Origin of the sequence: Pseudoalteromonas sp. G4, from assembly GCF_028875915.1 — a bacterium.
Lineage (GTDB): Bacteria > Pseudomonadota > Gammaproteobacteria > Enterobacterales > Alteromonadaceae > Pseudoalteromonas.
In genome coordinates, this window is the sequence record NZ_JAPEHW010000023.1 from 1 (window position 1) to 46,519 (window position 46,519).

Annotated in this window: 40 protein-coding genes and 1 pseudogene; 21 read left to right on the plus strand and 20 right to left on the minus strand. The window is 40.7% G+C overall.

All coding sequences use genetic code 11. The annotated features are described in order from the left end of the window. Positions 1-110: 110 nt before the first annotated feature. The 3 genes from ON073_RS08975 to putA form a co-directional block, all read right to left on the minus strand. The gene (locus ON073_RS08975; RefSeq protein WP_274761549.1) at positions 111-1,280 is read right to left on the minus strand and encodes an HD-GYP domain-containing protein; all 1,170 of its coding nucleotides are present in this window, start codon (positions 1,278-1,280) and stop codon (positions 111-113) included. 6 nt (positions 1,281-1,286) lie between these two features. Beyond that, on the minus strand, positions 1,287-2,486 hold the full coding sequence (locus ON073_RS08980; RefSeq protein WP_274761550.1) for an HD-GYP domain-containing protein: 1,200 nt from the start codon (positions 2,484-2,486) through the stop codon (positions 1,287-1,289). Between the two features lie 147 nt (positions 2,487-2,633). Next, positions 2,634-6,434, minus strand: coding sequence for a bifunctional proline dehydrogenase/L-glutamate gamma-semialdehyde dehydrogenase PutA (gene putA, locus ON073_RS08985; RefSeq protein WP_274761551.1), 3,801 nt, complete (start codon positions 6,432-6,434; stop codon positions 2,634-2,636). Between the two features lie 143 nt (positions 6,435-6,577). On the opposite strand from putA, the gene ON073_RS08990 reads away from it, so the two are divergent. Beyond that, on the plus strand, positions 6,578-7,066 hold the full coding sequence (locus ON073_RS08990; protein ID WP_274761552.1) for a winged helix-turn-helix transcriptional regulator: 489 nt from the start codon (positions 6,578-6,580) through the stop codon (positions 7,064-7,066). A 38-nt stretch (positions 7,067-7,104) separates the two neighbouring features. Here ON073_RS08990 and ON073_RS08995 read toward each other — a convergent pair whose 3' ends face one another. Further along, on the minus strand, positions 7,105-7,749 hold the full coding sequence (locus tag ON073_RS08995; RefSeq protein WP_274761553.1) for a TIGR04211 family SH3 domain-containing protein: 645 nt from the start codon (positions 7,747-7,749) through the stop codon (positions 7,105-7,107). A gap of 217 nt (positions 7,750-7,966) precedes the next feature. On the opposite strand from ON073_RS08995, the gene ON073_RS09000 reads away from it, so the two are divergent. Then, entirely contained in the window at positions 7,967-9,487 is a 1,521-nt protein-coding gene (locus ON073_RS09000) for a CYTH and CHAD domain-containing protein (RefSeq protein WP_274761554.1), read from the plus strand. Position 9,488: 1 nt separating this feature from the next. After that, on the plus strand, positions 9,489-10,094 hold the full coding sequence (locus tag ON073_RS09005; RefSeq protein WP_274761555.1) for an START domain-containing protein: 606 nt from the start codon (positions 9,489-9,491) through the stop codon (positions 10,092-10,094). 12 nt (positions 10,095-10,106) lie between these two features. Here ON073_RS09005 and ON073_RS09010 read toward each other — a convergent pair whose 3' ends face one another. The 3 genes from ON073_RS09010 to metK form a co-directional block, all read right to left on the minus strand. Beyond that, positions 10,107-10,811, minus strand: coding sequence for a hypothetical protein (locus ON073_RS09010; RefSeq protein WP_274761556.1), 705 nt, complete (start codon positions 10,809-10,811; stop codon positions 10,107-10,109). A gap of 57 nt (positions 10,812-10,868) precedes the next feature. Continuing rightward, positions 10,869-11,813 (minus strand): hypothetical protein, encoded by a 945-nt coding sequence (locus ON073_RS09015; protein ID WP_274761557.1) that lies wholly within the window; start codon positions 11,811-11,813, stop codon positions 10,869-10,871. A gap of 111 nt (positions 11,814-11,924) precedes the next feature. Continuing rightward, complete coding sequence (metK, locus tag ON073_RS09020) at positions 11,925-13,112, minus strand: methionine adenosyltransferase (protein ID WP_274761558.1); 1,188 nt, start codon at positions 13,110-13,112, stop codon at positions 11,925-11,927. 337 nt (positions 13,113-13,449) lie between these two features. On the opposite strand from metK, the gene tkt reads away from it, so the two are divergent. The 12 genes and pseudogenes from tkt to ON073_RS09080 all read left to right on the plus strand — a co-directional run bounded on the left by tkt (position 13,450) and on the right by ON073_RS09080 (position 27,768). After that, positions 13,450-15,441, plus strand: coding sequence for a transketolase (tkt, locus tag ON073_RS09025; RefSeq protein WP_274761559.1), 1,992 nt, complete (start codon positions 13,450-13,452; stop codon positions 15,439-15,441). 183 nt (positions 15,442-15,624) lie between these two features. Then, positions 15,625-16,257 carry a hypothetical protein gene (locus tag ON073_RS09030; protein ID WP_274761560.1) on the plus strand — a complete coding sequence of 211 codons (633 nt, stop codon included), beginning with the start codon at positions 15,625-15,627 and terminating at the stop codon, positions 16,255-16,257. Positions 16,258-16,367: 110 nt separating this feature from the next. Further along, positions 16,368-16,571, plus strand: coding sequence for a ParD-like family protein (locus ON073_RS09035; RefSeq protein WP_274761561.1), 204 nt, complete (start codon positions 16,368-16,370; stop codon positions 16,569-16,571). Then, a complete protein-coding gene (gene map, locus ON073_RS09040; protein ID WP_274761562.1) occupies positions 16,564-17,349 on the plus strand; it encodes a type I methionyl aminopeptidase in 786 nt (261 codons plus the stop codon). Before ON073_RS09035 ends, map begins: the two co-directional genes overlap by 8 nt. A 339-nt stretch (positions 17,350-17,688) precedes the next feature. Further along, complete coding sequence (gene epd / locus ON073_RS09045; protein WP_274761563.1) at positions 17,689-18,702, plus strand: erythrose-4-phosphate dehydrogenase; 1,014 nt, start codon at positions 17,689-17,691, stop codon at positions 18,700-18,702. A gap of 62 nt (positions 18,703-18,764) precedes the next feature. Beyond that, a complete protein-coding gene (locus tag ON073_RS09050) occupies positions 18,765-19,940 on the plus strand; it encodes a phosphoglycerate kinase (protein ID WP_274761564.1) in 1,176 nt (391 codons plus the stop codon). 163 nt (positions 19,941-20,103) lie between these two features. Continuing rightward, complete coding sequence (gene fba, locus ON073_RS09055) at positions 20,104-21,168, plus strand: class II fructose-bisphosphate aldolase (protein WP_274761565.1); 1,065 nt, start codon at positions 20,104-20,106, stop codon at positions 21,166-21,168. 162 nt (positions 21,169-21,330) lie between these two features. Beyond that, positions 21,331-23,123, plus strand: a pseudogene (locus ON073_RS09060) (choice-of-anchor I family protein). Between the two features lie 369 nt (positions 23,124-23,492). Then, positions 23,493-24,452 (plus strand): porin, encoded by a 960-nt coding sequence (locus ON073_RS09065; protein ID WP_274761566.1) that lies wholly within the window; start codon positions 23,493-23,495, stop codon positions 24,450-24,452. Between the two features lie 249 nt (positions 24,453-24,701). Further along, positions 24,702-25,358, plus strand: a complete 657-nt coding sequence (gene phoB / locus ON073_RS09070) for a phosphate regulon transcriptional regulator PhoB (protein WP_274761567.1) — start codon at positions 24,702-24,704, stop codon at positions 25,356-25,358. 14 nt (positions 25,359-25,372) lie between these two features. Then, the gene (phoR, locus tag ON073_RS09075) at positions 25,373-26,692 is read left to right on the plus strand and encodes a phosphate regulon sensor histidine kinase PhoR (RefSeq protein ID WP_274761568.1); all 1,320 of its coding nucleotides are present in this window, start codon (positions 25,373-25,375) and stop codon (positions 26,690-26,692) included. Between the two features lie 107 nt (positions 26,693-26,799). Further along, positions 26,800-27,768, plus strand: a complete 969-nt coding sequence (locus ON073_RS09080) for a PstS family phosphate ABC transporter substrate-binding protein (RefSeq protein WP_274761569.1) — start codon at positions 26,800-26,802, stop codon at positions 27,766-27,768. Positions 27,769-27,933: 165 nt separating this feature from the next. Here the strand turns inward: ON073_RS09080 and ON073_RS09085 are convergent, their stop codons facing one another. From ON073_RS09085 to sfsA, 8 genes are all read right to left on the minus strand, one after another. Continuing rightward, a complete protein-coding gene (locus ON073_RS09085) occupies positions 27,934-28,173 on the minus strand; it encodes a hypothetical protein (protein ID WP_274761570.1) in 240 nt (79 codons plus the stop codon). A 40-nt stretch (positions 28,174-28,213) separates the two neighbouring features. After that, positions 28,214-29,065, minus strand: coding sequence for a pantoate--beta-alanine ligase (gene panC / locus ON073_RS09090; protein WP_274761571.1), 852 nt, complete (start codon positions 29,063-29,065; stop codon positions 28,214-28,216). 24 nt (positions 29,066-29,089) lie between these two features. Continuing rightward, positions 29,090-29,884 carry a 3-methyl-2-oxobutanoate hydroxymethyltransferase gene (gene panB / locus ON073_RS09095; protein ID WP_274761572.1) on the minus strand — a complete coding sequence of 265 codons (795 nt, stop codon included), beginning with the start codon at positions 29,882-29,884 and terminating at the stop codon, positions 29,090-29,092. A 24-nt stretch (positions 29,885-29,908) separates the two neighbouring features. Then, the gene (gene folK / locus ON073_RS09100; protein WP_274761573.1) at positions 29,909-30,412 is read right to left on the minus strand and encodes a 2-amino-4-hydroxy-6-hydroxymethyldihydropteridine diphosphokinase; all 504 of its coding nucleotides are present in this window, start codon (positions 30,410-30,412) and stop codon (positions 29,909-29,911) included. Then, on the minus strand, positions 30,405-31,772 hold the full coding sequence (gene pcnB, locus ON073_RS09105; protein ID WP_274761586.1) for a polynucleotide adenylyltransferase PcnB: 1,368 nt from the start codon (positions 31,770-31,772) through the stop codon (positions 30,405-30,407). The genes folK and pcnB overlap by 8 nt, the downstream gene beginning before the upstream one ends. A 163-nt stretch (positions 31,773-31,935) precedes the next feature. After that, positions 31,936-32,862: a tRNA glutamyl-Q(34) synthetase GluQRS gene (gene gluQRS / locus ON073_RS09110; RefSeq protein WP_274761574.1), complete on the minus strand. Its 927-nt coding sequence runs from the start codon at positions 32,860-32,862 to the stop codon at positions 31,936-31,938. Between the two features lie 10 nt (positions 32,863-32,872). After that, positions 32,873-33,313, minus strand: a complete 441-nt coding sequence (gene dksA, locus ON073_RS09115) for an RNA polymerase-binding protein DksA (protein ID WP_054981111.1) — start codon at positions 33,311-33,313, stop codon at positions 32,873-32,875. Positions 33,314-33,475: 162 nt separating this feature from the next. Beyond that, on the minus strand, positions 33,476-34,186 hold the full coding sequence (sfsA, locus tag ON073_RS09120; RefSeq protein ID WP_274761575.1) for a DNA/RNA nuclease SfsA: 711 nt from the start codon (positions 34,184-34,186) through the stop codon (positions 33,476-33,478). An 86-nt stretch (positions 34,187-34,272) separates the two neighbouring features. Here sfsA and pepB point away from each other — a divergent pair, with 86 nt between their 5' ends. Next, complete coding sequence (gene pepB, locus ON073_RS09125) at positions 34,273-35,568, plus strand: aminopeptidase PepB (protein WP_274761576.1); 1,296 nt, start codon at positions 34,273-34,275, stop codon at positions 35,566-35,568. A gap of 405 nt (positions 35,569-35,973) precedes the next feature. After that, entirely contained in the window at positions 35,974-36,543 is a 570-nt protein-coding gene (locus ON073_RS09130; protein ID WP_054981114.1) for a phosphoribosyltransferase, read from the plus strand. Between the two features lie 61 nt (positions 36,544-36,604). Here ON073_RS09130 and ON073_RS09135 read toward each other — a convergent pair whose 3' ends face one another. Then, on the minus strand, positions 36,605-37,261 hold the full coding sequence (locus tag ON073_RS09135) for a Crp/Fnr family transcriptional regulator (protein WP_274761577.1): 657 nt from the start codon (positions 37,259-37,261) through the stop codon (positions 36,605-36,607). Positions 37,262-37,380: 119 nt separating this feature from the next. Here ON073_RS09135 and ON073_RS09140 point away from each other — a divergent pair, with 119 nt between their 5' ends. After that, positions 37,381-37,626 (plus strand): uroporphyrinogen decarboxylase, encoded by a 246-nt coding sequence (locus ON073_RS09140; RefSeq protein WP_274761578.1) that lies wholly within the window; start codon positions 37,381-37,383, stop codon positions 37,624-37,626. Positions 37,627-37,687: 61 nt separating this feature from the next. Here the strand turns inward: ON073_RS09140 and ON073_RS09145 are convergent, their stop codons facing one another. From ON073_RS09145 to pdsR, 4 genes are all read right to left on the minus strand, one after another. Next, positions 37,688-39,358 (minus strand): amidohydrolase, encoded by a 1,671-nt coding sequence (locus ON073_RS09145; RefSeq protein ID WP_274761579.1) that lies wholly within the window; start codon positions 39,356-39,358, stop codon positions 37,688-37,690. A 144-nt stretch (positions 39,359-39,502) separates the two neighbouring features. Further along, positions 39,503-39,799, minus strand: coding sequence for a hypothetical protein (locus tag ON073_RS09150; RefSeq protein ID WP_274761580.1), 297 nt, complete (start codon positions 39,797-39,799; stop codon positions 39,503-39,505). 133 nt (positions 39,800-39,932) lie between these two features. Then, a complete protein-coding gene (pdsS, locus tag ON073_RS09155; protein WP_274761581.1) occupies positions 39,933-42,044 on the minus strand; it encodes a proteobacterial dedicated sortase system histidine kinase in 2,112 nt (703 codons plus the stop codon). 3 nt (positions 42,045-42,047) lie between these two features. Beyond that, entirely contained in the window at positions 42,048-42,737 is a 690-nt protein-coding gene (gene pdsR / locus ON073_RS09160) for a proteobacterial dedicated sortase system response regulator (protein ID WP_274761582.1), read from the minus strand. Between the two features lie 229 nt (positions 42,738-42,966). Here pdsR and pdsO point away from each other — a divergent pair, with 229 nt between their 5' ends. From pdsO to ON073_RS09175, 3 genes are read left to right on the plus strand one after another with little or no spacing between them, the layout of a single operon-like run. Continuing rightward, on the plus strand, positions 42,967-43,692 hold the full coding sequence (gene pdsO / locus ON073_RS09165) for a sortase-associated OmpA-like protein PdsO (RefSeq protein ID WP_274761583.1): 726 nt from the start codon (positions 42,967-42,969) through the stop codon (positions 43,690-43,692). 13 nt (positions 43,693-43,705) lie between these two features. Beyond that, positions 43,706-45,763 (plus strand): VIT domain-containing protein, encoded by a 2,058-nt coding sequence (locus ON073_RS09170; RefSeq protein ID WP_274761584.1) that lies wholly within the window; start codon positions 43,706-43,708, stop codon positions 45,761-45,763. Further along, positions 45,763-46,326, plus strand: coding sequence for a sortase domain-containing protein (locus ON073_RS09175; protein WP_274761585.1), 564 nt, complete (start codon positions 45,763-45,765; stop codon positions 46,324-46,326). The genes ON073_RS09170 and ON073_RS09175 overlap by 1 nt, the downstream gene beginning before the upstream one ends. The last annotated feature ends 193 nt before the right edge of the window (positions 46,327-46,519 follow it).

Below are 46,519 nucleotides of genomic sequence, written 5' to 3' on the forward strand. Positions count from 1 at the left end.
CGTTTTAAAATTCTAAAGTAGAACAACTACATGTCGAATTATAAGCCTTGTTTATGAGCCATTTTTCTGTCGCAATAAATGACCCGCTAATTAATGCTATTGGTAAAATTTTAGATACCGTCTTCGGTAACTAAGTCCGAAATATTTAAGTCGTACCGCTGTGCTTTGGCGGTACCTTCAATACTATCGTCTGATTCAGCTAAGTTAATAATGCGCACCGCCACATGGTGATTAAACTCGCCATTGTAGAACACCTTTACTCTTGGTTTGGTGAGTTGTGTTTGGTTTTCAATAACTAAAGCGATTCTACCAGAGGCTAATTTTACTAAGGTGCCCGCAGGATATAGACCCACTGTTTGAATAAACTGTTGTAGTAAATCGGGGTCGAAATGGGCAGGCGAACGATCCATAAGCTCTCTAAAGGCCGCTGTACTGCCGAGCGATTTAGTATGATCAAAACCAAATACCAAACTATCAAACGTAATCGCAATACTTAAAATCCGTTGTGCGGAATTTAGCTTATCTATGTCTAATTGATGAGGATAGCCTGTACCATCAAGTAATTCATTTTGCTCTGCAAGCAGGCGCAATACCTGTGGACTAGGTTGCCCACTAAGTGAGAGAAGTTTGAGCAGCTGGGCAATATGCTGTTGTTTTTGACGCTGTTCAATAACCGCTAATTTTTCATTTGGTAAACGAAGCTTGTTTGGCAGCAACTGGTAACCAAGGCGCGACAGTAATCCTGCAAGTACTAAGCTTTGATTAACTTGGGGTTGATAGTTATGGCTTTGACAAAACTGTGCCAAGCTCACAGCAATACGAATCAAATGGCTCGCCAGCAAGTTATTGGACATCTTGCAGCGCACTGCTAAACCTAAAACATCTTTATGTTGTTTAGTAAGCGCTAATGCATCAATTGCGAGCTTTTCTAAACTAAATAAATCGATCGGCAAGTGCGCTTTGGCACGAGCAAGAGTGTCTTCCATTAGGCTGAGTGCTTTGTCTTGCCAGTGGAGTGCAGCTTCAATTTGGCTTTCAATTTTTATTTTTTTTATTGCAGTCGTTGTTTCTACTTCTTCACTTTTATTTGACCGTGCAGTATCGACTAAAACCTCAATAACGCCTTTTTTCTTAAGCGCTTGTAATGCAAAGTAATTACGTACAATACCTGTTTGTACAATCTTTACATCACCAAGCTGTTTTGTTACTTCTTCCACAAAATCACCTACTTCCAACTTGGTAATAGGAATGCGGATTTTACCGTTTTTATCAGGAGTCATTTCTTCTTAATCAAAAAAGGCATTGCGGAAAAACTTAATTAAATCAATGCCAAAATCTTCAGGTTTGATTGACGACTCCAGCTCATCGTCGGTGCGGTTGCTGGCTAAGTCTAAGTCCTGTACTTCGGTGTAGTGTTGGTGTTTTGCACTGTAAAAGACTTTTACCATTGGTTTAAGTGGTTGCTCAAAATTACTTTGTGACACAATGCCTAGCTTTTGACTTTTGAGTTTGACTAACGTACCAACAGGGTGAATACCAATACACTGGATAAATCGTGCAACTAAGTCGCTATCAAAACAGTTAGGGCAACCGGCACGTAAAATTTTGAAGGCTTGAATAGGGTTCATATCATCTTTGTACACACGCTTAGCTGTAAGCGCGTCATATACATCGACAATTGATATCATGCGCACATATTGATTGATTTCATCGTCTTTCAAGCCAAATGGATAGCCTTTTCCATCTAAACGTTCATGGTGAAATCCTGCCACTTGAATAGCAATGTCGCTCAAGCCTGAATTTTCTAAAATTTCTTTACTGTAAAGCGCATGTCGTTTGATTTCATCAAATTCCTCATCAGTTAACTTTCCGGGCTTATTGAGGATTTCATCTGGGACTTTAATTTTACCAATATCATGCAATAACGCACCGGTGGCAAGCTCATGAATAATGTCTCGGTCAAATCCCATATGCTTTGCAAAAATACTCATAAGTACCGAAACATTGATTGAATGTTCAAGTAAATAAGCGTCTTTTTCTCGAATGCGCGTCATGCAGGCAAGGGCATCTTGATTGCGGAACACCGAATCAATAAAGCCGTTTGCAACTTGTTTAAAAGGCTCTACATCAATCTTGCGGCCAGCGCGAATATCATCAAATGCTTTTGATTGAAGCTGTTTTGCTTCGCTGTAAAGTTTTTTAGCTTTGTTAGCTTCGCTTGAAAAACTAGCAGTAGTTTTTGTCGGATCAAACTTTGCAGTTGGCACTGGTTTTGTTTCTGTAGTCGCTTTTTTTTCTGCGGCTAAATCGATAAATTTATCAGGATCGACTGAAACCTCTAAAATGCCAGATTGCACAAGTTTGTCGATTGCAGCTTGTGTCCTTACCCAGCCTTCGGTCTTTACTTTGACACTACCTTGTTGCTTTACAACACCTTGTACAAACATGCCTGGTACAAGCTCAGATACTAAAATGGTTTTTAACATTGGCAGCACATTAATTATTTTTCATTACCCTTAAAACTAGCAAATAAAGTGATGAAAATTAAGTTGAATATAAAAGAAAAGGGCAGAAGTAAAACTTCGCCCTTTTATTTTTGCTTAACAACCCGAATATCGGGTCAGAACTTCAAATTAGTCTGCGTCGGTTAATGTCATAAGTGACGTGTTACCACCAGATGCTGTGGTATCAATGCTCACTGTCTTTTCAGTAACGAGACGGTTGATTAGCGTGTCGTAATACTGAGCACTGATTACTGGTAAAATTGCACCAGAACGTGCCGCTAGTTTTTCGTTCACTAACGCTTTACGCTCACAACCACTGCCAATTACCGCACCTGCAACATGCGGGTGAGCAAGTGTTGCGTTTAGCTCAGATAGCTTAGCAACTTGTAGTACACCTTCTGCAACACCACATGCAATCAGCTTTTCGCGGAATGCTAACGCTTCTTCGTGGAATAAATCAGAAACAACAGTAATTACCGTATTACCTGCTGCAATTGCCGTTACGATAGAAAGTACCCAGAAGTTAAACGAGGTATCTTTATCAGCGTAACAAACAACACAACCACGTGGCTCTAGGTAAATTGTATTTGATTCACCTGTAGGACCTGGCAGTACAGTGCCTTTTGCTAAACGTTTTTCAATACGGTCTAACTGACTTCTCGCGTCCGCAATTGTTTGTGTTAAGTCGTCAGCAAGTTTATCCATAATTTCAACTTGCGCGATTTTAGCAAGCATTTGACGACATACTGAAATACGGTCGTTTAAGCTAGTTGTTCGCCATGTTTTTTCATCACGAATTGAGTTAACCATAAGCTGATTAACGCGTTCAACTGCGTGGTTGTCATCTGCAATTACTTCACCATCAAGATTGATATTGGTTGCTTGAACGTTTTCAGGTGCAGCATTTTCTTTTACTAGGCGTGTTAAGTAAGTTGGACCACCTGCTTTAGGACCAGTACCTGATAGGCCGCGACCACCAAATGGTTGCACACCTACTACTGCACCGATCATATTACGGTTTACGTAAATGTTACCTGCACGAGATTGTTTCGCTAGGTACTCTGCGCGCTCTTCGATACGGGTATGAATACCCATAGTTAAACCGAAACCTGTGCTGTTTACTTGGTTGATAACATTATCAATTTCAGTACCTTTGAAGCGGATTACGTGTACGCACGGACCAAATACTTCTTTCGTTAGTACTGATAAGTCACTGATTTCATATAAGCGTGGCGCAAAGAAGAAGTGACCATCTTCATTATCTGCCGGAATTGGACATTCAAAATGAAGTGTCGCTTTATCTTTTAAGTACTCAACGTGCTCGTTAAGCGCATCAAGTGCTTTTTGATCAATTACAGGGCCAACATCTGTTGATAAGTAGGCAGGGTCACCAACATGCAATTCTTTCATTGCACCTTTGATCATCTTAATTACTTTATCTGCGATTTCTTCTTGTACGAATAGTACACGTAGCGCAGAACAACGCTGACCTGCCGATTGGAAACCTGAAGAAACAACATCGTCAACCACTTGCTCTGGAAGTGCAGTTGAGTCAACGATCATACAGTTTTGACCGCCTGTTTCTGCAATTAGAGGTACTTGGTCGCCGCCACGTTCTGCAAGCGTTTGTGCAATGCGCGTGCCTGTTTCAGTTGAACCTGTAAACATTACCGCTTGTACACGCTGGTCAGGAATAATTACCTGACCAACTTTGCTACCGCGTGCAATAACAGGTTGAACTACGTTTTCTGGTAAACCAACTTCGCGCATTAAATCAATGGTACGAAGTGCAACAAGTGATGTTTGCTCTGCTGGTTTTGCAATTACTGAGTTACCTGTAGCGATAGCTGCAGCTACTTGGCCTAGGAAAATCGCAAGCGGGAAGTTCCACGGGCTGATACATAAAATCACACCACGAGGTGAGAAACGGCTATCAGCTGCAAGTTCTTCGGCGCGTGCTGCGTAGTAACGACAGAAATCTACTGCTTCACGTACTTCATCAACGCCGTCTTGTGCAACTTTACCTGCTTCTTTAATACAAAGCGCGATTAGTTCATCACGGTGACGCTCTAAAATGTCTGCAGTGCGACGTAAAATGTCAGCGCGCTCAGCAACCGGTGTTTGTGACCAAGATTGGAAAGCGGCTTCGGCTGTATCTACTAACGCTTTCATTTCTGTTTCGTCTTGGTGACGAATAGAACCAAGCACTTCTGCGTGATTAGCAGGGTTAATAACCGCTTCATGGCCTTCAGGCACATCCGCATGGGTCATTAGGTTTTCAGCAACCCACTTATCTAAGTTTGCCTTAAATGGTGTGATATGGTTGATGTTGGTTAAATCTAACCCTTTTGAGTTTTGACGCTCGCTACCGTATAAATCTTTTGGTAATACTATTTGCGGGTTGCGCTTGTTGCGTACGCGCTGAATTTTTTCAACTGGATCTTCAAGTAGAGACTCTACTGGTTGCGACTCATCTACAATCGCGTTTACGAACGACGAGTTAGCACCGTTTTCAAGTAAACGACGCACTAAGTAAGCAAGTAAGTCTTCATGGTGACCAACTGGTGCATAAACACGGCATTGAACGCGATCTTCAGTTACAACTTGGTCATAAAGCGACTCACCCATACCGTGTAGACGCTGGAATTCGAAGTTAGAGTAGTTACCATCAGCCAGTTCTAAAATAGTGGCAGCAGAGTATGCGTTGTGTGTTGCGAATTGCGGGAAAATCACATCACGTGCTTTCATTAGTTTAATTGCACATGCTTTGTAAGAAACGTCAGTTGTCGCTTTACGAGTAAATACTGGGTAGTCTTCTAAGCCATCTGCTTGTGAAAGTTTTACTTCGGTATCCCAGTAAGCACCTTTTACAAGGCGAACCATCATCTTACGGTTTACACGACGACAAAGCGCTTCTAGCCAATCAATTACAAAGATAGCGCGCTTTTGGTATGCCTGAACCGCCAGACCGAAACCAGCCCAGTTACCTAAAGCATCATCTGAGAATACAGCTTCAATAATATCGAGTGAGATATCTAAACGGTCAGCTTCTTCCGCATCAACTGTAAAGTTAATGTCGTATTGCTTTGCTGTTAGCGCTAGCTCTTTTAGTTTTGGTACTAGCTCTTCCATTACACGCTCGCGGTGTGTGAACTCGTAACGTGGGTGAATAGCTGAAAGTTTTACTGAAATGCCCGGGCTCTTAATTGGACCACGGCCATTAGCTGCTTTACCAATAACATGAATTGCCATTTTGTAGCTATTGAAATAACGTTCAGCATCTTCCATGGTGCGCGCGCCTTCACCTAACATATCGTAAGAATATGCATAGCCTTTGGCTTCTTTATCTTTTGCACGCTCAACAGCTTCTTCAATGGTAGTACCCATTACAAACTGCTTACCCATGATCTTCATGGCATATTGTACTGATTTACGAATCGCTGGTTCACCAATACGACCCATAGTGCGCTTTAATAAACCAAATTGGTCTTCTTTATTTTTGTCAGCATAGTTAACCATCTTACCGGTTAAAAGAAGACCCCAGCTTGATGCATTTACAAATAGAGAGTCGCTATTACCTAAGTGAGAGCTCCAGTCACCGTTCGCTAGTTTATCGCGAATAAGGCTATCTTGAGTTTCTTTATCTGGAACACGTAACAATGCTTCAGCAAGACACATTAACACCACGCCTTCTTCAGAAGACAATGAGTATTCGTTAAGTAATGCGTCAACACCACCTTGACCTTCTTGATCGTTACGAATATTTAATACCATTTGGCGTGCACGTTCCCATGCACGACTACGTGCGCTTACACCCACTTCTGCAAGCGGCAGAATATGGTCAATAACTTGGTCTTCATCAATACGGTAAAAGTCACGGATCTGCTGACGGATCGGACATTTGGTAGTTAAGTCACCATTGTAAAGCATAAAGAAACCCTCAAAATAAAATAGGTTAAATTTATAAAATAGGGGCGTAGTGTAAATTCTTTTCAGCAGAATGTGCTGGCGTATTTTGGCTATATCCGGTAATTTACAGGGAATTGTTCAAAAGATGCCAAATAATATTCTGTATGACCACCTCTATCAAAACACGTGTGCTCGATCGAATCGATTTAGCAATTTTAGATGCTTTACAAAGAAATGGCCGAATTTCTAACGTAAATTTAGCGAAACAAGTTAATTTAAGCCCGAGCCCATGTCTTGAAAGAGTTAAAAAGCTTGAAGATGATGGCTACATTGAAGGTTATGGTGCCCGTTTAAATGCGACAAAGTTAAAACAAAATGTGGTGGCCCACGTTGAGGTAACATTAAAAGAATCAACCGAAGCGGCATTTGATATTTTTAAACAGCATATTATGCGTATTGATCAAGTGGTGTCATGCGATATGGTTGCAGGTGGTTACGATTACCTATTAAAAATACGTGTAGGCGATATGATCGAATATCGAGAGGTGCTTGGTAAAATTGTTGATATTCCAGGAGTAGGTACCAATCGGACTTACATGGTGATTGAACATGTTAAACAAGATAACGGGTTAGCAGTTAAAATAGACGAATAAAAAAAGCGCTGATATCAGCGCTTTGTTTGATTTGGCGTTTATGCCCAACCGTCGTAACGCTTGCGGCGTGATAATACGATGGTGATAATAATGCCTAGTAAAATCCCGATAAATGCAATGCCACCACCATAAATCAGTAGCTGTTTTTGCTGTTTGTCAGAAGCTTGTTGTTTTTGATTACGCGAACTTTCAATTTGCGAGTTTAAGTTTTCAATTTCAGCGCTTAACTCACGGTTTTTAACTTCTAGTTCATTCGTTGATTGGCGTAATAAGGGCATATCACGCTGTGCTGAGTTTAGTTCAGCTTGTAGCTCGGACAATTGACTTTTTAATTTAGCGTTTTGTTGTGCTAAACCAGGGCGCTTGCTGATATTACGTTTATCAATCCAGCCAGTGCGACCGCGGCTGTCTTTTACTTGGCTGTAACCTGATTCTTTATTCTCATCGAGTAGTTGTAACTCAGTGCCTGCTTGCACAGAACCAAGAATACGATAATTCTTGCCCGGACCAGAGTGCATATAAACAAATAAGTTATCTGTAATATAAGCAGTTGAAGAAGTTGATGTCTCTGAAGTTTGCACTTCAAGTACTTCGGTAGCCGGTTCGTTTTCAGATGTCGTTTCGGCTTGGATGGCTGTGCTTAAACTTGCTAATAAAAGAAACCCAGCAATCGATTTAAACATGGGAAGATCCTGTTTTAATTGTTGTTGTCCAGTATGTAAGGCTTCATAGTATGGATTTAGCAGTCTAATAGCAAGTCGAGAAAGGCAATTGCGCGCGATGCTTTGGTCTTCTAATAATTAAGTTGTTGTTTACAAGTGGTGACGTAAAAGGTTGCATTTAAACGCAGATTTAGTTTTACTTAGGCTTTGCTAATAAAATAGGTCAATCCTCCAGCTAATGGATACTGAAATAGAGCTGAAATTTTTAGTTTCAGAACAAGTTATTTCTCAACTGCCAGCACTGATTACTCAGTTTTCAAAAAAAGTCAGTAATAAAGCTTCACGTAATTTACAAAACGCCTACTTTGACACACCAAGTCGAGAGCTAAGAGCGCTTGATATTGGTTTGCGTACGCGTTGTGTTGATGGTGAGTGTGAACAAACGATAAAACTAGCAGGCAAAGTGGTAGGAGGCTTTCATCAACGCCCAGAATACAATTTGCCTATTAATAGTTCGCGCCCCAATATTTCGTTATTCGACAGTGCTATTTGGCCAGCGGGTATTGAGCCAAATGCGATTAGTGAAAATCTATTTTCAATTTTTAATACTAATTTTATTCGCCGTACTTGGTTATTGGAAACAGAATCAGGCACTGAAATAGAATTGGTATTGGATAAAGGGGATATTTCAGCTTCAGGGCAAAGTGTGCCGATTTGTGAAGTTGAAATGGAATTAATTAGCGGGGATAGAAGCGAGCTTTTTGAACTAGCAAACAAGCTAATAAGTTGCAGTGAAGTGCGTTTAGGTTTGTATAGTAAAGCCGCGCGTGGTTACCGTTTAGCAGACGATGCCCCATTAGTTGCGGATACCTTTTTAGGTTATGTGCAACTTGATGAAACAGCAACGCAAGAGCAAGCACTTGAGAAGTGTTTGCAGTATGGTATTGAGTTTGTGCAAAAACACGAACAATGTTACATCGATGCGCCTAAACTCAAAACCTTAAAACGTATTGTGGATGGGGTGAGTCTAATTCGACATAGCTTTTGGTTATTTGAAGAGGTAGCCGATAAACAAGTTACTAAGTCATTGCGTAAAGAACTAAAGTGGTTATTGGAAACTTTTTCTTGGGTCGAGACTGCAATTCAGTTACGTATGTTTACGTCCAAAAAGCATGCCTTTCATAAGCGTATTTCAGCGGCACCAGAGCTTGAGCAAGTTATCGATAACCTAAAGGCAGAGCAACCATCTCGTAAAAACTTAAAAGCAATATTTCACAGCCCTCGTTATAACCAGCTGATTTTGGATTTAACGCGGTTTCTGATTGAAAAGCGTTGGCGTGACGGGTGGGGGCAAGAGCAGATTGTCGCGGCCAGTAAGCCAGTTAAAGAGATTGCAGCGCAATTGTTTGAAAATGATTGGCAAGAAATGCAGCATTTATTACCTCATGATGTGGTAAGCGCTGAGAACTATATTGAAAAACGTCAGAAATTACATCGCAATCTATTGAGTGGCTGTTGCTTAGGCCAGCTATTTGAAGGTTCGCTGCGCGATGATTTTAGAGGCCCTTGGCTTGATATAATTCATGGCATGGATGAACTTGCGACTTATGATTACTTGAAACAATTGTGTGAATCTCAGCAAGAGCCAGAGCGATTTAAAAGTATTTTACTGTGGTTAGCACAGAAAAATGATGGGTTACTTGCGGCAATGGAACACAGCCGTCTTGCAAGTCAAAAATTGGAGCCCTACTGGCAATAATATGCGTACGTTGCTGTTGCTGCTATTTTTTTGCTCTCAGCTGAGCGCATTAGAATGGCAGCAAGTTAAAAACAAACAAGGGATTGAAGTTTATCAGCAAGCATTACCAAACGGACTGCTTAAACTAAAAGCCACCACTTTAACCGAAGGATGCTTAGCATCCTTTGAGTCATTATTATTTGATACCCAACATGCGGATAAATGGCTAAGTAATGTGCAAAGCGTTACGGTACTTGAATCACCATCACCCGATGAACATATAGTACATACGAGGTTTAATGCGCCTTGGCCGATTAAAAACCGTGATATGGTGACGTATTCACGTATATTTCGAACTTCTAATTCGCAAACGCAAATAGGCATTCAAGCTGCACCGAATGTTTACCCAATACAAGATAATTACATTCGTATTGAGCATGTTGAAGCGAGTTGGGTGATTAATCAACGTAGTCAAAATTCAATTTCGATTGAGTACCAAGCGTTTGCGGATCCTGCAGGTAAAATTCCTCACTGGCTAGGCAATTCTGTCGCTAAATCAAACGTGTTTAATACCTTCAAAAAAATGAGAGAGCGGCTTAAGTTATATTCCTGCGTTAAAACAGCCTAGGTCAAATATTAACTACTTCGCAATATGCATATTAACGATGCCATTGTTCTCTTGTGACTGGCTTGAGCCGAAGTTGTGCTTAGTTATAAATTGAGACAAACGATGTGTAAAAAGATGTGATGATTCAAAATTATCAGCAAATTCATAATTTACTTGGCATATGCTGGTGCGGCATTTAATGTTATTAAGTTTTACATCATCTATAAAGTCGTGAGTGCTAAAAAAATCGCTCAGTAACGCTTCGCTGTTTTCAGCCCAGTTATCATCACGTGTTTGTTGTTCAAACTGCAAAGCTAAATTAAAGCCGTCACTGCCCTCATTTAGCAAAGTGTCAATTTGTTGTTGCATTTGTTGCTCTAGCTCAGCAACTTTTTGTTTTATTAAATTTTGCGATTGTTGTGTAACTTCTTCAATAAGCTGCTCTTGTTTTTGAGTTGTGGCAGCAAGTTGATCTTCTAGCAATATTACCTTTTCAATAAGCGCTGATTTAGAAAGTGTACTTAGGGTGTTTTCTAAGGATTTTGTTGTGTTTTTCAACGCGCTTTCTAATGGTTGTTGGGTTTGCGAAAACCCTTGGTTAATTGATTTTTCACTATTTTTGAGAGTGTGTTCTAGTGTTTGTGTACTTTGCTGTAGATGCTCGGAATGAAAAAACGTTGAAACAACAAAAAAGCTCAATGCGCCAAGTACAAACGCAACTACATACCCTTTACTCATCAAAGTACTCCTTGTTTAGAAGATGTTTTTATACTCAATTTGTGGTGGAAAGTCTAATCAGCGAATTTCACCACCACTCAGTGGATAGTGATTGCCAAAATGTGAAGCGAGCTCTGAAAACCCGAGCACATGGGCGCGTTGTTTTTTATCGTTTTCAAAAATGATTAAATCTGCACTCATTAGCGGACGTGAGATATCCTCATCGAGGATTTCATATACCACAAAATTTTGATTGTCTACGGCAACGAGTTTTAGTTGATAGGATTGCTTGGTTTGCGGGTTTGTTACGCTTGATATCAGTGAGAGTTCATGTGGCGATTGTTCAAATTCTACCACCAGTAACTTTTCTGTGAAGTTAATTGATAATTGATTTGTGGTTATTTTACGTTTTGCTATTTGGTTAATCTTGCTAATGGAGCCATTTATTGGTTGCTCCGCTATAGTTAAAACGACGTTTGTATTTTCTGTAATTACCGCAGGGATTACTTGTTCATTTAAAACCGCTATTTTAAGTTGACTTGACGCCAAGTTTTCGTCTTCTAATACACGGATCATCGCTTTTTCACCATTTTCACTGAGGCTTAAGTAACCAAACTCAAAAGTATGCATCCGTGAATAACTAGGTGCTGTTACGATAAAGGTTTTAGCTACTTGATAATCTTGCCAATAATTAAATAAAGATGATTGTGCAAGAGCGATATCAGATTGTTCTGATTTTGCCTTTATTTTATCAAGATGCATTAAAAACTGGCTACGTTGCCATGTATTAACACCAGTTAAATACATAACCATCATATAAATAATAAACAAACCTGTTTTTAGAATAAAAGGATGTAGTTGTTGCACACTGGCTATGTCTATCATGATGAGGGCTAGAAAGACGACACAATGGACAACGTAAACAATTGCTGGGGTAGTGAGGTAAGGTTTGGCAAGGCGCGCTATTCTGTCTTGGTCACTATGGTTTGTTATTTCAGGGTAATGTTTGATTGAAAGGTACATAACTTCACCGTGTAGTTTCTTTATCACTTGTTAGAGCGGTTATCATAGCAACTTACTGAATTTTAGGCATAAAAAAAGCGCCAGTGGCGCTTTTTCTCAATCAGACGGTTATTATAAACCAGCAGCGGCGCGAAGAGCGTCTGCTTTGTCTGTTTTTTCCCAGCTAAATGCTGTGAATGTATCTTCACCTACTGTCATTTCGAACGGCTCACGACCGAAGTGACCATATGCTGCAGTCATTTGGTACATTGGGTGAAGTAGGTCAAGCATCTTAGTGATACCGTAAGGACGTAAGTCGAAGTGCTCACGTACTAGCTCTACTAATTTCTCTTCAGAGATTTTGCCTGTGCCGAATGTATCAACTGTGATTGACGTTGGCTCAGCAACACCGATAGCGTAAGAAACTTGGATTTCACACTTATCAGCAAGGCCAGCTGCAACAATGTTCTTAGCAACATAACGACCCGCGTATGCCGCAGAGCGGTCAACTTTTGATGGATCTTTACCAGAGAATGCACCACCACCGTGACGTGCCATACCACCGTATGTATCTACGATGATTTTACGACCTGTAAGACCACAGTCACCAACAGGGCCACCGATTACGAAACGACCAGTTGGGTTAATAAAGTATTTAGTGTCTTCAGTTAAAAGCTCAGCAGGTAGCGTGTGCTTAATAATGTTTTCCATTACAGCATCTACTAATGCGTCTTGCTCGATGTCTGGGTTGTGCTGAGTAGATAGTACAACCGCATCAATTGCAACAGGCTTACCGTCTTCATAAACAAAGGTTACCTGAGATTTTGCATCAGGACGTAACCAAGGAAGAATACCTGATTTACGCGCTTCTGCTTGACGCTCTACAAGTAAATGAGAGTAGTAAAGAGGAGCAGGCATTAATGTTGGTGTTTCATTCGTAGCGTAACCAAACATTAAACCTTGGTCACCAGCACCTTGCTCTTCAGGCTTAGTGCGGTCAACACCTTGTGCAATTTCAGGTGATTGTTGACCAATTAGGTTCATGATGCCACATGTGTCACCGTCAAAACCTACGTCAGATGATGTGTAACCGATATCTGTGATTACTTTACGTGTGATTGACTCAAGGTCTACCCATGCATCTGTTGAAATTTCACCAGAGATAATTGCAACACCTGTTTTAACCATTGTTTCACAGGCAACACGCGCATGTTTATCTTGTGTGATAATTGCGTCTAAAACCGCATCAGAAATTTGGTCAGCGATTTTATCCGGATGACCCTCAGATACTGACTCAGAAGTAAATAAAGTTCTTGCCATGGTATTTCTACTCACTCACAAAAAATGCGCGTTGCCACAAGGATTTGCGCAGGTTAAATTAAATGGTCGAGTATTCTATCGAATATCGACGCAGCAAACAATAACTTTACGCCTAGACGTCTAAAAAAAATTAAAAGTGAAATTTCTTCACCGATACTAGGCTGTTTTGTGCATAAAGAAGCTAGATTATAGACGGTTTTCCATTGCTCCGCGTGTGCTAATAGGTAAGAATAGAGCTGCGTGGGTACATTGACCAATGCGTACTTAAATAAATCAGTATTTATTGGCCAATGTATCCAAATTATGACAGCAAACAAATAATGAGGTAGGAAAATCCATGCCGTCACGTAAAGAACTAGCAAATGCTATTCGCGTTCTATCTATGGACGCAGTGCAACAGGCCAAGTCTGGCCACCCAGGTGCCCCTATGGGTATGGCAGACATTGCTGAAGTGCTATGGCGCGACTATTTAAACCATAATCCAGCAAACCCTGATTGGGCTGATCGCGACCGATTTATTCTGTCAAACGGTCACGGCTCAATGCTAATTTATTCTTTACTGCATTTATCTGGCTATGATCTTCCAATTGAGGAAATTAAAAACTTCCGTCAAATGCACTCTAAAACACCGGGTCACCCTGAATACGGTTATGCACCGGGTGTTGAAACAACGACTGGTCCATTAGGTCAAGGCATTACTAACGCAGTCGGTATGGCAATTGCTGAAAAAGCCCTTGCGCACCAGTTTAACCGTGAAGGTCACGATATTGTTGATCACTTCACTTACTGTTTCCTTGGTGATGGTTGCCTTATGGAAGGTATCTCTCACGAAGCGTGTTCGCTAGCAGGCACTTTAGGTTTAGGTAAGCTAGTTGCGTTTTGGGATGACAACGGTATTTCAATCGATGGTGAAGTAGAAGGTTGGTTCACTGACGATACAGCGGCACGTTTTGAATCTTACGGTTGGCATGTTGTACGTAATGTAGATGGCCACGATAGCGAAGCTATTCGCGCAGCTATCGATGAAGCGCGTGCTGAAACTGGCAAGCCAACATTAATCTGTTGTAAAACAGTCATTGGTTACGGTTCACCAAATAAATCAGGCAGCCACGACTGTCACGGTGCACCATTAGGTGATGCTGAAATTCAAGCTGCACGTGAATTCTTAAACTGGGAGCACGGTGCATTTGATATCCCAGCTGATATTTATGCTGATTGGAATGCAGTTGAAGCGGGTACTGCTAAAGAAGCATCTTGGACTGAAAAGTTTGATGCGTATAAGGTGGCTTTTCCTGAACTAGCGGCAGAATTTGAACGTCGTCAAAAAGGTGAGTTACCAGCAGATTGGGCTGAAAAGTCACAAGCTTATATTGAAGGCCTTCAGGCAAACCCTGAAAACCCAGCGACACGTAAAGCATCACAAAATGCGCTAAACGCATTTGGCCCTATGCTACCTGAGTTTATGGGCGGTTCTGCTGACCTTGCAGGCTCAAACCTTACACTTTGGGAAGGTTCAAAAGGCTTAACAGCAAACGACGCATCAGGTAACTACATCTTCTACGGTGTGCGTGAATTTGGTATGTCGGCAATTATGAATGGCATTGCGCTGCATAAAGGCTTTATTCCTTACGGTGCTACGTTCTTAATGTTTATGGAATATGCGCGTAACGCAGTACGTATGGCGGCGCTTATGAAGCAACCTTCAATTTTTGTGTACACCCACGATTCAATCGGTCTAGGCGAAGATGGTCCTACGCACCAACCAGTTGAGCAGCTAGCAAGCATGCGTTTAACGCCAAACCTAGTTAACTGGCGCCCATGTGACCAAGTTGAGTCTGCAATTGCATGGCAAGATGCTATTGAACGTAAAGATGGCCCAACATCACTTGTATTTACTCGTCAGGGCTTACAACAACAAGCGCGTACAGCTGAGCAATTAGCGAATGTACGTAAAGGTGGTTACGTATTAAGCTGTGATGGTGAGCCTGAGATTATTCTTATTGCAACAGGTTCTGAAGTTGAGCTTTCAATGCAAGCAGCAGCTGAACTTCGCGCTCAAGGTAAAAAAGTACGTGTTGTTTCTATGCCGTCAACTGATTTATTTGATGCACAAGATGCGGCTTATAAAGAGTCTGTACTGCCAAGTGCAGTAACTAAGCGTGTTGCAGTAGAAGCGGGCATTGAAGATTACTGGTACAAGTACGTTGGTCTAAATGGTGCAGTTGTAGGTATGACAACATTTGGTGAGTCAGCGCCTGCAAATGAGCTATTTAAGCACTTCGGTTTTACGGTTGAAAATATCGTAGCGAAAGCAAACCAGCTCGTATAATTGCAAAAAAAGCTATAATAATCAAAAGCGATGCAAATGCATCGCTTTTTTGATCTAGCGCAATAGATTCCTCTTTGATAACGATTCTTAATTATAAAAACTGATTTAGATCAAACTCCCCAAAGCAGTCCTCTTGCTAAAATTTAAGCAACTTTTGATAGGTATAAAAACGAGGAAAGGGAGATGGTTACCTCTGAACAAAATGCACCTGAACTTGTTTGTGGTGCAGATCCCGTACAAGCAAATATTACCTCTTTTGCGCAACGTGCACATGAAAAAGCACTGACAGAACAGCTCATTCAACAGAAGAAGTTGTTGTTAGAAAAGCAGCAGCAATTTGAGCAACTACAAAATGATCATGAAATGATTATTAAACATGTTCAAATTATTGAACGTGAGTGGGAAAACTCAAATGCCATGCTTGAAACATTAATGGAGCAGTTATCAGACGCTAAGAAAAAACCAAGCGATGAACTGACTGCTCAGCTGCATGATTTACAGCAACAGGTTGAAGAAGCCAATATGAGCAAATCGGTAATGAAACATCATTGTCGAGAGCTCAATGAACGTAATGAAGAACTAAACGCGCTAATTAAAGACTCACTTCATAGTGTGGAAGATCTAAAGACGAAAGCGCAGCAGCAAGCTGATGTCATTAATCAACTACGTGCTGAAAATGTGACATTAAAGCAGCAAAATATCTCACAAGCTGAAAAATTAAAGCGCCAAGAAGGGCAGCTAACCGAAGCGCTTCATGGTTATTACAGTGATGTAATGAATAAACATAAAAAGTTAAGCAAAAATCTGCCAAGATAATTCATTTGTTACCCAGCCCAAAATGGCGCCTTTGGCGCCATTTTTTATTGCTTTTATATAGATTGTATACGTATTATATATAAATCGTATATTTTGGTTTGAATAAAGCTATGGGTATTGTGAAAATTTCCGATCAATTACATGATGAAATTCGTCATGCTAGCACCGTAATGGTTCGTTCTATCAACTCTCAAGCTGAATTTTGGATAAAAGTAGGGCGACTTGCTGAGCGTAATCCAAATTTGACCTTTGCTGAAATAATGGAAAAGGAGTTGTTACGCGAAGTAGCGTTACAAGGAACAAGTAATGAGTGAAATAATAATTAAAAACCCATCTGAAATAGCGTTCATGCGAACATCAGGGCAATTGCTTGCTAAAGTATTCGAAGCTTTAGATGACTATATTGCAATTGGTCAATCGACTTTAGATATCAATAATTTTGTTGAGGACTTCATTACCAATACGTTAAATGCACGTCCCGCAAGTAAAGGCCAATATGGCTTTAAATATGTACTCAATCCATCGATAAATGAAGTAGTTTGTCACGGTGTACCCAGTAGCACAGAAAAGCTTAAAAATGGCGACATCATAAATATTGATATTACCTTAGAGAAAAATGGCTTTATTGCTGATAGCAGTAAAATGTACTGTATTGGCGATGTAACGCCTTTAGCAAAACGCTTGGTTGATACATCTTATGAGGCACTTTGGCTTGCGATAAAACAGGTAAAACCGGGTGCAAAGCTGGGCGACATCGGCGCGGTAATTCAACAACATGCAGAGCAACGAGGGTATACCGTCGTAAGAGAGTATTGCGGTCATGGTATTGGTCAGCAAATGCATGAAGCACCTGAAGTACTTCATTTTGGTAAAAAAGGTAGCGGTGTGACTCTTCAAGAAGGCATGACGTTTACAATCGAGCCAATGATTAACCAAGGTACATCAAAAACCAAAACCCTATCCAATGGTTGGACTGTAGTTACCCGAGATAAAAAACTATCAGCGCAATGGGAACATACTATTTTAGTCACCAAAGACGGCTTTGAAGTGCTAACTTTACGCCAAGAAGAAAAGTTGCAAATGAACGACTAAATCTAAAGCTTTTTTTAGATGACTTTAAAAGCCTAAATTAGGCTTTTTTTGTGTTTTTTATAGTACGTATTTAGCACTAAATTGACGTAATAAATTTAGGGAAACCGGTGTCATTTTTAACGGAGAAATTAAAATCACATTTTTCTAAAAATCTTCATGAAACTTGCGAAATTACTGGATCCCTTGATATACCTAGGAAGTAACCGGTGTCATTATATTTGCTAATCCAAGAATAAATTTTTTTCACTATCGAAATCAATTTCTTTGTTTTAGAATAACCGCCATTAACCCTCTCACCACTTGTGAAAAGTGCATTGCACTGTTAGGAAAAACAACTTAATGGCAATCAAAATTGCAATTAATGGTTTTGGTCGAATCGGACGAAATATCGTAAGAGCTTTATACGAAGCAGGTCGCACTAACGACATTCAAATTGTAGCGATTAATGAGTTAGCAGACGCTAAAGGTATCGCGCATTTATTAAAATACGACACCTCTCATGGTCGTTTTAAGTTTCCTGTGCAATTAAAACAAGATGCCATTACGGTTAATGGTGACTTAATTCAGTTATTCGCCGAAGAAAATCCAAGCGAACTGCCTTGGGGTTTATTAGATATCGACGTAGTGCTTGAATGCACAGGTGTATATCACTCACGTGAACATGCTGAACTTCATTTAAATGCTGGCGCTAAAAAGGTGTTGTTCTCGCAACCCGCCGATGCTGATATGGATGCCACCATTGTATTTGGCATAAACGACGGTGAACTAAAAGCTGAACACACCATAGTATCTAACGGTTCGTGTACCACTAACTGTATTGTGCCAGTGATTAAAGTACTTGATGATGCGTTTGGTATTGAGTCAGGTGCAATTACTACCATTCACGCATCAATGCATGACCAGCAAGTAATTGACGCCTATCACAGTGATCTTCGTCGTACCCGTGCCGCAAGCCAATCGATTATTCCGGTTGATACTAAATTAGCGCGTGGTATCGAACGTATTTTGCCTAAATTTAAAAGCAGGTTTGAAGCCATTGCGGTACGAGTGCCTACCATCAATGTGACTGCTATGGATTTAAGTGTCACCCTTAATACTGATGTAACAATTGAAACGGTTAATAAAGTACTTTCAGATGCAGAGCATCAACACTTGGCCGGTATTATTAGTTATACCGAAGAGCCACTGGTATCGGTTGATTTTAATCACGATAGCCATTCGTCGATTATCGATGGTACGCAAACCCGTGTAAGCCACAAGCGCTTAGTAAAAATCTTAGCTTGGTGCGATAACGAATGGGGTTTTGCCAACCGTATGCTAGATACTGCCGAAGCGATGGCACTAAAAAGTTAGATTTAGATAACCGTGAGTTTGCCAACAAATTTGCGGTTTTTTTATGTTAAAGGAGAGCTCAAATGTCTGTCATTAAAATGGCTGATTTAGATTTACAAGGTAAGCGCGTGCTTATTCGTGAAGACCTAAACGTTCCAGTAAAAGACGGTAAAGTAACCAGTGATGCGCGTATTCGTGCGTCGTTACCAACCATTAAATTAGCCTTAGAAAAAGGCGCAAAAGTAATGGTTATGTCGCATTTAGGTCGCCCAACGGAAGGCGAATACGATGAAGCATTCTCAATGCAGCCGGTTGTTAACTATTTAAATGACGTATTAGAGCAAACTGTTCGCCTTGAAAAAGACTACCTTGATGGTGTTGACGTTGCAGACAACGAAGTAGTTGTGTTTGAAAACGTACGCTTCAACAAAGGTGAGAAAAAAGACGACGAAGCTTTAGCTAAAAAATTAGCTGCACTGTGTGATGTATATGTCATGGATGCGTTTGGCACTGCGCACCGCGCACAAGCATCTACTCACGGTGTTGGTTTATACGCTGATGTTGCCTGTGCAGGTCCATTACTTGCGGCTGAACTTGACGCACTTGGTAAAGCACTTGATAACCCAGCGCGCCCACTTGTAGCGATTGTAGGTGGTTCAAAAGTATCAACTAAACTGACTGTACTTGAGTCGCTTTCAAGTGTTGTTGATCAGTTAGTATGTGGTGGTGGTATTGCAAATACCTTTATCGCAGCTGCGGGCAATAACGTTGGTAAATCACTTTATGAAGCTGATTTAATTGATGAAGCAAATAAACTAACTCATGCAGCAAAAGCAGCGGGTGGTGATATTCCAGTACCAACTGACGTAGTGGTTGGTAAAGAGTTCTCAGAAACAGCTGTAGCAACATTAAAGTCAGTTGCAGATGTTGACTCAGACGACATGATTTTTGATATTGGCCCAGATTCAGCGAAGGCACTTGCTGAGATTATCAAAAATGCCGGTACTGTTGTATGGAATGGCCCTGTCGGTGTATTTGAATTTGACCAATTTGGTGCAGGTACCAAAGCACTTGCACATGCGATTGCAGAATCAAATGCATTCTCAATTGCTGGTGGCGGTGACACTCTTGCTGCAATTGATAAATATGAAGTAGCAGACAAAATTTCATACATTTCAACAGGTGGTGGCGCTTTCTTAGAATTCTTAGAAGGCAAGCAGTTACCAGCTGTAGCAATGTTAGAAGCGCGCGCGAAATAATTTGTGCACGCTATACTTAGGTTAATTGAATTAAATCTAAGTAACTGAATAAAAAGCCAAGTAACCATCATCTCTCTCAAAATCTGTGGTTACTTGGCAATAAACAAATCTATCCGTTCAAACTCGATGGCGTTAGGTGCCATCAAAAATTGGAGAAAGCAAAATGGCTTTAATCAGTATGCGTCAGCTATTAGACCATGCGGCAGAAAATGGTTATGGTGTTCCAGCGTTTAATGTGAATAACCAAGAGCAAATGCGTGCAATTATGGAAGCAGCAGACAAGACTAATAGTCCTGTTATCGTTCAAGGTTCAGCAGGTGCGCGTAAATACGCCGGTGCGCCGTTTATCCGTCATATGATTTTAGCGGCAATTGAAGAATGGCCACACATTCCTGTAGTAATGCACCAAGACCACGGTACATCACCTGCAGTTTGCCAACGCTCAATCCAATTAGGCTTTTCATCAGTAATGATGGATGGCTCACTACTTGAAGATGGTAAAACGCCTTCAAGCTACGAGTACAACGTTGATGTAACACGCCGTACCGTTGAAATGGCGCACGCGTGTGGTGTTTCAGTTGAGGGTGAATTAGGTGTACTTGGTTCATTAGAAACGGGTGAAGCAGGTGAAGAAGACGGAATTGGTGCAGAAGGCAAACTTACTGAAGACCAACTACTCACAGATCCTGAAGAAGCAGCTGATTTCGTTAAGAAAACAGGTGTTGATGCACTTGCGATTGCGTGTGGTACATCGCATGGTGCATATAAGTTCACACGTCCACCAACAGGTGACATTCTGGCAATTAACCGCATTAAAGAAATCCACGCGCGTATTCCAAATACGCACTTGGTAATGCACGGTTCGTCATCAGTACCGCAAGAGTGGCTTGCGGTGATCAACGAGTTTGGCGGTGAGATCCCTGAAACTTATGGTGTTCCAGTTGAGCAGATCGTTGAAGGCATTAAGCACGGTGTTCGTAAAGTAAATATCGATACTGACTTACGTTTAGCATCAACCGGTGCAATTCGTCGTCACCTTGCTCATAACCCTGCAAACTTTGACCCGCGTAAATTTTTAGCTGAAGCGACAAAAGCAATGACTGAAATCTGTGTTGCACGTTACGAAGCGTTTGGTACAGCTGGTCAAGCGGCTAAAATCAAACCAATTTCACTTGATGCGATGCATGAAAAATACCTTGCTGGTGAGTTAAACCAACAAGTTAAATAACATCAAGTTATACAACTTCCTTTAACAAGCAAAGCGTTTATATAGCTCATATAAACGCTTTTTTTGTGCAATAAAAACATCAAACAGCTGTCACAGCTTATTCATCTTTCTCTTGCCTAATAGTTGGTTGATTTGTATCACAACTATTTTAGGAAAATAAAAATGATTAAACGATCGTTGCTAGCGATTACAGTATTGGCTGCATTATCTGGTTGTTCATTAGATGGCGATGACGGAAAAGACGGAGCTACAGGTGCCAAAGGAACAAATGGCGCAGATGGCAGCAATGGTGTTGATGGTTTAAATGCAACAAACTTACTCGACATAAAGTTAGTTGGACGAGCAGTACTTAATGCACAATCTCCTGAAGGTGCAGCAGAGATTGTCGCTTTTCATAAAGCTTCACAAACCATTTTTGCAATAAATAGCTCAGGTGCTGAAGCTGTTGTTGATTTAATCAAAATTGATGCCATAGATGCGGATGGTTTACTTCAAAACAATGAAGGTGTAGTTACCAATACAAACCTTACTTCATCAAGCCAAATTACATTAAATGATCACACCAGCGGTGATGCAAATAGCATTGTGATTTCGCCCGATCAAAGTTTGCTTGCGGTAGCAATGGCCGCACCGAGTAAAGCTGAAAGGGGTAATGTTGCTATTTATAACTTAACTGGATCTACACCAAGCTTTGTCAAAAACGTACCGGTTGGCTATTTACCTGACATGCTTACGTTTACCCCTGATGGCTCAAAAATACTGGTGGCCAATGAAGGTGAACCTCTAAGTGACTATTCATTTGATGGTGAAGGCAGTATCTCAATCATTAGTGTGTCAAATGGTGAAGTGGCAAACACAGCAACTGAAATTTCACTGACAGCATATAATGGTAAGCAAGCTGAACTTGAAGCTGACGGCGTTGTATTTGCTAATCCTAAGGGACAAATCATTAAAGGCAAATTAATTAACACCACAGTAGCTGAAGATTTAGAGCCTGAATACATTACAGTAAGTGCAGATAGCAAGATGGCTTATATTAGCCTGCAAGAGAATAACGCAATTGCATTTTTAGATTTAACAAGCAATAGCATTGAAGTAAAAGGACTAGGTTTTAAAGATTGGTCCAATCTTGATTTTGATGCATCCGATAAAGACGGTGGTATTAACTTTAAACATTACAATAATTTATTTGGTATGTATCAACCCGATACCATTGCTTCTTATACTTGGCAAGGTGCCTCATTTATTGTTTCTGCCAATGAAGGTGATGGCGAGAATATTTCTTTGATGCTGCAAATGAAGCAGAATGTTTTGCAAACGGTGGTCTTGATTATGACGAAGATGATGGTTGCTTAGCTTATACCGATGAGTCTCGTGTAAAAGATCTCAATTTAGCTGCAAACTTCAGCCATTTAAATAATGATAATGATGATATTGGTCGTTTGAAAGTGACCACTGAGTACGGTGACGCGGATCAAGACGGGCTATATGAGAAGTTGTATACCTATGGTGCGCGATCATTCTCGATTTGGGATCAAAATGGTTTGCTTGTTTTTGACTCGGGTGATCAAGTTGACCGAATTACGGCGTGTAAAGCGTTTAATAATGATGAAGATGCAAATGAAGGTGATACGCGCTCGGATGCCAAAGGTGCAGAGCCTGAGGCACTTGCAATCGGCAAGATTGGTGAGCAAAGTTATGCATTTTTAGGTTTAGAGCGCATGGGAGGGGTTATGGTATTTAATATCACTAACCCATATAACGTTGAATTTGTTGACTACTTTATCAATCGTGGTGTTGAAGAAGGTGCTGAAATCAGTGGTGATTTAGCGCCTGAGGGAATGTCGTTTATTTCCTCTGAAAATAGCCCAACAGGTAAACCATTACTGGTTATCGGTAATGAAATCTCAGGTTCGGTGAGTGTGTGGCAGATTGCTGAACATCAAACGAACTAACTAATAGAAGGTGATCTCAAATGCATGTTTGGGATCACTTTCTTACTAACAAGATCCCATTTTTACCTTCAGGGATCGCGATCCTACTAACTAAATGCGCGTTATTACCTAATTTCAAAGTTAAAACACTGCTAAATCATTGAAATTTGATCTAAAACTACAAAGATCTTGGTAATTTTTAGATCCAAGCAACGGCTTTTTTGCTTGTTCTTAGTATAAATATGATCCGACTAGTAAAATAGTGATCCATAACATTGCCATCATGCAAAAATGTACTAGAGTAAATAATAAATAAAATATATATTCACTTCATAAGTGTATAAAATAAAAGCAAATTGCTTTAAACACACTCTGCTTGAGGAAATCATTATGATCAAAAAACTCTTACTAGCGAGCTGTATAGGTTTAGTGTTGTTACCAATGGATGTGATCGCAGACACGGAAGCCAAAGTGTATGGACGAGCACACCTTGGTTTAAGGTATGTCGATATTGATAATCAAGATAGCTCCACTGAAGTAGATTCTTATTCTTCTCGCTTTGGCATTAAAGCAAATCATAGTATTTCGGATGATCTTTCTGTTCTGACCAAGTTAGAGTGGGAAGTTAATATCTCAGAGCAAGATGGTGCCAATGGTAGCGACGATAACATTAAATCACGTGATCAATATGTTGGGATCAAAAGCAATAAGTTTGGTCAGATCTTAATTGGCCGAAAAGACACCGCACTTAAAAAATCGCAAAATAAACTCGATATGATGAATGATTTCGTCGGTGATATTAAACATTTGGCAACGGGTGAAAACCGTTTAGGAGACATGGTGAATTACCAATCGCCTAAATTTGGTCAATTGCAATTTGAACTTACTTATGTCGCTGAAGAAAATAGTAAACAAACTGACGGATCAGGGGTTTCAGCAGCAATTGGTTACGGTGATAAGGCATTAAAGAAAACACCTTTTTATGTGTCATACGCGCATGATGAGGATGTTGCTGGTTACAACATTGATCGTGTTTCAGCACAAGGTAAATTAGGGGATTTTACTATCAATGGTATGTATCAAAACAGCGAAAAAGTATCTTCTGGTGATGATGGTGATACCTTTGTTGTAAGTGCTTCGTACAAAATTGAAAATTATAAGATCCTTGTTCAGTATCAAGATGATGAAACGGGATTTGGTAAATTAAAAGATAGCGGTACGGCAAGTTCGGTGGGTGTTGAGCGTAAATTAGGCAAACAAGCTAAAGCCTATATTTGGTATACCCAGCGAGATTTAGATAACAGCGATGACGAAGGTCACTTAGCGGTGACCCTTAGATATGATTTTTGAATGCAATAAAAACGTGACAATTTAGTTAATTTTTTAAGCCCCTTTTAGGGGCTTTTTAATATTAATTTATAGTGTTTTTTTGTCTCTATCGTAATGATAAATATGCTGTTTTTAATAGTATTAAAGAGTGATGAAAATAACACTACAGATTAACAACATTTTATTTATGATATTTTTATGTTTATATTCATAAAAGTGTCACACTTTACTTTGATAATGAAGTCAGTTGATAACTAAGAGAATTATTTCATGTCGCGTAAGATACTAGTGGTTGATGACGAAGCACCAATTCGTGAAATGTTGGTATTCGTACTTGAACAAAATGGATTTCAGGCTATTGAAGCTCAGGATTATGATTCAGCAATGGATGCGCTAGTTGAGCCTTATCCTGATATGATTTTATTAGACTGGATGCTGCCTGGTACCAGTGGTGTACAAATTGCTAAAAAGATTAAAAATAGAACCGCTCGTGGTGAAGAAGAAGACAAAATCAAAGGGCTTGAAGTAGGTGCTGATGATTATGTTACTAAACCATTCTCACCGAAAGAATTAATGGCACGTATTAAAGCCGTTTTCCGTCGCGTATCGCCAACATCACTTGAAGAAGCAATTGAAGTGCACGGTTTACGTTTAGATCCTATTTCTCACCGTGTTACATCAGCTGGCAACGAGTTGGATATGGGCCCAACGGAATTTAAATTATTGCACTTTTTTATGACACACCCGGAGCGTGTTTACAGCCGTGAACAACTACTAGATAATGTTTGGGGTACAAATGTATATGTAGAGGACCGCACTGTTGATGTACATATCCGTCGTCTACGTAAAGCGATTGCACCCATGGGACATGATAAATTAGTGCAAACAGTACGTGGTGCTGGTTATCGCTTTTCGAGCAAAATCTAACCTAAGAGAAGTCTATGCTACGAATCGTTAGTAAGCGGGAATTAGTTAAACGCCTTTTTGTTTACTTTATTCCACTTACATTAATAGGAGTCCTGTTAGGGGCTCCTTTTTTACTTTTATGGCTAGGTACACTTTCATTATTAGTGTGGAATTATCGCCAGTTATTCCGACTTAGCGATTGGTTAACGGAACAACGAAAATACTACCCACCAGAAGGTGAAGGTGTGTGGGAGCAAGTGTTTGAGGGGATTTACCGCCTACAACAGCGAAATCGCAGAAAACGCAATGAACTTGCCGATGTTATTCGTCGTTTCCGAGAAGGTGCCGAAGCGGTTCCTGATGGTGTATTAGTTTTGCAAGATGATCTGGCGATCGTTTGGTGCAACAAAGAATCGATCGCGCTACTTGGTTTACAGTGGCCGCTTGATCATGGCCAGCGTTTAGATAATTTAATCCGTCGTCCAGATTTTATTAAATATATGCACTCGAAAGAGTACATAGAGCCGCTTGAGCTGCAATCGCCAGTTGACTCTCATAGTGTATTAGAAGTGCGGGTGACACCTTACGCAACATCACAATTGATGATGGTTGTGCGTGATGTGACGTTAATAAAGCAGCTTGAAGAAATGCGCCGTGATTTTATTGCTAATGTATCCCATGAATTGCGTACCCCGTTGACAGTAATGTCAGGTTATCTTGAAATGTTTGATCCTGATATGGCACCGCCACCTGCAATGTGGAGCAAAGCTCAGCAAACTATGCTAGAGCAATGTAAGCGAATGGCGAGTCTAGTAGAACAATTACTGGCATTGGCGCGTATTGAGAATTCAGACAAGCCGGACTTTGAAGAAGAAGTCGATATCAGTGATATGTTGATGAATATTTACCGTGAAGCCGAGCAGTTGAATCAAGAAAAGCAACACACTATAGCGCTTAATATTGACGATACACTTAATGTTATCGGTAAAGAACAAGAGTTACGCAGTGCTTTTTCAAACCTTGTGTTTAATGCAATTCGCTACACCCCAAAAGGTGGTGAAATTATTATTACTTGGCAAAAGAATGATACAGGAGCCGAATTTAGCGTAGAAGATAATGGCGATGGTATTGCGAGTGAACATATTCACCGTTTAACAGAGCGTTTTTACCGAGTTGACCAAGCCCGATCACGGGATACAGGTGGCTCAGGTTTAGGTTTGGCTATAACCAAACATGTATTAAGTCGTCATGATTCTCACTTAAATATTTCATCAAAAGTTGGTGAAGGTTCAGTGTTTAGTTTTTCTTTCTCTAACGAACGTTTAAAAAACAAGAAGTTAGAAACAGAATTTTAATAATTTTTGGTGTTAATAAATTTGTCATATTTTAGTCATTTTACTGTCATGGAAAAGGCTAAAAATAGTCGCATCATCAAAACGGGATAATCAATTGGAGTTACCCAATGAAACTTAAAAACTTAGTGGCTACAATGGGCCTAACTGTTACAGCAATGTTTGCTGGTAACGCGATTGCTGTAGATAACAAATTAACAGATTACGAAAAAACAACTGGTATTTCTGGTAATTTCTCATCAACTGGCTCTGACACATTAGCAAATATGATGACTTTCTGGGCTGAAGAATACAAGCGTCAATACCCTAACGTGAATATTCAAATTCAAGCAGCTGGTTCATCTACTGCGCCACCGGCACTAACAGAAGGTACTTCAAACTTTGGTCCTATGAGCCGTAAAATGAAGTCAAAAGAAATCGAAGCTTTTGAGAAAAAATACGGTTATAAGCCAACTGAAGTTCGTGTAGCAATTGATGCACTTGCAGTATTCGTACACAAAGATAACCCAATTGAAGGTTTAACAATCAAAGAAGTTGATTCAGTATTCTCATCAACACGTAAATGTGGTGCTGATAAAGAAGCAACTCGCTGGAGCGATATTGGTTTAGAAGGTACTTGGGCTGGTAAAGACATCCAGTTATACGGCCGTAACTCAGTATCAGGTACATATGGTTACTTTAAGAAAAAAGCACTTTGTAAAGGTGACTTTAAAAATAACGTAAATGAGCAACCAGGTTCTGCATCTGTAGTACAGTCTATTTCATCTTCACTTAATGCAATCGGTTACTCAGGTATCGGTTATAAGACATCAGGTGTTCGTACAGTTCCTCTAGCGAAGAAAGGTACTAAGTTTGTAGACGCAACTTTAGAAAACGTAGCAACTGGTAAATACCCACTATCTCGTTTCCTATACGTTTACGTTAATAAGCACCCTAACAAACCACTTTCACCAATTGAAGCTGAGTTCCTGAAGATGGTGCTTTCTAAAGACGGTCAAAAGATTGTTGAGAAAGACGGTTATGTGCCACTTACTTCAGGTATGGCTAACAAAGAACTTAAGAAGCTAGGCCTTCTATAAGTAAAGTATCTCAGCCAATAAAAAAAGCCGCTATCTAGCGGCTTTTTTGTGTTTAAAATAATTTTTATAACAACTCTGTTAAGTATGTGATCAGCTACTTAAGAGAATGGTATTAGTTAACCTGAACTCGAGATAAGAAGTTAACTAACAATTTGTTATCCTAGGTTAGTTAATAAATTCTGGGCCTAGCTGTGCTTTACACGCATTATGCTGATCAATACATTGACGCATACACACGCCATTCGCCATATTATCGCGCATATTGGTGTTTTCACATGAAGATTCACACTGGAAGTTTTGTTGTGCGCAGCTGTTAAGCACTTCTTTTTGTGCTGGTGTTAAGTCTTTATTTGCACTACATGCAGCCAATAAAGCTACTAAGGCGATGGTGACTAGCTTTTTCATTATCCTTAATCCTTATAATTTTTTAAATTGAGTAGCGAGGTTAGGCTGTTGTAACTTGTAAGTTATCAATTAAACGCACATTTGCTAAAAATGCAGCAACCAGAATCACTAAATTTGTATCATCATTTGACGCCGGTTGTAAGGTGTTGGCGTTACAAATATTAAAATAGTCGAGCTTAAAGCCGTTTTGTACGATTGCTAAATGCGCTTGTTCAGTGATTTCAGCAATGCTTAACTCACCGGCTTTTAAGGCATTTTCAGCGTTTAGCATAATCTGATAAAGCGCGCTGGCTTGCTGTTTTTCAGTTTCAGACAAATAACCATTCCGTGAACTCATTGCAAGGCCTGAATCTTCACGCTTAGTAGCAACACCAATAATTTCAATTGGCATTGATAAGTCTTCAACCATGGTTCTAATAACCGCAAGTTGTTGGAAATCTTTTTCACCAAAACACGCGATATCTGGCTGCACAAGGTTAAATAATTTGTTTACGATAGTCGCAACACCACGAAAATGACCAGGGCGACTAGCACCGCAGTGGCCCTCTGATACACCTGGTACATCAATGTAACTTTGTGCTTCAAGTCCTTTCGGATAAATCGTCTCAACAGTTGGTGTAAAGAGTAAATCAGCGCCATGTTCGATAAGACCATTTTGATCATCGATAAGCGTGCGAGGATATTTATCTAAATCTTCATTTTTGCCAAATTGCATTGGATTTACAAAAATACTGACAACCACTTTGTCGGCAATTTGTTTCGCTTTATCCACCAATGAAAAGTGGCCTGCATGTAAGTTGCCCATAGTTGGCACAAAAGCAACTGTTAAACCTTCTTGCTTCCAGCTTTTTACTTTGCTGCGCAATTGAGAAACGTTAGAAACCGTTTGCATAAAAGTAACTACTTAACACTTAAATTAATTGAATTCATGCTCAGGGGCAGGGAACTGACCACTTTGCACATCATCGATATATTTTTTAACTGCTTCTGGCATGCTGCCAGCTTCAAGTAAAAAGTTCTTTGAAAATTTAGGAATATACCCTGCTGAAATACCTACTAAGTCGTGCATAACTAAGATTTGACCGTCAGTATCTTTACCCGCGCCAATACCAATTGTTGGAATTGATACGGCTTCAGTAATGGCTTTCGCAAGCTCAGAAGGAATACATTCAAGTACCAATAATTGTGCACCAGCAGCTTCAAGCGCCTTCGCATCATTAATCATTTTTTCAGCCGCTTCGTTTGTGCGACCTTGAATCTTAAAACCACCAAACACATGAACCGACTGTGGCGTTAATCCTAAATGACCACATACAGGAATACCCTGTTGCGTAAGTGATTCAATTGCAGGGTAAAGCCATTCACCACCTTCAAGTTTTACCATATTAGCACCTGAGCGCATTAGCTCAGCAGCATTACGACATGCATCAGCTGGATTTGAGTATGTCATAAATGGCATATCGGCAATCACAAAGGTGTCTTTGGCACCAGCGCGAACACAGCGAGTGTGATAAGCAATCTCTTGATTGGTCACCGCAAGCGTGTCACTGCCACCTTGCAGTACCATACCCATTGAATCACCTACCAATAAAACGTGAACGCCTTGCTGTTCAAATAGGCTGGAAAAGCTCGCGTCGTATGCCGTTAGTGCAGCAATTTTTTCGCCTTCTTGCTTCATCTTCTTTAATTTTGAAACAGTAATCTTAGCCATGTGTCTCTCGATTGTTTTTTGTTATTAGCTTGATGCCAAAATGGTTAAGCCATTTTTATCAATGGTTTTGAGTAATGCGTTTAATTCAGTGCCACACGGTAGGCACAAATTCGGGGCAATTTCATCTAACGGGTAGAGAACAAACTCACGAGTTTTCATACCGTAATGCGGTACAGTAAGACGTTCGTTTTCAATCTCTTCACCTTTGTACAAAATGATATCTATGTCGAGAGTACGTGGTCCCCAACGATTCTCTTTACGCACCCGACCAAAATCAAATTCAATTTTTTGCGTGATATCTAATAGTGCCAAAGGCGATAAATTTGTTTCAATAGCCACAACTGAATTTACATAGTCAGGCTGATCTTGCGGTCCCATCGGTTTACTGCCGTAGAGTGAGGAACTTGCAACTAAATTAATTTCAGCATGCTCTGATAGCGCGTTTGTGGCCTTTCGAATTTGTTCTAAAGGCGCATTTAAATTTGCGCCTAAACCTAAATACACACGCTCAGTAGCTTGATTAGTCATGACGTTTCGCATTGTTAGCTTTTGGTTTACGTGGGCGTCTGCGACGGAAACTACTGTTTTTTCCGCCTTTATTTAATTCGCCTACCATGCGTTTCTGATTGCCAGCATCTTGTTCTGTGTAGTTATCCCACCATGCAGCAAGTTCAGTAAGTTCAGGTTCGTATTGGGCACGTAAACAGAAAAAATCTTTTGCAGCACGAAAACGCGGTTGCTGCGTTAAACGAAATGCACGTTGACCACCACGTTTGTCAAAACGGTGCTGCAATTGCCATATTTCTCGGGCACCAATGGTAAAGCGTTTTGGCACGGCAATAGCTTTTGTGCTTTCAGATAAAATCTGGTTCATTGCAATATTAAATGCATTAAACGGTGTTTCACCTTGTGCCGTTATGCGCTTGGTTTGTGCTTGCAGTGGATACCATAAGAATGCAGCAATAAGATAGGCTGGTGTTACTTTTTTACCAGCATTGATGCGTTTGTCGGTATTACTTAATACTTGTTTTATAAGTGCTATTTCAGGCCCATCAGGCTTTTTATTCAGCAACTTATCAAGTGCTGGGAAAAGATAAGAAAAAAGCCCGTAATGGCGCAGTAGGTTAAAATTGGCCTCTGCTTTGCCATTTAGAAATAATTTGAGCATTTCTTCAAATAGGCGGGCTGCCGGAATATTGCCAAGCAGCGATGCAAGTTGAAAAATCGGTTTCTCTGTTGCTGGTGCAATGGTCATATCCAGCTTAGTGGCGAAACGTACAGCGCGTAGCATGCGAACAGGATCTTCACGGTAGCGTGTCTCAGGATCGCCAATTAATTCAATGCGGCGGTTTTTAATCGCTTCCATTCCACCGGCAAAATCATGAATACTGAAATCATTAATTGAGTAATAAAGTGCATTAATAGAGAAGTCACGACGCTCAGCATCTTCATCGATGGTGCCATATACGTTGTCGCGCAGTAATTGACCTTGCTCACTCGCTTGGCTTTTGTTTTTTTCTTCTTGCTCGTCACTGTGATGACCACGCATAGTGGCTACTTCAATGATTTCACGGCCAAACATAATATGCGCTAGGCGAAAGCGTCGTCCAATTAAACGGCAATTACGAAACTGTTTTTTGATTTGCTCTGGTGTGGCATTGGTCACCACGTCGAAGTCTTTTGGTTCTAGGCCAAGTAAAATATCACGAATGCAACCACCAACAAGATAAGCGTCATAGCCAGCATCCTTTAAACGATACAGTACCTTGAGGGCATTTGGGCTGAGTTGTTTACGTGAAACCACGTGATGTTCTCTGGTAACAACTAGCGGCTTTGAAAAACTCGCAGCACTTTGTGGTTCTTGACTTTGTTCTGACCCAGATAAAATATCTCGGCAGATTTTTACAAGCTTAGAAATAATGGGACAGCTCCAGAATTCATACAGGGAAAATTAACCGCGTAATAATATACTAATCACTGTGCTAATGCCATCGCTAGCAGGGGTGAATGGGCTGTTATTTAGCCATTATTTAGCCTAAAGATTGTGCATCTTAAAGTGGTTTAAAGGTAAAGCTGTTATCGTTTGGTATAAGTTGGATTTCATCATTGGCAGGTACATGTTCTCGTTGCCAAATATTTACTGCCCAATGAATTATTTCTTCAACAGTTGCGCTTATAAGTTGAGCTTCAGTATCTAAGCCTAGAAAATTTAGCGCAGCAAGTAGTGTTTGTTGCGGCTTATCCATATCAATTGCAGCAGCATAATTCTGTTTTGATAGCTTAAATCCAGGTTCTGCAACTGCGAGAGGTAAATGGCCAAATTGCGGCACCTTGGCTCCTAACAGCTTGTATAAACTGATTTGTCGTACTGTGGGGAAAAGTAAATCAGCACCACGTACAATATGTGAAATTTGCTGTGCTATATCATCGAGTACGACAACAAGTTGGTAGGCAAATAATCCATCGCGGCGTTTGATAATATAATCTTCTTCTGCAAATTTACTTTCAACAATGATATTGCCTTTAAATAAATCATTAAATTGATAAGTAGGTAAGGACTGTTTTAATCTTAAAGCTTGCTGTTCAAAATCTAGTCCTAAGTCACGACAATGGCCAGTGTAAAAACCACCATGTTGCTTTATTTCTTTACGGGTACATTTACACGCATAGACCTGTTTTGCATTGGTAAGTGTATTGAGTACTTCTTGATAGTGGTCTAAACATTCGCTTTGATAGCGAATAGATTCATCCCAATAAAGGCCATAGTTTTCGAGTGTACGTAATATGAGTGTATCACTACCTGCAACAACGCGGGGGGTATCAATATCTTCGATACGAACTAGCCATAAACCATTATGTGCTTTTGCATCGAGATAACTACCAAGCGCAGCAACTAACGAGCCGAAATGAAGTGGGCCTGAAGGTGAAGGGGCAAACCGGCCACGGTATGCCCCAAAATCAGATGTGTTTGCCAACATTTAAGCCAAATTAACGGCCTGATTGTTTTTCTTTGATTTCAGAAAGTGTTTTACAATCAATACATTGATCAGCTGTAGGACGAGCTTCTAAACGACGAATACCGATTTCGATGCCACAAGTAACACAATAGCCAAAATCTTCTTCTTCAATTAGTTGTAATGTTTTCTCAATCTTTTTAATTAGCTTACGTTCGCGGTCACGGGTACGTAATTCTAATGCAAACTCTTCTTCTTGTGCTGCACGGTCAACTGGATCAGGGAAGTTTGCTGCTTCATCCTGCATATGGTTCATGGTGCGGTCTACTTCTTCACGTAAGTTGTTACGCCATGTCTCAAGAATGGTTTTAAAGTGAGCAAGTTGTGCGTCACTCATGTATTCTTCGCCAGGTTTTTCTGTATAAGGCGCTAGGCCTGCTTGAGCCAGTAAACTCAAATTATTTTGTGATGGCATAACTGTCTCCTAATTCTTCTATGAATAGAGTCCCAATAAAAGTCGGCGGCTATAAATAGCAGAATAAAAAATTAAGTGCAATTAATTTTTACCAATTAAAAAATTTAGACAAGCCTAATTAACAATAATTTATGCGGTAAAACGTTTGAACTCGTTAACTATTCACTGTGGTGCGACAAAGGGAATGGTTTTATCTATTACAATTTGTTCCGGGCTTATGTTGGTGCGATAACATAAAATTTCAACCCCTGCTGCTAATGCTTTTTTAATTTCAATTGCATAATTGGCGTCAATATGAGCAGCAGGTGCCACAGACTTAATGCCAGTATGTTGAATTAAAAAGAATAATACCGCACGATGGCCTTGTTGCTTCATTGTCACTAATTCGCGCAAATGTTTGCTGCCTCGGGCGGTGACCGCATCGGGAAAATAACCTTTATCGTTTTCCTCTAACAAGGTCACCGACTTTACTTCGATATAACACGCTGGCTTTTCGGCATCACTCAATAAAATATCAATGCGACTGTTTTCATCGCCATATTTTACTTCTTGCTTTAGGGTATCGTAATTTAATAATTCAGGTATTTGTTGCTTAGCTATCGCCTCGGCAACCACATGGTTGGCCACGCTGGTATTAACGCAGATTAGATCTCCCGCTAGATTTTGTGTCAGTTCAAGCGAATGGGGGTATTTACGCTTAGTATTACTAGATGTTGAATAATACGCAGTAAAGCCCGAATCGGCGCAGCCAGTCATACGCCCGGTGTTAGCGCAGTGAATGGTTTTTTCACCTTGGTTGGTTTCGATATCGACTAAAAAACGTTTGTATCGTTTTATAAGCTTGGCTTGTTGCAGCTTTGATTGAAATTGCATGGCTTTAATCGCAAATTATTGGGCTATGTATGTGACTAGTGTACACTGGGGCCACGCAATTATGTGAACACACGAGAGAAAAAAATATGTCAGATCTGTTCAAAGTTCAGTTATCTCAAGATGCCGCAGCGGCGCATTGGGGTGAAAAAGCCTTACTCTCTTTTTCTAATGACGGTGCGACCGTTCATTTACAGCAAGAAGAAACCCTTAAAAACGTACAAAAGGCAGGTCGTGCACTTGCTAATCAAGGTATTAAAGCAATCGTTTTAGAAGGTGACACTTGGTGCACAGAAAGTCAGTGGGCGCTTTATCAAGGCTTTGTGACAGCTAAAAATCTTGATGCAGTTACATTTGCAGAAAACAGCCAATCATCACTTGATGAATTAGCGGCGTTAAAGCGCGCTGCAATTTGGCAACGTCAGATGATTAACGGTACTGCAGAAGATGTTTATCCAGAAAGCCTTGCTGAGAAAGCGGCTGAATTTATCGGTTCAATGGCGCCAGAGCACGTTAGCTACGACATTATTAAAGGCGATGCATTACTAGAGCAACAGTGGATTGGTATTCACGCTGTAGGCCGTGGTAGTGAACGCCCGCCAGTGTTACTTACACTCGATTACAACCCAACAGGTGATGAAAATGCACCAGTAGCAGCAGCGCTTGTGGGTAAAGGCATTACATTTGATTCAGGTGGTTACTCAATTAAGCCAAGTGAAGGCATGTTAACCATGAAGTGTGATATGGGTGGTGCGGCCACGGTTACTTCTGGTCTTGCTCTGGCAATTAGCCGTGGTTTAGATGTGCGCGTTAAGTTATTCCTATGCTGTGCAGAGAACCTAATCTCAGGTAATGCATACAAGTTAGGCGATATTCTTACTTACAAAAATGGTACTACAGTAGAAATCGTAAATACTGACGCGGAAGGTCGTTTAGTGCTTGCTGACGGCCTAATGGCAGCTGGCGAAACAGGCGCGCCACTAATTATTGATGCGGCAACCTTAACCGGTGCAGCGCTTATGGCGGTAGGTCAAGAATACAATGCGTTATTTGGTTTAGATAAAGAACTAGTACGTGAAGTTGAAAACTTTGCTAGTGACGAGTTTGAAGCTGCATGGGCATTACCTCTTGAAAAGTTCCACCAGTTTAACTGTCCATCACCATACGCAGATACGGCAAACAGTCGTGCACAAAAAGGTGGCGGCTTTGGTGGTGCTTCAAATGCTGCTGGTTTCCTATCTCGTTTCGTGCCAAATGAAGGTAAAGGCTGGGTGCATATTGACTTAGCAGCAAGCTTCCAAAACTCTGCGGGTAGCCAGTGGGCAGCTGGTGCAACTACATGGGGTATGAGAACGGTCGCGCGTACCTTGTTAGAAAAAGCATAATAAAAAATAAGCATTAAAAAGCCTGCAGTGTGCAGGCTTTTTATTAATGTTTGTTAAAGTTTAAACGCTCTAACTCTTCTTCGCTTGGCGTGGTATCGTTAAAACTTACTAGTTTTAGCGCTATAAATAAGCCAAGTAGCATGAAAGCAAATATCCACCACATATAGGGTACCTCTATTTATTTGCTTCATCCATAAATGTGTTTTTGGTAAACATTACCAAAAATGTATCCATATGTTGTCAATGTGTGTAAGGCCACAAAAATAGCCTAGTATTTAAACTATCAGGTTGCAACCGTATTTAAAAGGTTTAAGTCATGCCTTTTTGATATAAAACAAGCTATTTAGTTTAATTTGAGCTATTATGCACACCCTTTTTTATACCCAAAAAAATCAGGAGCACTTCATGTCAGATAAGGTTTTTATTACCGCAGAGCAGCTTTTGCAAGATTCGTTTAAACTCGCAGCACAAGTTTTTGATGATGGTTTTCGTCCTGACTACATAGTGGGTATTTGGCGTGGTGGTGCACCAATTGGTATTGCGGTACAAGAATACTACGACTTTAAAGGTGTAGACACAGATCACATTGCGGTACGTACTTCGTCATATTATGGTATTGGTAAACAATCAAAAGATATCAAAGTACATGGCTTGCACTACATCATAGAAAACGCTAACGCATCTGACAGCTTATTAATTGTTGATGATGTATTTGATTCAGGTCGCAGTATTTTCGCACTAAAAGAAAAATTAAAAGAATTAATGCGCTTAAACTTGCCACAAGATATTCGCGTGGCTTGCCCTTACTATAAGCCAAAAAATAACAAAACACCGATTGAACCTGATTACTATATTCATGATTCAGACGAGTGGTTAGTTTTCCCACATGAGCTTTCAGGTTTAACACCAGATGAAATTGCAAATGGCAAAACTGATTTAAAAGAAATTAGCCATTTATTTATTGATAAAAAGTAATCGCTAAATAAATAGCATTAAAAAAGGTCGCAATTGCGACCTTTTTTAGTATTGTTTACCTTTAGCGACTTGCAAAACTATCGATAAAGTCTTCTAGTTTATCTTCATCAAGCGGTTTTAAGCCTTGCTCAGTACGTTGAACTAAGCCTTGTTCAACTAAATCACTTACCACGCGGCGGTAAGCGCGCTCAGTGGTTGCAAATCGTTCCGCTTCAGCACTTACTTTTGGATAAGGTTTTAACATAGTCACGGTTTCATCTTGGTAGCGTGCTAAACAGTCTTTGGCAATGTTGAAACTAAGCGGTAATAACAACTTATTTAAGTTAATTTGTTGGTTCTCAATAAACTTCTCAGCGATGCTTTTTGCCGTGTACATTGCCAGCTCTGGCTTTTCTTGTAATAACTCGCGCCAATATTTCAACTCAATCAGGTTGTACGTTACTTCGCTTTGGCAAGTCATTGAATAGATACAGGGTCTGTCGTTAAGTGCTTCCACTTCACCCACAAGGGTGTTGTTACAGTCTAACTGACCCAGTAATAAACGCCTGCCATTACCCACATCATAACTAAATGAAATTGTGCCACTACGTACTAAAATTAACTTACTTAGCGGTTTGCCTTGCTCTGCCAGTAGCTTTCCTTTTTTCAGGGTATAGCTATTGCCTGCATAAGACAGTAACTCATCAACTAGAGTTTTTGAAAAGTGGTAATCGAACATAAAGTCTCGCTTGTTGAGTGCAAGTAATCAGCTTTTGCTGTTGGACAATTGTCCTTCAGCTATTCTATCGGACCGTTTAGCTTACAGCAAACTGGTAATAATTAGAATCGGAGCAGCACATGGTTTGGGAATATTTAGGTTATTTTGCATCAGCATTGCTTGTTGCTTCATTAATGATGGAAGATGTAGCAAAGCTTCGTTGGTTTAATCTCGCGGGCTGTATCTGTTTTACGTTATATGGGTTAGCTATTTCTGCATGGCCAGTTGCTTTTACTAATGGTTTGCTTTCACTGGTAAATATCTATCACTTAATCAAGTTAGCAAAGAAAAAATCATCGACAAATGAGCCTGAAACTGAAAGTTAATCAACTTAGTATTAAGAATTCAGAGCGCAGTAGTGCTCTGAATCCTAAACTCTCTTAGCGCTTACTTTTGTTGGTATTTTAATTCACCTGCAAGCCATGTCTGTTCAACTTGCGTGTGGTAAATATCGCTGAGTGGGGCTTTAAAATAATTAGTATCTACAATTATAAAGTCTGCCCATTTTCCTTTTTCAAGGCTGCCAATTTTAAACTCTTGGTGGGCGGCATAGGCTGCATCTAAAGTAAATGCGCGAAGCGCTTGCTCACGCGTTAACTTCTCCTCAGCAAGCCAGCCATCTTCTGGGGCTCCATTTTTATCTTGACGCGAAACTGCAGCGTAAAGGCCATGAAACGCGTTGGCTAATTCAACAGGAAAATCAGAACCAGCTGCTACACGAGAGCCTTGTTTTAAGAAGGTTTGCCACGCATATGCACCATTTAGACGATGTTTGCCTAATCTATCTTCTGCCATATGCATATCGGATGTGGCATGTACTGGTTGCATCGATGGAATAATCGCAAGTTGTTTAAAACGTTTAATATCGCTGGGCTCAACAATTTGTGCATGTTCCATACGATTTCTAAGGAGTTTGCCACCAGTTTTGGCGTAGACTTTTTCGTAGGTGTCGAGTACTACACGATTGGCTTTATCACCAATAGCATGTGTATTAACGGTAAAGCCCGCTTTAAATGCTTGCGTAAACACATTTTCAAGCTCTTGATTCGACATTAACATTAAGCCTTTATGGCCAATTCGGTCTTGATAATCTTCAAGAAGAGCTGCTCCTCGGCTGCCTAAAGCACCATCGGAATATACCTTTACACTGCGAATTGCCAGCATATCGTTACCGTCAAATTGCTTCCCTGCCGCCAGTTGTTTGCTGAGCTGGCTATCCGTCGCACTTAACATGGCATAAATGCGAATTGGTAAGGTGTTTTTGGCAGCACGCTCTAAATAAACTTGGTAAGTTAAGTCATCAATACCTGCATCATGAGCAGAGGTAATACCTAGGCTCAGTAAATGCTCTCCGGCAGCATCTAAGCGCTTATTCACCTCTGTTTTATCAATCTTAGGCATATGTTGATAAACCAATGGCTCAGCATTATCAATTAAAATACCTGATGGCTCACCATTTTCGAGGCGAATAATCTCACCGCCTTCAGGTGCTTTGGTGTCTTTGGTAATGCCTGCAATTTCAAGCGCTTTCGAATTCACCCAAAGGGCATGACCATCAACACGCGTAAGCGCTACAGGTCGGTCGCTAACAATAGCATCGAGATCTTTAGCGCTAGGAAATGTTTTGCTCGGCCAGTTTTCTTGGTTCCAGCCACGGCCTATTACCCAGCCATCGGTGTTTTTTGCGTATTGCGCAATTGCTTCAAGTGCATCTTTAAGGGATTTACTATTGCGCAAATCAAGCTGGCTTTGATTTTTACCGAGACCAATTATGTGGCCGTGTGCGTCAATAAGGCCTGGTAGTAAGGTTTTGCCTTCTACATCAATTTTTTCAGCTGGGCTGTAGGTTGAAATAATCGATTTATCCCCGGTGGCAACGACTTTGCCGTCTTTGATCACTAAGGTCGAAAATTCGTGAACGCCAGCTCCTTGTTTCAAGGTGTAACCGTTTGCGTTGTGTAAAATGGTGTAATCAGCAAAAGCTGCAGGTGTAATTGCACTTAAGCCTAAACTAGTTAAAGCGATGAATGCGCGTTTTAGTTGTTTTTTTGTTGTCATTGTTATTCTCTCGCGATGCGTGTGTATTGAGAATAGCAAAATCAAAATAAAAAATAAGTGGTTGATGAAAAAGTATTTAACGCCAAGCATTAAGCAAATTGGCGTTAAATAAAATGTGATAGTGCGTTATCACATAGTCGAGGGTTATTTATTTAGTAATTGCTGAGGTGTTTGAATTTGTCTATTGATTGCAACTAACAATGCCGCTAGCTTTTGTTCGTTTTCGCAGTTTGTTGTCCAAAGTACAGCGGGCAAATTAAGTTGCTTAGCAAGTTTAAGCGCTGTTTCAATCACGTAATTTAGCGAGCTGGAACACGTTGATACACCGCGTGAAACTAAGTCATAACAATTGATACAAACTGCTTGCCATAACTCTTGTTCAACAATAATTGCGCTATTTAAAGATGCGAAATTAACTTCATTAAATTGGTTCGTTTGCATTACATCTCTACTTCTCAACTAATACAATAGCTTTATATCGCTTAGAATAATCAAAACTTGAGAAATAATTTTCCTGCATTCAATTTAAAGTGGTTTAAGGTTTTTAATTTCAGTGTGTTAGTACACTTAAAAATTAATGTTCAAAAGTAACTAAAAACTCAACGCCGCCATCTTTGTTGTTGGCAGTGATGCTCGCACCGTGAAAATCACAGATTAAACGCGCCATATACAGGCCAAGGCCTAAATGGGGTTCTTTTTGCTTGCTCGATTCGCGAACGGACACCATAGAGTCAAATATATGGTTTGCCATATCTCTTGGAAGTGCCGGGCCTGCGTTAAAAATACTAAATTGTGCTTTGTTATTTTGTATTGTGTAGTTCACTTCAATAGCTGTATCAGGTTCAGCAAAATCAACTGCATTGCTGATAAGCTTATCGAGCAGCTGAGCAATAAACTCAGGCACACCATTTAATTTAAATGCTTCTTCACTTAAGGCTAACTTAAATTGTTTATTTGGGTAGGCAAGGGCGTAGCCTTGTAAACACCCGTTTATTACTTCGCTTAAGTTAAACGGCTCTTTTTGGCTGTTTTCTATGGCGTGCTCTAGGCGTGTTGCTTCGCTCATGGTTGTGAGGATTTTATTTAAACGCGCTACCCCTTCTTTTGCCCGTGCGATGTATTTTTGGCTTGGTTCATCGGTGTTTTGTAATTCTAAGCTTTCAAGGGATGAGCGTACAACCGCAACGGGGGTGCGCAACTCGTGCGATAAACGCGAGCCCATATTTTCTAAATAATGGGTATAGCCACCAAGGCGATTAACAATATTAGCAAAGCTGCGTGACAGGTCGCCAATTTCATCACTGGAAAATTGTTTTTCAATTTTACCCGTTACACGCCCTTGTGCATCAATGGCTTTTTCTGCTGCATCACGTAAGCGCCTAATACGTGTTGAAATAATGGAAGCGAATAAGAATAAGCTTAGAGTGCCAATAAGCATAATCGCCAAAATCACATTGAACAGCTTCTCAAATGCTTTATTGCGAATTTCGCGAATACCGTTAGTGGTTTCTTCGGCAATTACTGCGCCCATTACTTGGTCGTCAATCCAAATAGGGTAGGCGGCAGATAAAATGACGGCTTTTTGATCGGGCGTTAAACGCCAAGTCGATTTTGCGTGGCCCTCAAGTGCAGCATTAATATGGCTGCCATCAAGTGCTGCTACATCACGGGTTATATCGGTAAATTCTGTAGCAGGGCGAGTGAGAATTTTATAGTAAATAGGGTGCAGGTACTCTTCTTCAAATTGCTCCCAGCATGATTGTTTACGCTTTTTAATGGTATCACCCCAGCCGCCATCGGCGTTTTTTATGTTGCCCGCATCAGCTAATACGCGACGGTGTTGGTCAACAACAAATACACGGCTGCCAGCGCGTGCCATACCTTTAATAATTTCTTCAATCTCTGGAGAGGGTACTAAAATCGAGCCTAAGCTTTGAAGTTCGCTGAGGTTAGAGGTGGCGATTTCGGTTAAATCGTCTTCCCCTTGGTCTTTATCTAAAATAGCAAAACCTAATTTGTTACCAAGAAGGCTTAATGGCAAGCGCAGTTCAATATTGTAGCCTTGCTCGGTTAAACGAAAATAACCTTGAATTTGTGTAAAGGGCATTTTTGTTTCAGCGTCGAACGCGTTTACCCAGCCAGCTTGTATGGTTGAAATTAAATAAGTCTCCACGACCCCTTTGGTATTGGTAAAGGCGATTTTTAAGTGATCATTACGCTCTAAGCTAATGGTGTTTTTACCGCGAAGTATGACATCGTCATCGGTCACACTAAATTGTGCATACAAGTAGTTATTATACTTACCAACCATATGTTTAAACGATATGTCGGCATCACTGTGAGTTTTTTTATCTTGTGTTAAATAGGCGTCGCCATAATGCCAAACCAGCGGTAAATAGGGCTGCCATTCCTGTAATTTACCATCGAGCTGAATGGGTCCCACAATGTTGTAGGCGTAGAGATCGCGGCCTTTTTCAACCGAGTCTAAAAAGCTTGCTTGGTTGTCGAATAATTTTGGTCTGTCGTGTAGGGCGGTTGCTAAAGCGCGGCTAGTAGCCACTAGGTTCTTTTCTTGCCCTAAGCGTAAAAAGTTTTCCATCTCGGCTACATATTGATGGCCAAGCCAAGGCAGTAATAGCAAAAAGCTAGAGAGAACAACAACTTTAGTACGCAGACCAATTCTCATGGCTTATTTTGCCTCCCAGCGATAACCCATGCCATAAACGGTATCAATATGGTTAAATGCGTCATCAACTTTTAAAAACTTTTTACGAATACGCTTGATATGTGAGGTGATGGTGCTGTCATCTACGTAAATTTTTGCTTCATTCATTAAATCGTTACGCTGTTTTACATGGCCTGGGCGAATAGCCAACGCATGCACTAACCAATATTCGGTCACGGTTAAATCAATGGTAACGCCTTGCCAAGTGACTTGCATACGCTCAGGGTCAATTACTAACTCACCGCGTTCAATAAGTTGTGCTTGCTGCTGTGGGGTGTTGAGCGCTAGTTGGCGACGGAAAATTGCTGAAATACGTGCAGCTAAATGAGCAAGGCTGATGTCTTTTGTTAAGTAGTCATCTGCGCCCATACGTAAACCCGATACGGTATCGATTTCGTTATCGCGGGCAGTTAAGAAAATAATCGGTAAGGTTTGGCTTTTTGCACGTAATGCTTGGCACAACATAAAGCCACCATCTATTTCATCACCAAGTCCAATATCAATAATTGCTAAATCGGGTAGGTTAGTTAATAACTCATCTTGTGCGCTGATGCGATCAGCATACCCTTTAACTAAATAGCCTTGGCCTTGCAGCATATCAATATAGTTTTCGCGAATAGCGTCTTGATCTTCAATGATGGCGATTTTTTTCATGGATTACTGATAATTACCTACTCAATAGCCGCCACTATACCGAAAAATTGCGCAAAAAATAGGGACTGAGGCCAATTGCCATTTTTTTGCCACAATTGCTCATCGCATTGCCTTTTTTCACCCAAAAAATTGCCAGAACAGCTTGTTTTAATTACTCCAACGCAAACGGTGCAGCAGCATCAACACATAAACGCAGTAAAAAAATTAAAACACATTCTTGGAGAATATTATGAAAAAAGCACTTTTAGTTTCAGTAATCGCATTAGCACTTAGTAACCCAGCAATGGCAACAGAAAAAGAATTTGAAAAAGAGCCATTAATTGGCTTTGGCGCTGGCGCAACGGTAGGCGCAATTGTAGGGGGACCCGTTGGTGCGTTAGCTGGTGGTATTGTGGGTATTTTTATCGGCAAAATTGAAGGGGACAAAGTCGATATTAAAGAGCAACAAGCTGAAATCTCAAAACAACAACAAACTATTGTTGCACTGCAACATAAAACATCTGATTACCAAGAGCTAGTTGCGTCAAAACAGCAGCTAGAATCTCAGCTTGAACGCATTGCACAGCAGCGAATCGATAACTTACTAGCAATGTCGGTGCAGTTCCGCTCAGGCTCTGCTGACATTGAACCGCATTTTGCCGAGCAATTGATTGAACTTGCTGAAGTGATGAAACAGCAACCTGAAATTTATCTCGACCTAAATGGGTTTGCCGACCAACGCGGTGATGATGAAAACAACTTAGCACTCTCAACTAAACGTGCCGACAATGTAGCCGCATTTCTGATTAAACAAGGTGTTGATCATAACCGCTTAAGCACACATGGCTTTGGTGAAAGCCAAAGTATTGCCAAACAAAATGCAGAAGACAGCTTTGAAAGTAACGTGTTTGACCGCCGCGTAACTGTGCATGCACGCATGCAAGAACAATCTCAAACCGCTAACAACCAATACTAGAGAGGGGCTAGTAATGTTACCAAAACACACAACAGGAGGTGTAAAAGAACAACAAGGTAAACGAAAAGGCGCGTATCTGCGCCTTTTCATCAACCTTGCTATTCTTTTTGTTGCTTGGCTTGCCTCGGCCATATTGTTTAGCGCGAAAGTGTCGGCGCAAGGGCTGATTCTAACGAATCAAGCGGGGCAAGAAGTTGAGCAAAGTGTGCTTAAATCGACCCACCTTGATATTCAAGTAAAAGGCATGCTGGCGTTTGTTGAATTACAGCAGGTCTATCAAAACCCCGCACTAGAAACGCTAAATGGCAGTTATCAGTTTCCACTGCCTGAAAATAGTGCGGTATTTGCCATGGAAATGATGCTTGATAACCGCAAAATTATTGGCGAAATTAAAGAAAAACAACAAGCTGAGGTGATTTATAAAAAAGCCCAGCAACAAGGCCATAAAACCGCATTAGTTAAAAACCAAAGCGCCAATGTATTTAAAACCAAGGTGGCCAATATTGAACCGGGGCAGGAAGTTGCAGTAAAGCTGAGCTTTCAATTTCCATTAACTTATCAAGATGAAGTGTTTAGCTTGCGTTTACCCACAGTAATTGCCCCGCGCTATTTTAATAATCTTGACCTTGATGACAATGACCCGACTAACCACTTTCAAACGCGTTCGCAAAATGGTTTTCAACCCAACACATTGATGGCCGAGGAGGCGCCAACTCTCGATTTTTTGCAAAACACTGTGTTAACCAGTTTCAATGCAAACAACACGATTACTATCAATTTTGATGTGAACTTAGGTTTTGAACTCGATAGCATCACTAGCCCAAGCCATATGTTGTCGGTCGTGCAAACCGGAAATACACAGTATCAACTTATTCCTGCGCCACAAAGCTTAGTGGCAAATCGTGACTTTGATATTAAATTTGTGCCGCTTTTAAATGAGCAAATTACCACGCAAGTGTTCCATGAATATATTAATGGCGAGTCATTTTACCAAGTGATGATGATGCCGCCTAAATCGGATTTTGTATCGCACAGCTTGCCCCGTGAATTGGTGTTTGTAATTGATACCTCGGGTTCTATGGCGGGCACATCAATAGAACAAGCAAAACAAGCGCTGATTTTAGCGTTGGAAAAACTCGGCACAGATGACTTGTTTAATATTGTGGCATTTGATCATCAAGTAGAACTGTTTAAATCAGAAAGCGTCGCTGCAACCTACTCGCAATTGCAAGCGGCAAAACGCTTTATTGCAGGGCTTGAAGCTGACGGTGGCACCGAAATAAATAGCGCATTAGCAGCCAGTTTTGATGGTCAATTTGATGAAACACGTGTGCGTCAAGTGGTGCTATTAACCGATGGTGCTGTAGCCGACGCTGAATCTGTGAAGGGCTTAGTAAAAAATCGCCGCGCCGATAGCAAGCTTTTTACCGTGGGGATTGGCAGTGCTCCCAATAGCCATTTAATGCGCTTATTAGCCAAGCATGGCAAAGGTGAAACCTTGTTTATTAATAACCTTGAAAGTATCGCTGATGAAGTGGCTTTGTTAAGTGACAAACTTAGCAATCCGGCACTTCAAAATATTCGCGTGTTAAATGATTTGGGTTTACCACTAGTTGATAGCTTACCAACGGCTGATTTGTATTTTTCATCGCCGCTGGTGGCGTATTTTAAATTAGCGCAACCGGCTCAAGCGGTGCAGATCGCAGGTGACGGTGTAAATGGCAAGTTTTTAAAACGGGTGTCGCTTGAAAATGCGATTGCTGCAGAAGGCATTGCCCGCGCTTACGCTAAAGAGCACATTAACACGTTAGATTTAGTACAAGATAAAGCTGAAATAACCAAGCTTGGCATTCGCCATGGCTTATTAACACCATACACAGCCTTTATCGCGGTGGAGGAATACTTTGGTGATGTTGCCGATAAATCATTCGAGGCGCCAAATATGCTGCCGCAAGGTAGTGCAATGCCTCAAACATCTGGCAACAACGACCGCTTGCTTTGGTTAGGTATTTTATTGCTAGTTGGCGGTTTTTTATTAGCTATTTGGGGACAAAAAGAGGACTCAGAATAATGAAAAGTAGGCGTAAACTGTTGCGCCTTTTGGCGCTTTGTATTGCCATGCTAGGTTTAGTTTTAGTATTTAAGTCAAGCTATGTATATGGCAAAGCGCAACTTGCTCAGTTTCTACTGTGGCAAGCATGGCAAGAAAATAAAATAGATGCCAATCATAAGCAAAAAGCATGGTATTACGCCGATGGTTATCCGGTTGGTGAGCTTATTGTTGAAAGTAAAAGCATTTCACAAATTGTGCTTAATGAAGCAAGCAACCGTAACCTCGCATTTGCCCCAGGCATTTGGCATCACTCAAGTAACAATATCTTAGTTGCCGCGCACAACGATACCCATTTTAGTTTTGTTAAAGATGTAAAAGTAGGTGAAAAAATTAGCTATCAAGCACAAGGTAAAGTACAGCAGCATTTTAAAGTAGTTAATAAAATGCATGTGGATTACCGTGATTCAAACTGGCTATTAGGATTAGAGGGGTACTTAGTGCTTATTACCTGTGAGCGCCGCAATGGTTTGGATTTAGTGCCAGAGGGAAGGGTAGTGGTAGTGGCAGAGCCAGTGATTTAGATTTTGCGGCATGCGACACAAAGACAGCGGAAAGCCAAGGTGCAAAATACTGTCCTACTGAACTTGCTTCAGGTTCTCAGAGCTCTGACTGGGAAGCTAATTATTAGCTGTAATGCAAATTAGAACGCATATTTGTCGCGCTGGCGACGGCAGCCAAAGGGAGGCTAACGCCGGCCCCCCTTTGGATTCCCCC

What these genes read in the sequence shown, in the direction of transcription:
- ON073_RS08975 (WP_274761549.1), bottom strand. Translation starts at nt 1,280, where the DNA reads ATGACTCCTGATAAAAACGGTAAAATCCGCATTCCTATTACCAAGTTG.
- ON073_RS08980 (WP_274761550.1), bottom strand. Translation starts at nt 2,486, where the DNA reads ATGTTAAAAACCATTTTAGTATCTGAGCTTGTACCAGGCATGTTTGTA.
- putA (WP_274761551.1), bottom strand. Translation starts at nt 6,434, where the DNA reads ATGCTTTACAATGGTGACTTAACTACCAAATGTCCGATCCGTCAGCAG.
- ON073_RS08990 (WP_274761552.1), top strand. Translation starts at nt 6,578, where the DNA reads ATGACCACCTCTATCAAAACACGTGTGCTCGATCGAATCGATTTAGCA.
- ON073_RS08995 (WP_274761553.1), bottom strand. Translation starts at nt 7,749, where the DNA reads ATGTTTAAATCGATTGCTGGGTTTCTTTTATTAGCAAGTTTAAGCACA.
- ON073_RS09000 (WP_274761554.1), top strand. Translation starts at nt 7,967, where the DNA reads ATGGATACTGAAATAGAGCTGAAATTTTTAGTTTCAGAACAAGTTATT.
- ON073_RS09005 (WP_274761555.1), top strand. Translation starts at nt 9,489, where the DNA reads ATGCGTACGTTGCTGTTGCTGCTATTTTTTTGCTCTCAGCTGAGCGCA.
- ON073_RS09010 (WP_274761556.1), bottom strand. Translation starts at nt 10,811, where the DNA reads ATGAGTAAAGGGTATGTAGTTGCGTTTGTACTTGGCGCATTGAGCTTT.
- ON073_RS09015 (WP_274761557.1), bottom strand. Translation starts at nt 11,813, where the DNA reads ATGTACCTTTCAATCAAACATTACCCTGAAATAACAAACCATAGTGAC.
- metK (WP_274761558.1), bottom strand. Translation starts at nt 13,112, where the DNA reads ATGGCAAGAACTTTATTTACTTCTGAGTCAGTATCTGAGGGTCATCCG.
- tkt (WP_274761559.1), top strand. Translation starts at nt 13,450, where the DNA reads ATGCCGTCACGTAAAGAACTAGCAAATGCTATTCGCGTTCTATCTATG.
- ON073_RS09030 (WP_274761560.1), top strand. Translation starts at nt 15,625, where the DNA reads ATGGTTACCTCTGAACAAAATGCACCTGAACTTGTTTGTGGTGCAGAT.
- ON073_RS09035 (WP_274761561.1), top strand. Translation starts at nt 16,368, where the DNA reads ATGGGTATTGTGAAAATTTCCGATCAATTACATGATGAAATTCGTCAT.
- map (WP_274761562.1), top strand. Translation starts at nt 16,564, where the DNA reads ATGAGTGAAATAATAATTAAAAACCCATCTGAAATAGCGTTCATGCGA.
- epd (WP_274761563.1), top strand. Translation starts at nt 17,689, where the DNA reads ATGGCAATCAAAATTGCAATTAATGGTTTTGGTCGAATCGGACGAAAT.
- ON073_RS09050 (WP_274761564.1), top strand. Translation starts at nt 18,765, where the DNA reads ATGTCTGTCATTAAAATGGCTGATTTAGATTTACAAGGTAAGCGCGTG.
- fba (WP_274761565.1), top strand. Translation starts at nt 20,104, where the DNA reads ATGGCTTTAATCAGTATGCGTCAGCTATTAGACCATGCGGCAGAAAAT.
- ON073_RS09065 (WP_274761566.1), top strand. Translation starts at nt 23,493, where the DNA reads ATGATCAAAAAACTCTTACTAGCGAGCTGTATAGGTTTAGTGTTGTTA.
- phoB (WP_274761567.1), top strand. Translation starts at nt 24,702, where the DNA reads ATGTCGCGTAAGATACTAGTGGTTGATGACGAAGCACCAATTCGTGAA.
- phoR (WP_274761568.1), top strand. Translation starts at nt 25,373, where the DNA reads ATGCTACGAATCGTTAGTAAGCGGGAATTAGTTAAACGCCTTTTTGTT.
- ON073_RS09080 (WP_274761569.1), top strand. Translation starts at nt 26,800, where the DNA reads ATGAAACTTAAAAACTTAGTGGCTACAATGGGCCTAACTGTTACAGCA.
- ON073_RS09085 (WP_274761570.1), bottom strand. Translation starts at nt 28,173, where the DNA reads ATGAAAAAGCTAGTCACCATCGCCTTAGTAGCTTTATTGGCTGCATGT.
- panC (WP_274761571.1), bottom strand. Translation starts at nt 29,065, where the DNA reads ATGCAAACGGTTTCTAACGTTTCTCAATTGCGCAGCAAAGTAAAAAGC.
- panB (WP_274761572.1), bottom strand. Translation starts at nt 29,884, where the DNA reads ATGGCTAAGATTACTGTTTCAAAATTAAAGAAGATGAAGCAAGAAGGC.
- folK (WP_274761573.1), bottom strand. Translation starts at nt 30,412, where the DNA reads ATGACTAATCAAGCTACTGAGCGTGTGTATTTAGGTTTAGGCGCAAAT.
- gluQRS (WP_274761574.1), bottom strand. Translation starts at nt 32,862, where the DNA reads ATGTTGGCAAACACATCTGATTTTGGGGCATACCGTGGCCGGTTTGCC.
- dksA (WP_054981111.1), bottom strand. Translation starts at nt 33,313, where the DNA reads ATGCCATCACAAAATAATTTGAGTTTACTGGCTCAAGCAGGCCTAGCG.
- sfsA (WP_274761575.1), bottom strand. Translation starts at nt 34,186, where the DNA reads ATGCAATTTCAATCAAAGCTGCAACAAGCCAAGCTTATAAAACGATAC.
- pepB (WP_274761576.1), top strand. Translation starts at nt 34,273, where the DNA reads ATGTCAGATCTGTTCAAAGTTCAGTTATCTCAAGATGCCGCAGCGGCG.
- ON073_RS09130 (WP_054981114.1), top strand. Translation starts at nt 35,974, where the DNA reads ATGTCAGATAAGGTTTTTATTACCGCAGAGCAGCTTTTGCAAGATTCG.
- ON073_RS09135 (WP_274761577.1), bottom strand. Translation starts at nt 37,261, where the DNA reads ATGTTCGATTACCACTTTTCAAAAACTCTAGTTGATGAGTTACTGTCT.
- ON073_RS09140 (WP_274761578.1), top strand. Translation starts at nt 37,381, where the DNA reads ATGGTTTGGGAATATTTAGGTTATTTTGCATCAGCATTGCTTGTTGCT.
- ON073_RS09145 (WP_274761579.1), bottom strand. Translation starts at nt 39,358, where the DNA reads ATGACAACAAAAAAACAACTAAAACGCGCATTCATCGCTTTAACTAGT.
- ON073_RS09150 (WP_274761580.1), bottom strand. Translation starts at nt 39,799, where the DNA reads ATGCAAACGAACCAATTTAATGAAGTTAATTTCGCATCTTTAAATAGC.
- pdsS (WP_274761581.1), bottom strand. Translation starts at nt 42,044, where the DNA reads ATGAGAATTGGTCTGCGTACTAAAGTTGTTGTTCTCTCTAGCTTTTTG.
- pdsR (WP_274761582.1), bottom strand. Translation starts at nt 42,737, where the DNA reads ATGAAAAAAATCGCCATCATTGAAGATCAAGACGCTATTCGCGAAAAC.
- pdsO (WP_274761583.1), top strand. Translation starts at nt 42,967, where the DNA reads ATGAAAAAAGCACTTTTAGTTTCAGTAATCGCATTAGCACTTAGTAAC.
- ON073_RS09170 (WP_274761584.1), top strand. Translation starts at nt 43,706, where the DNA reads ATGTTACCAAAACACACAACAGGAGGTGTAAAAGAACAACAAGGTAAA.
- ON073_RS09175 (WP_274761585.1), top strand. Translation starts at nt 45,763, where the DNA reads ATGAAAAGTAGGCGTAAACTGTTGCGCCTTTTGGCGCTTTGTATTGCC.